The sequence below is a fragment of the Vibrio sp. genome, assembly GCF_047973365.1.
Classification (GTDB): Bacteria; Pseudomonadota; Gammaproteobacteria; order Enterobacterales; family Vibrionaceae; genus Vibrio.
On record NZ_JBKEBW010000025.1, the window covers coordinates 1 to 50,963 of the forward strand.

The window sequence follows — 50,963 nt, forward strand, 5'->3', positions numbered from 1 at the left end:
GATTGAAGGCTCATAACCACCTAGTTCCAATCAGGTTATACCAAGGGCTCATTGAAGCCGCGACGAATGATATGAAAGCTAGGTTCGGATATCCATCAAGGCGGGTAATCTGATACCCAAAGCCGAATATATGGGAGCAATTGAGTATCAGAAATTATCATGATTGTCTCTTGCAATAAGAGAGGGTCCATATATGGTATTATTTAAAGTTCAGGCAAAAAAACCACCTACGAATCAGTGGCTTTTAACTGTTTGATGCATATGCCGGTTATGGCATATCGTCAAATTCAGCACCTTCTTTCTCCACTTGAGGAGTCAGTAAGTGCTCACGAGTAATACCTAATTTCAATGCTAGAGCTGAAGCCACATAGATTGAAGAGTAAGTACCCACAGTGATACCCAATAACAGCGCCATTGCGAAACCGTGAATCATAGGTCCGCCTTGAACAAACAGAGCGATAACTACAAACAATGTGGTACCTGAAGTAATCAAGGTACGACTTAATGTTTGAGTGATCGAGTCATTCATGATTTCAGTAGGTTCGCCTTTACGCATCTTGCGGAAGTTCTCACGGATACGGTCGAATACCACTATGGTATCGTTGAGTGAATAACCAACAACCGTGAGCAATGCCGCAACGATGGTTAAGTCCACTTCTACTTGCACTAGCGAGAAAATACCAAGTGTAATGATCACGTCGTGCGCCAGTGCTAATACCGCACCTGCCGCTAAACGCCACTCGAATCGCATAGAGACGTATAGAAGAATACACAGTAGCGATACTAAAATCGCTAAACCGCCCGCTTCTGTTAGTTCGTCACCTACGTTAGGACCAACGAACTCGATACGACGCATTTCAACCGATTCACCAGTACCGTCTTTAATTGCGCTTAAGATTTGATTGCCTAAAGCTTCACTTGCCACATTTTCACGTGGACGAAGACGAACCATCACATCTCTCGCAGAACCAAAGTTCTGTACCGTTGCATCACCAAAGCCTTTCGCTTCTAGCGCAACACGGATTTCTTCAAGGTTGACGGGTTGTTCAAAACCAACCTCAATCAATGTACCGCCAGTGAAATCTAAGCCCCAGTTCAGCCATTTTGTCGATAGTGTGAAAATCGAAGCTCCGATCATGAGTATCGAGAAAATGAACGCAAACTTCGACCAACGCATAAAGTCGATCGATTTATCTGTTTTCAGAATTTGAAACATACCAATTCCTACCCTTAGATCGACAATTTGTTGATGCGTTTACCACCGTACAGCAAGTTGACGATACAACGAGTGCCGATAATTGCAGTAAACATTGAAGTGAGAATACCGATAGACAGAGTCACCGCGAAACCTTTGATCGCCCCCGTACCTACAGCAAACAGAATGATTGCCGTAATTAAGGTTGTGATGTTCGCATCGGCGATAGTACTGAATGCATTTGCATAGCCTTGGTGAATCGCTTGCTGCGGGTTACGCCCGTCACGCAGTTCTTCACGAATACGCTCAAAGATCAGAACGTTGGCATCCACCGCCATACCGACGGTTAATACGATACCCGCGATTCCAGGCAGAGTCATTGTTGCACCCGGGATCATCGACATCACGCCGATGATCAACACAAGGTTTGCACACAGTGCCACATTGGCAATCAAACCAAACTTGCGGTAGTAAAGCAGCGTGAATAGCATTACGGCAACCATACCCCATACACACGCTTGAATACCCATATCGATATTCTGTTGACCCATTGATGGACCAATGGTGCGTTCTTCTACAATCGAAATCGGCGCAATCAGAGCACCTGCACGCAGTAGAAGTGCAAGGTTATGAGCTTCAGTCACTGAATCGATACCGGTAATACGGAAACTACGGCCTAGAGCAGATTGGATCGTTGCTTGGTTAACCACTTCTTCGTGCTTAGCTAAGATAACTTTACCTTCTGGTGTCTTACGACCGCTGTCTTTGTACTCAGCAAATACCGTCGCCATCAGCTTGCCAATGTTCTTTTTAGAGAACGCTGACATTTTCGCGCCACCTTCACTATCCAGTGAGATGTTTACCTGCGGACGACCATACTCGTCAGTACTTGAGCTTGCATCAGTAATGCTTGAACCACCAAGAATCACACGCTTCTTAAGTACTGCCGGACGACCATCACGGTCAAACTTAACTTCACTACCCGCAGGTACACGACCCGCAGCGGCAGCGGCTAAATCAGCCTTGTCATCCACTTCGCGAAATTCAAGCGTCGCCGTTGCACCAAGGATCTCTTTCGCACGAGCCGTGTCCTGAACACCTGGCAGTTCAACAACGATACGAGTCGCGCCCTGACGTTGTACCAGCGGCTCAGCAACACCCAGTTCGTTTACACGGTTACGTAAGATACTGATGTTTTGCTCAACAGCATAGTTACGGATTTCTTGTAGACGAGCTTCAGAGAATTGCGCTTTCAGCACGAATTGATTGCTTTCATCATCAGCAATAAACATCATATCGCGGTGTTTTTCTTCTAAAGAGGTTTTTGCTTGAGCAAGTTGCTCTGCATCACGTAACACCACTTCTACTGAATCTTTAAGAGGACGAATTGCACGGTAGCGAATTTTGTCTTCTCGCAGTTCACTGCGGAATGCTTCTTCTTGTTGACTGACCAATTTTTCCATCGCTGCGTCCATATCCACTTCCATCAAGAAGTGAACACCACCACGAAGGTCAAGACCAAGCTTCATTGGCGCTGCGCCAATGGCTTCAAGCCAATCAGGAGTTGATGCTGCTAAGTTCAATGCCACGATAGTGTCTTTACCCAGAGCTTCACTCACGACATCGCGAGCACTGATTTGGGTGTCAGTGTCATTGAATCGAACCAGAATAGATCCATTTTCGAGACCAATGGATTTATGAGAAAGTTGCGCTTTATCCAGCGCTTTAGTGACAGAATCCAGCGTTGACAGATCTACAGAGGCGCCACGCGCCCCTGTAATTTGAATAGCTGGATCTTCACCGTAAAGATTTGGAAGTGCATACAAAGCAGAGACGGCAATAACAAATACCACCATCAAGTACTTCCATAACGGATAACGGTTTAGCACAGAGAAGATCCTCTAGCTGTTTATAGAGATTTCAGCGTACCTTTTGGTAATACTGCTGTAATAAAGTCTTTTTTAAGAACGATTTCGTTGTTCTCATTAAGAGCAATAGACACATAATCGTTGTCTTCTGCAATTTTAGTGATGCGACCAACTAGTCCACCACTGGTAAGCACTTCATCACCTTTAGTCATAGAAGCCATTAGGTTTTTGTGCTCTTTTACGCGCTTAGATTGTGGGCGGTAAATCATGAAGTAGAAGATGACTGCAAACATGCCAAGCATGATTAGCATTTCAAAACCACCACCAGCTGGAGTACCAGCAGGCGCCGCGTGTGCTACAGAAATTAGACTCATTGAGAAATGTCCTCTAAGTTATTTTGTCTAGTGTGAAATCTATTGGGTTGCGCAACGCTAAATTCAAGTCAGGAAAGAGATAAATCCAACTTAGCGCACGAAATTACATTGATGCCAGCACACATGCTGGCATCAACATTACGCTTTCTCTTTTTGTAGAGGTGGCACTTCACGATTACGTCGTGCGTAGAACTCTTCTACAAATTGCTCGAAACGGTCTTCATCAATCGCAGTACGGATACTTTCCATCAAACGTTGGTAGTAGCGTAAGTTATGAATAGTATTTAGGCGAGCACCTAAAATTTCATTACAACGATCTAAGTGGTGAAGATACGATTTCGAGTAATTTTTGCAAGTATAACAATCACAATGCGGATCCAATGGTGAAGTATCCGTTTTATGGGCCGAGTTACGAATCTTAATCACGCCACCAGTCACGAATAAATGACCGTTACGTGCATTACGTGTTGGCATTACACAGTCGAACATATCGATACCACGACGGACACCTTCCACTAAATCTTCTGGTTTACCAACACCCATTAAGTAACGTGGTTTGTCTTCCGGCAATTGAGGACAAGTGTGCTCAAGCATACGATGCATGTCTTCTTTAGGTTCGCCCACAGCCAGACCACCGACAGCGTAGCCATCAAAACCAATTTCCGTCAGACCTTTTACAGAAACATCGCGCAGGTCTTCGTATACGCTACCTTGAACGATACCGAATAAAGAGTTCGGGTTTTCAAGCTTGTCAAAATGATCGCGAGAACGTTGTGCCCAACGAAGTGACATCTCCATTGATTTCTTCGCTTCATCATGTGTTGCCGGGTATGGCGTACATTCATCGAAAATCATCACAATGTCTGAACCGAGATCTTTTTGGATCTCCATCGACTTTTCAGCGTCCATGAAAATCTTGTCACCGTTTACTGGGTTACGGAAATGCACACCTTCCTCAGTGATTTTACGAATATCACCAAGGCTGAACACTTGGAAACCGCCTGAATCGGTCAAAATTGGACCTTGCCAGTTCATGAAATCATGCAGGTCACCGTGCATTTTCATCACTTCTTGGCCTGGACGTAACCAAAGGTGGAAAGTGTTACCCAGTAGAATTTGTGCGCCAGTATCAGCCACTTCTTCCGGTGTCATACCTTTTACCGTACCGTAAGTACCAACAGGCATAAACGCAGGCGTTTGCACTGTGCCACGTTCAAAAGTCAGTTGACCGCGACGCGCATTGCCATTTTTCTTTTTTAGATTGAATTGTAGTTTCACAAAGCCTCCAAATGTCAGAGAAACAGTCTGACGGATTGATACCTACGCAAGTTTTACATAACGAATAGGCATTAAATTAACACTAACCTAGGTACAAACAGCTACCCGGAAAAGTGTCCAGATAGCTTCAAATATAAATTAAGAGTATGACGCTTTTCGCTTCAAATAGTTCTCTTGGTTATGAACATTGCATCACCGTAACTAAAGAAACGGTATTGTTCTTTCACTGCATGCTCATAGGCCGCCATAGTATGTTCGTAACCCGCGAATGCACTTACTAACATAATTAGCGTTGATTCAGGTAGATGGAAATTGGTAATCAAACCATCCACTAACTGGTATTGATAACCCGGAAAAATAAAGATCTCGGTGTCACCAAAGAAAGGAACCAACTCTGTACCTTTGCTTAATGCGTCTTGCGCAGCACTCTCTAAAGAACGCACAGAGGTTGTACCCACAGCGATAATACGACCGCCACGAGCTTTGGTTGCAGCAATCGCATCCACCACTTCTTGAGGTACTTCTACGTATTCTGCGTGCATGTGGTGATCGTTGATATTGTCTACACGAACAGGTTGGAATGTCCCAGCCCCTACATGCAAAGTGACATAAGCAAACTCAACACCTTTCGCTTTGATTTGCTCAAGCAAGGTTTCATCGAAGTGCAAGCCAGCAGTCGGTGCAGCTACCGCACCCGGTTTTTGGTTATAAACCGTTTGGTAACGTTCTTTATCTGCATCTTCATCTGGGCGATCGATGTAAGGCGGCAATGGCATATGACCGATGTCATTTAAAATTTCTAATACGGCTTTTTCGTCCGTAAAGCGAATTTCAAACAGCGCATCATGACGCGCAACCATCACTGCATGGTATTCATCATTTTCACCCAGATACAATTCTGTATTCGGTTTTGGCGGCTTAGAAGATCGAACGTGAGCAAGAATCGTGTGCTCATCAAGCATACGCTCAACCAATACTTCGAGTTTGCCCCCTGAAGCTTTACGGCCAAACATACGAGCAGGAATAACACGGGTATTGTTAAACACTAAAAGATCACCCGCTGCAACCAGATCGAGGACATTTTTAAAGGTGCTATCGGTTATTGCACCGGTATTACCGTCCAACTGCAGCAAACGGCTGGCGGTACGGTCTGCTTTTGGGTAACGAGCAATAAGCTCGTCTGGAAGTTCAAAATGGAAATCTGAAACTTGCATGACTGTCTATTCGTTCTCTATATGGGTTTAGCGATCAATCTTTTCGCGGCGCGGTAGTATATACCTAAGCAACCGCAAGATACAGGATTGTGCCCCCCGAAGCGTCAATGGAAAGACAATAGTTTGTAATCAACGATCAATTACGCCAATTCGAGATAAAAGTTGGGCAAGCTCTCAGTTATTTATCCTTAGAGAAACTATGCTTTAGGCAAGAACCAAAGAGTTATGATAAGCCGGATGTGACAGGAGTTAGATATGATTAAAGTCGAAGACATGATGACTCGTAACCCTCATACTTTGCTGCGTTCAAACACACTCTCTGATGCTAAGCACATGATGGAAGCGTTAGATATTCGCCATATTCCTATTGTTGATGCAGACAAGAAACTACTGGGAGTAGTCACTCAAAGAGATATACTGGCCGCACAAGAATCGAGTCTACAAAAAGCCTCTAGTACCACTTCGTATACGGACGACTCTCCGCTTTATGAAATTATGCATACGCAAGTGATGTCCGTTTCCCCGCGAGCAGGGTTAAAAGAGAGCGCCATGTATATGCAAAAACACAAAGTCGGTTGCTTACCCGTAATAGCTAAAGGTGAATTAGTTGGCATCATTACGGATAGCGACTTCGTCTCGATTGCTATCAGCTTGTTAGAGTTGCAGGAAGAAATAGAACCCGAAGAAGTCGACGATGATCTTTAACGATTTTATAGTTTAATCAGGCTCTCTCTCATCATGTCTAAAAGGTAAACAAAAAAGAAGAGCGACCAAAGCCGCTCAAATATTCATAACCTAATTATAGTGTTAAAACTGGTCTTCTTCCGTAGAACCATTCAAGGCAGTAACTGATGAATTTCCGCCTTGAATGGTATTGGTCATCTTATCGAAATAACCAGTACCCACTTCTTGTTGGTGAGCGACAAAGGTATAACCTTTTTCAGCCGCAGCAAATTCAGGGCGTTGAACCATTTCAACATAGTGACGCATACCTTCACCTTGAGCATAAGCGTGTGCCAACTCAAACATGTTGAACCACATGTTATGGATGCCAGCTAATGTAATGAACTGATACTTGTAGCCCATGTCTGAAAGTTCTTGTTGGAACTGCGCAATGGTTTCTGGATCCAGGTTCTTTTCCCAGTTAAACGATGGAGAACAGTTATAAGCCAGCAGTTGGTCAGGGTACTGTTCTAAAATCGCTTGTGCGAATTTACGTGCTTCATCCAAATCTGGTTTTGCCGTTTCACACCACACAAGGTCAGCGTAGGGTGCGTAAGCAAGTCCGCGCGCTATCGCTTGATCAATACCTGCACGTACACGGTAGAAACCTTCGCTGGTTCTTTCGCCTACGATAAAGTCTGCGTCGTATGGATCACAGTCGGATGTCAGCAAATCTGCCGCGTTGGCATCAGTACGAGCAATCACCAGAGTTGTCGTGCCTGCTACGTCTGCTGCCAATCGAGCTGCAATCAATTTTTGTATCGCTTCCTGAGTCGGCACTAATACTTTACCGCCCATGTGACCACATTTCTTCACGGATGCTAATTGGTCTTCAAAGTGAACACCCGCCGCACCCGCTTCAATCATGGATTTCATCAGCTCATAAGCATTCAGAACACCACCGAAACCCGCTTCTGCGTCGGCAACGATCGGTAGAAAGTAATCAATACCTTCTTCTGGTGTTACACCGTTTGACCACTGGATTTGATCAGCGCGACGGAACGAGTTGTTGATACGCTTAACCACGCTCGGTACAGAATCGACTGGGTACAGTGACTGATCCGGATACATGGTCGAGGCACTATTGTTATCCGCAGCAACCTGCCAGCCTGAAAGATAAATCGCTTCAATACCAGCTTTTGCTTGCTGAACTGCCTGACCACCAGTCAATGCGCCTAGACAGTTCACATAGCCCTTTTTAGCACTGCCATTCACCAGTGACCAAAGTTTGTCTGCACCACGTTGTGCAATTGTGTTTGCTGGAATCATAGAACCACGTAGGTTCACCACTTCTTCAGCGGTGTAAGTGCGTTTTACGTTGTTCCAACGAGGATTCGTTGCCCAATCTTTTTCTAACGCTTCAATTTGTTGGCGGCGAGTCAGTGTCATAATCTATCCCTCTTGGTATGAGCGTCCTTTCGCTATCAGTACTGCACTCGCTGATATTGAGCTGACTATTTGGTTGTTTCAGTTAAGTTTCGTTTCACGTTGTTGTTATTTTTTAAAAAAAAGGTTTTTATTGATTTAAAAATCGGATCAAGCTAAATATTCATAACCGGGCACGGTTAAGAAATTGGTCAGTTCATCACTGGTGGTCAGTTTTTCCATCAGCTCAGCAGCTTCGCTAAATCGACCTGAGTTAAAACGTTCTTCACCCAGTTCAGATTTCACAACTTCTATCTCTTCAGCTAGATATTGACGGAACAGATCTTTGGTCACGATCTGACCGTTATCCAGCGACTTATCATGTTGAATCCATTGCCAAATCGAAGTACGGGATATTTCCGCTGTCGCCGCATCTTCCATCAGTCCATAGATAGGCACACAACCGTTACCTGAGATCCAAGCTTCGATGTATTGCAGCGCAACGCGAATATTGTGTCTCATCCCCTCTTCGCTTCTTACACCGTCACATGGCGCCAATAAGTCTTCTGCGGTGATAGGCGCATCGGACAAGCGGCTCACATCCAACTGATTGCTGCGTTCACCAAGCACTTGGTTAAACACATCCATAGCGGTATCAGCAAGCCCCGGATGGGCAACCCAGGTACCGTCATGGCCATTGGTCGCTTCCAACAGTTTGTCATTGCGGATTTTGTCCTGAACCTGAGAGTTCACTTGCGGATCTTTTGCTGGAATGAATGCCGCCATACCGCCCATGGCAAATGCGCCACGCTTATGACAGGTATAAATCAGCAAGCGCGAATAAGCGTTGAGAAACGGCTTATCCATCGTTACAACTTGACGATCAGGCAGTACACGGTCTGCGTGTTTTTTCAGAGTTTTGATATAGCTGAAGATATAATCCCAACGTCCACAGTTAAGACCAACAATGTGTTCTTTCAGTGCAAACAGAATTTCATCCATCTGAAAAACAGCAGGCAGTGTTTCAATCAATACTGTGGCTTTGATGGTGCCGGTTTCTAACCCAAAGTAGTCTTCCGTGAAATGAAAAACATCACTCCACCATTTTGCTTCTTGATAGGCTTGCAGTTTTGGCAGGTAAAAATATGGACCGCTGCCTTTTTTCAATAACGCTTTGTAGTTGTTAAAGAAATACAAAGCGAAATCAAACAGAGCGCCCGGAATAATTTGTCCGTCAAAGGTGACATGTTTCTCACGCAGATGCAGACCACGTACGCGACAAATCAGTACCGCTGGATCTTCTTTGAGTTGGTAGTTTTTACCGTTATCCGGGTTGGTATAGCTAATGGTGCCATTGACGGCATCGCGAAGGTTGATTTGACCGTCTAATACTTTATCCCAAGCCGGTGACATCGAGTCTTCAAAATCCGCCATAAACACTTTTACATTGGCGTTCAATGCGTTAATGACCATCTTACGATCCGTGGGACCGGTGATTTCTACACGGCGATCTTGCAAATCACTTGGGATACCGAGAATTTTCCAGCTTCCTTCGCGAATGTCCTGCGTTTCGCTGAGGAAGTCAGGCAACTGACCGTTGTCGATTATTTGTTGTTTGCGTTCACGTTCAGCGAGTAATTCGTCCACTCTTGCTGCATAGCGAACACACAATTCGGATAGGAAAGCCTGAGCTTCACTTGGAAAAATAACTTGATGTTGTGGAGCAAGCTCTCCAGTGATTGTTAATCGAGAGTGGCAACCTGACTCTCTCTCTAATGCGATGTTCGAATCTGACGTTTGAGCAAACATATCTTCTTCCTTTTTACTTAAAATTTCATTTGTAAATTTAAAACCACAAATTACATTTTAATTTATTAAACCTTCCATGCTTTCCATGTCGATACAATCACTCAAAGCACACTTAATTTCAACGTTTATCTGACTAGACATAAGTCTATAAAAGTTAAATAAACACTAACTTGAAAAAGCTATTAGTAAAAGACTAAAAATTCATTTGTGCAAAATTCAAAGTTTTCTTCGGTTCAGTAATTAGCCATTTTAAAAATGCAGATCATGTAATTTATTACGTAATATAATTACATACTTTCTTATGTCGAAGATACGATTTAAACGAAGCGAAATAGAAGGTAAAAATTAGAAAGTACTGAAATACTGGCGACTTGGATAACAACCTGATGATTTATTTAAACACTAACGAGGGGCAAAATTGTAAAATTAACTTTGTGAATTTTTACAATTTTATGAAAGCTTCATAAGCTTTGGTCTTGTGAAATTTCACAGAAAAAGCGATCTAAAAAGTATAAAAAACTAAAAAACGCACCAGTAACAGTGCATTTCTACTATAGATAAACGTCTAAAGCATCTCCGACACCAGATCGGCAAGAAGATTAAAAGTGTGACTTCGAGAAGAACTCGGGCGCCAAATTAAGCCAATTTCTCGGTAAGCTTGCTGGCCTGGAGGATCAATCACCACGAGGTTTTGGTTCTCTAATAATCCGTGCTCAATCGCCATTTGTGGAATAAAGGTCGTTCCCAGACCATTGGCAACCATTTGTACCAGAGTATGTAAACTGGTTGCCGTGAATGGATTGATCTTCTCTTTATCGGTCAGCTTGCAGGCAGAAACGGCGTGCTCAGTTAAACAATGTTCGTTTTCCAACAGGAACACGGATTCATCCGGTAAATCAGCGTACTTAATTGGTACACGAATACCCTCAGCTTGATTACGGCTGATCACCATACGAAAGGCATCACGCCCAACGATACGGCTTGCCATATTGCCAATCTCCATTGGCAGAGCAAGGATCAGTACATCCAACTCCCCATTGCGCAAACTCTGCAACAGGTTCGCCGTCGTATCTTCTCTTAACAGCAAATGCAGTTTCGGATAGCGAATATTAACCTCTTGCACCAGATCCACCAGCAAGAACGGAGCAATCGTGGGAATGCAGCCCAATCTTAATTGCCCTTCCATCGCATCTGTTTGACACAACTTGCCAACTTCGACTAAATCCTGTCCTTTGGCGAGCAGTTCCCTTGCTCTTTTGACAACTTGTTCGCCAGCAAGGGTAAAAACTAATGGGCTTTTCTTATCTTTCTTTTCATACAGAGGGCAACCAATCAATTCTTCCAAGTTTTGAATACCTTTACTCAAGGTTGACTGACTAACGAAGCAACGCAATGCCGCTTCACTAAAATGACGGGTTTCGTGTAGCGTTACTAAGTAATGCAGTTGTTTTAAACTTGGCCATTTATTCATATTAGCTATTAATCTGTTACGTGATTCAGTTAATTAAATTGGGATTGAATTTATTATCGCTTTTTTCGATTAAGTTAATCTATTTATTTCGCTTTTTTCTATTTAACAAAATGTACTATAGTTTGTCTTGTACATAGATGGACTGAGCTGACAACAATGAGAGTCGGCTTATCATAATTTAATGCTTAGGAGCAAAAAAATGGTACTAGTAGGTCGTCAAGCCCCTGATTTTACTGCTGCTGCAGTACTTGGTAACGGTGAAATCGTTGATGCATTCAACTTTAAAGAGTTCACTAAAGGTAAGAAAGCAGTTGTATTCTTCTACCCTCTAGATTTCACTTTCGTTTGCCCATCAGAATTGATTGCATTCGACAAGCGTTTCGAAGACTTCCAAGCGAAAGGCGTTGAAGTTATCGGTGTTTCTATCGATTCACAATTCTCTCATAACGCATGGCGTAACACTGCTATCTCTGATGGCGGTATCGGTCAAGTTAAATACCCTCTAGTTGCTGACGTTAAGCACGAAATTGTTAAAGCCTACGACGTTGAGCACCCAGAAGCAGGCGTTGCTTTCCGTGGTTCTTTCCTAATCGACGAAGACGGTCTGGTTCGTCACCAAGTCGTTAACGATCTACCACTAGGTCGTAACATCGACGAAATGCTACGTATGGTTGACGCGCTAAACTTCCACCAAAAACACGGTGAAGTATGTCCAGCACAGTGGGAAGAAGGTAAAGCAGGTATGGATGCATCGCCAAAAGGTGTTGCTGCATTCCTATCTGAACACTCAGACGACCTAGGTAAAAAGTAATCACTTCTTAGCTCGAGCGCTCAACTCGGGTTAATGGTTGGACAATATATAAAGCGATAACGCACCGCCAATCAGTTAAGAAGTAAAGTCGTAAAAAAGCCAACCGTATCAAGGTTGGCTTTTGTTTTTTTATAATCAATCAGAACATAGATATGTTTATATTAATCATATAATTGGCTCTACTCTACTAATGATGTAGTCACACTTTCGATTTGCTGGTTAAACTCGAATGGAGCGTGATAGTTGCGACTTACTGCACCGCCTTCATCTTCACCAACACCGACACCATCATCGAGAGAGTACATCCGGCTATTGGTATTAGGAATGACTTTCTTCATGATGAGCTGTCCATTCAGGTATAGGTAACAGTTGCCGCCTTTACCAGCACCAGCTTTATTGCCTTTACCACCAACACCATCTTCGTCATAACGGAATTTCACCGTAATGTCGTTATCACCTGATTTTAGTTTCGAACCACTTAACTTGGTATACTCATAATTCAACCAGTTATATTCGAATGTTGGCACGCCATCTTTGACATACAGTGTCCAACCACCAAAATTCCCTCCTTGAGCAATAATGACCCCTTGAGTGTCTGATGCATTATCAGTCGACACTTTGGCCACAATATCAAACGATTTATTTTTGATATTAAGGAACGAGTTTTCAGGAATACCTTTGGCACCGGCGTATTAAGGTTAAGCTTTTCTTGCCAAATAATGCGTCCGGACGGCCGGCAATCTCAGCGTTCATACGTTCGAGAATTCTATCGTCGATAGGGTAGACGTGATTTTTCTCAGCTTCTTTATCGAATAGCTTCTTCATCTCCTCAAGTTTTTCAGGATTTGATTTCGCTAAGTTCGTTGATAAAGACCAGTCTTTACGTGTATCAAATAGTTCCCATTGATCGTCTTGTAAAGTCGAAAATTTCTGTGACGTTTCCCAAAGCGGCACATGGATAACACGAGCTAACCAACCATCTTTATACATAGCCCGGTTACCACCGATTTCAAAATATTGACTATGATGATCGCTTTTTGCATTAGGATCGGTGAAAGTTTTAGTGAAGCTTACACCAGCAATTGGCACTTGTTTAACACCATCAACCTCTTCCGGCTGTGGAAGTTTCGCTGCATCAAGAATCGTTGGGGCAATATCAATAACGTGAGACCATTGTTCTCGCATATTGTTGTTGCCTTGTTTGATACCATCCGGCCAGCTAACCACCATACCGTTTCTCGTACCACCGAAATCGGAAGCCATACCTTTCATCCATACGAATGGCGTATCACCGGCAATCGACCAACCCGCCGCATAGTGTCCGAAACTTTCCGGCCCACCTAGTTTATCTATATTATCCAATACATATTTAGGATCTTCTTCTACCCCATTGTAGAACGCCAGTGAATTAAAGCTACCGTTGCGGTTGCCTTCACCACTCGCACCGTTATCGCCGACAATGTAAAAAATCAAGGTGTTATCAAACTCCCCATTTTTCTTCAGTGTATCAACGATACGACCGATTTCATGATCGGTATGAGCGAGGTAACCGGCATAAACTTCCATTTGACGTTCAAAGACGCGTTTTTCATCTTTGGTTAATGAGTCCCAGCGCGGTATATTCTCTGGCATTGGTGGCAAGATAGTATCTTTCGGTATGATTCCAGCCGCTTTTTGACGTTCAAAGGTTTCCTGACGAAGTTTATCCCACCCCATCGAAAACTTGCCTTTAAACTTATCTATCCACTCTCTGGGCGCTTGGTGCGGAGCGTGAACCGCCCCTGGCGCGTAATAAGTAAAGAATGGTTTGTCGGTATTATAACTGTGTTGCAGATTTAACCACTGGATAGTTTGATCTGTCATATCCGCAGTAAAATGGTAATTCTTCTTACGCGGTGTTTTGATTCGGGTATTGCCGTCAACTAAGACCGGTTGAAATTGATCAGTCTCGCCACCGAAGAAGCCATAAAACCGATCAAAACCGATCTGTGTTGGCCACAGGCTTTGGTTAGCAGCAGGGCCCGTTTCCCACGGTGGAATTTCATGGTTTTTACCAAACATCGCGGTGCTATAACCATTATATTTTAATACCTTAGGAAGTGCTGCTATGTTGTTTGGTCTTGCACCCGTGTTACCCGGGAAGGCTGTCGATGTTTCAGCAATTGACCCCATATTATTCTGATGATGATTCCGCCCTGTCAACAATGCGGTTCGGGTTGCAGAGCTCACCCCCGTGGTATGGAATTGATTATAAACCAACCCCTGCTTTGCCAATGCATCTAACGTCGGCATATCGACCGCACCTCCAAAAAGCGAAGACTGACTAAAACCGACGTCATCCAACAAAATCACCAATACGTTTGGAGCACCATCCGGTGCTTTGACCCGTTGAGTAATTGCTGGTCGTTCTACATTACGAACATCGAGTTGATCATAGGTTTGAGGTTCGGTGTCTGCGACAGGAAGCTGCGTTCTATCAACGGCTTGTGCTGATGCCAGACAAGGCGCGAGCAAGCTACTGATAGCGAACGTCTTTTTTAAAACATCCATATATACATTACCTTTTGTTTGAGGGGGTGAGGATTAAAGGACCATCCAGAGCTTGCATCACATAGCTCGCAGGATAGCCGTGGGTCATTAATGTGGTCATCGCTTGTAGATACTTCTCTATGTGTTGGAAGAAATAGAAATATCCATCACATAGCGTATTTTCATATTCTCCGGAAGAAGAAAAGAAACGATGTTTCGGGCAGCCGCCATTACATAATTTGAGAAAGCGACACTGCTTACAGCGCTTAGAAAGCCGGGAGTGTTTATTAAAATCAAACTGAGATGTAGTTTGACTGATTTCCTGCAGTGACTGAGTCATCACATTGCCAAGATTGGATTCGGGATAAGCCACATGGTCACAAAAGTAAACATCACCGTTAGATTCAACCGCATAAGATGAACCGCACTCTTTGGCATGAATGCAATTCGGTGACTCATTACCAATATATTGTGTTAAGGCTTGTTCAAAGTTAGAGATAAAGACTTTGCCAACATCTTGTTTTATCCACAGTTGAAAAATATCGACGAGAAAATGACCATAATCAGCCCCTTTCACTGACCATGCTGTGGGTTGATATTCCTCATCTGTCTGAGACGTTGAAAAAATAATATTGCCCGCAAAATGTTGTCCCCGGGCACGTTCTCGCTTCGATGGTAAAGACTCTACAACAGGAGAAAACTGAAGGTATTTAACTTTATGTTTTCTAAAAAAAGAATAAATGTTTTCTGCATGCTGGCAATACTCTTGAGTCACGCAAGCCAATACGTTGTATTCAACATTCATTTTTTGCAGAAGCTTGAGGGCTTGCAGGTTCTCGCTAAAAACACTTGCACCATGTTTGGTTCGATAAGTCGCCTGCAACCATTCGGGACCATCTAAGCTCAAACCGACCAGAAAATTGTTCTCCTTAAAAAACTGGCACCACTGTTTATCTATCTTAGAGCCATTGGTTTGCAGAGTATTCTTAATGATTTTGCCTTGAGCATATCGCTTTTGTAACGCAACGGCCTGCTTAAAAAAGTCAAGCCCTGCGAGGGTAGGCTCGCCACCATGCCAAGCAAATTCCACTATGGGTGATGGTTGATTTGAAATATAGTTTTTAATATAGCTTTCAAGCACTTCCAGACTCATTACTTTTCTTGAATTAAGAACTCGGTCTTTTTCAAGATAAAAGCAGTACTTACAATCATAATTACATTTTGAGCCAACCACTTTTACGGTTGTATGTATACCCATCATGAACCCACCTACTTATCTCTTTATCACCAGCAAATATCAGAGAAATATATCGTCTCAAGGTTATGTTATAGATGATTTTATCACCTCACCTCTGTATTAAAATTGATAATTGTGTTAGATAACACTTATCAACTTTGTTAACTCAAACCCGTACAGACTAGTGGTATAAAAAAGAGATGAGCTTTAATTACAATTTACTAAAACCATTGCGTTGTTTGTTAGATACTCGTAGTGTCAATGATGCCGCCGCTCAGCTAAATACCACACCTTCAGCGGTAAGTCGGACATTACGGACATTAAGAGAAGTTTTTCAGGATGAACTGTTAACCCGAAAAAATGGTAAGATGGAACTCACGGCAAAGGCCATCGAATTGCAGTTGACGGTAAGTCAAGTCGTGCGGGATATTGAGAGCCTGAATAACAAGCAAGTGTTTATTCCGGCGCTCGAAGAACGTAATGTTACCATTGCTCTGAATGCGTCAATTGCTCAATGGTTTGCACCATTGATTGTGGAACATTTGAAAACACAGGCACCCAATCTCAAACTGATCATCGATGATTGGAGTGACTCAACACCACAGAAAATCAACGCTCACCTCGTGGATTACGCCATACATTATTTTCCTCTTGAACTCTCAAAAAGTGTGGTGCAAAAACGCGGGTTAAGTGATTATTTTGTACTGGCTTGTCGTAAGCAGCACCCTATGGTAGGAAAAGACTTCCAGATGGATCATTTCAATCATTATCCTATGGCAGTTCATATCATGAAACATTGGAACGAAGGAGCGATACCAGTATGTGAGCATATCAAAAAATTTGGTATCCAACCTAATGTCGCACTGCGAACGACACATCTTGCTGTGTTACTCAAAGCGCTACAAAATAATGATCTGCTATTTCCTTGTTCGATTCATTTAGCCCAATCATTAGCGCCTCAGTTAACCTATTTAACCTCTTCAGATCCGGACTTCCAGACATTACGCCAACGTGAGTTTGGTTTTTTATATGACAAAACAAAGAGTAATGATCCCTTTATTCATTGGTTACACAATGAAATTTTTCAATTGATGAACAATGCCATTCGGCAACATGCAACACCAGAGCTTTGAGCTTTTTTATTGAGTAATAGGTCGCACCAGTCATTAGATAAAATCCGCGCTAATTGGTATACACTTACCCCACATTAAATAGCTGTGAGCTCATCATGAATTACAACATTGAAGTTTGTATCGACAACTTAGAATCCCTGCATTTAGCGATTGAAGGCGGAGCGAAGCGTATCGAATTGTGCTCTTCTTTGGCGCTCGGTGGGCTCACGCCAAGTTTTGGCATGATGAAGCAAGCGGCAAAATTATCGACGATCCCTGTCTACGCCATGATTCGTCCTCGCCAAGGCGATTTTCTTTATGATCAAGATGATGTCGAATCTATGCTTTATGATATTGATGCCGCTGCTGAAGCGGGTTTGCAAGGTATTGTGTTTGGCATTCTGACAGCTGAAGGCAGTGTCGATATAAATAAATGCGCCCGCATTGTTAACCATGCCAAACTCAACGGTTTAGGTGTCACGTTTCATCGCGCCATTGACCAATGCCACGACTATCGCCAAGCATTAGAAGACATCATCAAACTCGGCTGTGAGCGAGTACTAACTTCAGGGCTAGCGAGCAACGCATTAGCGGGAACAGATGTCATCGCAGACATGGTACAACTTGCAGATGGACGCTTATCCATTATGGCGGGAGCAGGTGTATCAAGTGACAACGTGGAAGCCATTGTCACTCAAACCTTGGTTAAAGAAGTGCACTTATCAGGAAAATCAACGCGAGCAAGCCACATGACGTTGGTGGCAAACAGCGCCAAAATGGGCAATCAAAACCTTGATGACTTCATCGTCCCTGTGACGAATCCAGAAGCCATTCGCAACGTCGCGGAAATTGTAAAATCGCTTATGTAATGATTATTCGCGTTGGGTTTTAACGTAAAGCATCGTCGATAGATTGTTCGCCCAAGTGGCGAACGTCTTTGCCTTTAACAAAGTAAATGATGTATTCGCAGATGTTTTGGCAACGGTCGCCCACACGCTCAATTGCACGGGCAGACCACATGACTTGCAGAATATGCGGAATGTTTTTCGGGTCTTCCATCATATAAGTCATCAACTGACGGATCACCGCTTCGTACTCTTTGTCTAATTTATCATCCAATTTATACACTTCGGCTGCTGCTCCTACATCCATACGGGCAAAAGCGTCCAGAACTTTGTGCAACATAGCCACAGCACTACGGCATAGCGGTTCTAAAGAAACCTGGAAATGGCTCTCTTTGGCTGAAGGACTTTCAATTGCTACGTACGCCATTTTAGTTGCCACGTCACCTATGCGTTCAAGATCGGTAATGGTTTTGATGATAGCCATGATCAGACGTAAGTCTTTTGCCGCTGGCTGACGTTTGGCAATGATACGAGTACAAGCCTCATCGATAGAGACTTCCATCGAATTCACTTTATGATCATCACGCACGACTTTTCTTGCCAGATCAATATCCTGCTTATTCACCGCTTGCATCGCAAATGAAAGTTGCTGCTCAACCAACCCACCCATGGTTAATACCTGAGTACGAATAGATTCAAGCTCAACGTTAAATTGACCAGAAATGTGGCGACCTAGCTGCATGATAATTCCTTAACTCGCAAAGTTCTGCTGTAAAAAGTGCTGATGTTCACTTAACCGTATCGACCAGTAATGTAATCTTCGGTTTTCTTTTGCAATGGCGAAGTAAAAATAGAGTCCGTATCTGCGTACTCGATCAATTTTCCCATATGAATAAAAGCAGTATGGTCACTTACTCGCGCCGCTTGTTGCATATTATGGGTAACAATCACAACCGTATATTTGGTTTTCAGCTCGTGAATCAATTCTTCAATCGTCAGTGTGGAAATGGGATCAAGCGCCGAGGTTGGTTCATCGAGCAACAACACTTCCGGTTCAATCGCAATCGCACGTGCAATGACCAAACGTTGCTGCTGACCACCAGACAAACCAAAAGCATTTTCATGCAGACGATGCTTAACTTCGTCCCACAGCGCCGCAGCGCGCAGCGCGCGCTCAACCGCATCATCTAAAGTGCGGCTGTTTTTTATTCCTTGCAAACGTAGACCGTAAACCACATTTTCGTAAATAGATTTCGGAAATGGATTCGGTCGCTGAAACACCATTCCTACACGGCGTCTTAGTGTTGCAACATCCACATCAGGATGATAAACGTTTTTGCCATGCAGCTTAATCTCACCTTCAACACGACACGCTTCGACTAGGTCGTTCATACGATTGATACAACGAAGTAACGTCGATTTACCACAGCCCGAAGGCCCGATAAATGCTGTCACTTGTCCTTTAGGAATACGCATAGAGATATCGCTCAACGCTTTTGCCTGACCATAAAACAAGCTCAAGCCTTCAATAGAAATGGAGGTTTGTTGATCAGTTAAATTGTTGACGTTCAACGGAGCCTGATAGCCCAAAGTTTGATTAACAGAAAACATGCTTAATCTTGTCCTAAAGTACGATATTTCTCGCGCAAATTATTGCGAATGCTAATGGCAGTTAAGTTCAAAGCCACGATCACCGTTACCAGTAAAAATGAGGTTGCGTACACTAATGGTCGTGCGGCTTCGATATTGGTGGTTTGGAAACCCACATCGTAAATATGAAAACCTAAATGCATAAACTTACGTTCCAGATGAACATAAGGGAACTCGGCATCCACTGGCAAGCTTGAGGCAATTTTCACTACCCCTACCAACATCAACGGCGCAACCTCTCCCGCAGCACGAGCTATTGCTAATATCAGCCCTGTAATCATAGCAGGGCTAGCCATAGGCAAGACAATTCGCCAAATCGTTTCGAACTGAGTCGCCCCTAGCGCTAAAGAGCCATGACGAACTGAGTTAGGAATACGAGTTAACCCCTCTTCAGTGGTCACAATCACCACGGGCAAAGTCAGCACAGCCAATGTGAGAGCCGACCATAGCAAACCGGGGGTGCCAAATGTGGGAGCAGGAAGTCGCTCTGCATAAAACAAGCTATCGATCGATGAACCTATGGTGTAAACAAAGAAACCCAAACCAAATACGCCATACACAATCGACGGTACACCGGCCAAATTGATAACCGCAACGCGAATAATACGGGTAAAGGTATTATCTTTCGCATATTCATGAAGATATATCGCGGCTACCACGCCCAAAGGCATCACGATAACCGACATCAGCAACACCAGAAATACCGTGCCAAAAATGGCAGGAAACACACCACCTTCAGAATTAGATTCACGAGGGTTCTCTGACAGAAATGCCCAGACCTGCTTTGACCATTGAGTCAGTTTTTCCAACGTATTCATATCGTTAGGATACCAAATATGCAAAATATGGCTAACCGGAATGCGTACTTTGTTTCCTGTCATATCTTCAACAATCAGCGTTTGCAGGCCTAATTGCGTTCTCAGCAAATCAAGATGTTGTTCCGCTTGTTTTCGCTTACCATCCAGCACTTGTTTTTGTTGCTGGTAATTGGCTTGATAGTCTTCGGTTAACTTGCCATTTAGCTCAAGACGTCGTCTCTCCAACCGCAATTTTTCAGATGCGATACTGACGATACGAATCTCTTGCTCGATCACTGTATCGATCTGCTCACGCAAAGTGGTGACTTCTTGTAGACCACGCTCAAGAAGCGTTGAAATATATGAGCTGACTTGACCATCGGCTTTTTCGAAGCCAACAGGTTTACCAAAAAACTGCCCGTCACGAGTACGTTCGATTACCGCCCAACCCGTTGGTTTTTCTGGCTGGGAAACATGGTCAGCTAATAGTGAGATGAAATCCGCCTTATACAGCTCTCGGTTGGCGACCTTAATACTTAAACGCTCGGTGCTCCCCTCTTCTAATGCTTCAGGAGAAAGCACCACCTTCATCTCTTTCAGATGACTGACAGGCACACTTTCAGAGGCATACAACTGTCCGACGATCACTTTACCTGGTTCGGTTAGGCTATGCCATTGATACAATGGCGCTGGCCAGAAGTAGGTTAACCCTTTCCAACCAATCAACAGCAATAGACCCAGTACCGAGATCAAACTTAGGCTCACCGCACCACTGGTCAGCCATATCCAAGGAGAGCCTGATTTAAACCACTTCAATAACGACATTTAGCTATCCAACCCATTACAGTGAACGATAACGCGCGCGAAGGCGCTGACGAACCCACTCAGCAATCGAGTTCACTGCAAATGTAAACACAAATAAAAGTAATGCAGCCAAGAACAGAATTCTAAAATGCGAGCTGCCCACCTCTGATTCTGGAAGTTCTACCGCTATCGTCGCCGATAAGGTACGCATGCCTTCCAGAATATTCCAATCCATAATTGGTGTGTTACCTGTTGCCATCAAGACGATCATCGTTTCACCCACTGCGCGACCTAACCCCATCATAACGGCTGAAAAGATACCTGGGCTTGCGGTTAACAACACAACATTTACTAACGTCTGCCACGCTGTTGCACCTAAAGCTAACGAACCATCAGACAAATGTTTGGGTACAGAGAAGATCGCATCTTCTGCAATGGTAAATATGGTCGGGATCACCGCAAAGCCCATAGCAAAACCAACCACCAGCGCATTTCGTTGATCGAAGTCGATACCATATGATGCAAGCAGCAACCTGACATCGCCATCAAATAACCACATCTCAATTTCGTTGCTCATTGACAAAATCAACGCGACAAAAACAATCAACAAAGGAATGAGAATCAACGAATGCCAACCATTGGCTTTGCGAACCATTGAGCGAGGCAAGCAAGCCCAAGCCAAACCAATCAACAAAATTGCGATAGGGAGAAGAATAAACAGAGCCGTTATCGATGCTAAGTTCGTCTCAGCAATCGGCGCAAACCATAAAGCTGCCAGAAAGCCAATAATAACCGTGGGCAGCGCTTCCATCAGCTCAACCGTTGGTTTCACTATTCGGCGCATTTTCGGTGCCATAAAATACGCAGTATAAATCGCACCTAATACAGCAATAGGCACCGCAAACAACATCGCATAAAACGCCGCTTTCAGGGTACCAAATGCGATAGGCACCAAACTAAATTTAGCTTCAAAATCATCACCACCGGATGTCGACTGCCATACGTACTGAGGCTCTGGGTAGCTCTCGTACCACACTTTCTGCCACAACGATGAAAATGATACTTCCGGATAGCCGTTATCCACCTCTGCGACACTAATAATGCCATCAGAATAAGTCGCCAAATAACGCTCGTTATCTGACATCGCAGCCAATGTCGGTGCTTTGGAATAAGCACGTTCAAAGATGACTAGTTTTTCACTGGTGGTGTAGTGGTTTTGAACCGAACCATTTTTATAAAAACTGTAGAAACCTTTGCGATAGGTATCAGGCAGCAACATGGTCATTTCTGATGCCAGTTTAAACTCGCGAATATGCGTAAGCTTACGCTCGCCCTCTTGTGATTCTGTTGAATGCAAAACATCAAACCACTGCGAGACCAAACCATCGCTGTGAGAAACCAATAGAGAATGAGCACCGGACAGAAGCGTAATGGCCGTTACTTGGTGTTTACTATCACCAAGGCTCAAATCAACAACTTCACGAATGTGAAAACGTACCCCATCACGAAGCGCCACCACAAGGTCTGTACCTGAACGAATGTACAAGGTCTTCGCATCCGGCGTCAGAACCAATTGGTCGACTTTGCCAAACTCGGTCGGGAAGCGAAATTCTCCTTGCTGATTTTGCGCAGAAGTATCCACCCAACGAACCAACACAGAGCTGTCATCAAGATAGCTGGCAAACACGGTTTCCTCATCAGTGACCGCAAAGCTGAATTGCTTAACCGTTGCCCCTTGAGGAGAAAGCTTAAAATTTTTAGGCAAGGACAGATGTTCAAGTTCCGGCGTAAAACCTCGCCCTTGTTTGCTCATTGAATAAAGAAATTGGGGACGAACCACAACCACATTCCGCTCGCTATCCGCCATTGCAAACCAGCCAGAATCTCGTGTCGCGGTGGAATACACAGTGGGCTTAATTTTCAAATGGTCAATCCAGATGGGAGCGCTTTTCTCGTGATTGAGTAGCCAAAATTCGGCCCTCGCATCTTTGTCACTTTCGTTTGAACGAACAATAAAGGCGCGTTCACCATATTCATCGACAGCAAGATATTGAGGTACAGAGGCAGAAATAGGCTGGCTGGCAAAATTAGGCTTCAACTTGGCATCAGAAAACAGAGGAAGAACAACCATACCAAGGTAGATAAAGATCAGAATCAAAGCCCCCAGCACACTCACACCACCGCATGTCACTGCAAGACGAACCAAACGATCTTTGATTAATCGTTTCTGATCTCGTTCTTTCAATGAAAATGTGCTTTGAACCATTTAAAAATCTACCTATTTAACCAAACTGTCATATTATTTTCGTTAGGTGACAATTATATTACAAAGAGCATTAAACAACTGAAAATAAAACAACTCTGAGAATAAAAACACTCACTGCAATAAAAACGTCATATTTGAGCAATATTTTGCATGAGTTGGCTACCATAGTTAACGACCTCAGTTTTCAACGTCAAAGAACTAGTCAGTAGGTGTATCATGAGTACGGATAAGCTGTATATCGACAAGGAATTAAGTTGGCTTTCATTCAACGAACGCGTATTGCAGGAAGCCGCAGATAAAACCGTCCCCCTTATCGAACGAATTCGATTTTTAGGCATTTTTTCCAACAACTTAGATGAATTTTACAAGGTACGATTTGCCGATGTAAAACGCATGATCCTCATCAATCGTGAACGGGGTGGTAGCGATGAATCGAAACATCTGCTGTCGCAAATGCAAACCAAAGCCTACAAGCTCAATCAGAATTTTGATCAGCTTTACAGTGAGTTGATCCTAGAGATGGCAAGAAGGCGGATTTTTTTGGTTAATGAAAACCAACTTGATGAAACTCAGCAACGCTGGATAACCAAATATTTCCAAAAAGAAGTGCTTCCCCACATCACTCCGCTGCTCATGCGTGACGACATCGATGTTCTGCAATTCCTTAAAGACGAATACGCATACATCACCGTTGAGCTAAAAAAAGGCGAAAGCAGCCAGTATGCATTGATAGAAATCCCAACCGATCATCTGCCGCGCTTTGTTATGGTGCCGGAACAAAAAGGCAAGCGTCGCAAAACCATTATTTTGCTCGATAACATTATTCGCTACTGCCTGGAGAGCATTTTTCAGGGCTTTTTCGAATATGACAGCATTGCTGGTTACTCAATGAAAATGACCCGCGATGCAGAATACGACTTACGCCACGAAGTAGAATATAGCTTACTGGAACAGATGTCTGAAGGCTTGAGCCAACGGTTAACAGCAATGCCTGTACGCTTTGTTTATGAACGAGAAATGCCGGAAGCGATGCTGCGTTTCTTATGTGAAAAATTAAAAATTTCCCATTACGACAGCCTGCTTCCAGGTAGCCGCTACCACAACTTTAAAGATTTTATCAGCTTCCCTAACGTTGGTCGTGACTACCTGGAAAACAAACCGTTACCACCCATGCGATGTGCTGATTTCGAAGGTTATCCCAACTCATTCGAGGCGATCAAAGCCAAAGATATTCTGCTTCACTACCCATATCACACCTTCGATCACATCACGGAGTTGGTGAGACAAGCGTCTTTCGATCCAAAAGTCGTCAGTATTAAGATCAACGTTTATCGTGTAGCAAAAGATTCACGTTTAATGAATTCATTGATCGACGCGGTACACAATGGCAAACGCGTAGTCGTAGTGGTAGAGCTACAAGCTCGCTTTGATGAAGAAGCCAATATCGAATGGTCACGTATTCTAACTGAAGCCGGAGTACACGTTATCTTTGGTGCTCCGGGTATGAAGATCCATGCCAAACTCTTGCTTATCACCCGCAAAGAAAACGATGCTTTTGTGCGTTACGCGCATATCGGAACAGGTAATTTCCACGAGAGAACTGCGCGTATCTACACCGATTTTTCATTGCTAACCGCCAATGAAGAGCTGACAACGGAAGTACGAAGTGTGTTCAGCTATATCGAAAGCCCATTCCGCCCAGTGAAATTCAATCATCTGATTGTTTCACCACGTAACTCACGTACTCAGCTATATCGTTTAATTGACAGCGAAATTGCTAATGCGAAAGCAGGGAAAAAAGCAGCAATCACTCTTAAAGTCAATAATCTGGTCGACAACGGTCTGATTAATAAGCTTTATGGTGCAAGTGCTGCAGGGGTTAAAATCAAAATGATCATCCGCGGTATGTGCTCTTTAGTTCCGGGGGTCGAAGGCATCAGCGCCAACATAGAAATAATCAGTATTATTGACCGATTCTTGGAACATCCTCGTGTCATCATGACCCATAACGATGGTAACCCATTAATCTATATTTCATCGGCGGACTGGATGACTCGCAATATTGATAACCGCATTGAGGTAACAGCGCCAATTCGTGATGAAAGATTAAAGCAAAAAATCATCGATATTTTGAATATTCAGTTTACAGATACGGTAAAAGCGCGTGTTATAGACAAAGAGATGAGCAACAGCTACGTCAAACGAGGCAATCGCAAAAAAATTCGCTCTCAGATGGCCATTTATGACTACATTAAAAATGTAGAAAAACAAACACGTAAGAATATTGCTGCAAATGAATCACCCCAACCAAACTCGTGAAATCGCAGCTATCGATCTCGGATCGAATAGCTTTCATATGGTAGTCGCTAAAGTCGTCGATCAAGATCTACAACTGATCAGCCGCCATAAACAACGTGTGCGTCTAGCTTCTGGATTAGATGAACAAGATAATCTCGATCACGCGTCAATGGAACGTGGCTTGGAATGTCTGGCAATGTTTGCAGAAAGACTACAGGGCTTCGAGCCGGAAAATGTTCGCATTGCCGCCACACACACGTTGCGTCGCGCCCGCAATGCTCATATTTTCATCCAAAGAGCACGCGAAGTATTACCGTTTCCCATTGAGATCATTCCCGGTACTGAAGAAGCACGTTTGATCTATTTAGGCGTCGCGCATACTCAGCCACAATCTGATTCTATGCTGGTCGTGGATATCGGCGGCGGCAGTACAGAAATCATTATCGGCAAAGGTTTTGAAGCTGAGCTCGTTAATAGCAAACAAATGGGTTGTGTCAGTTATACCCATCAGTATTTTGCCAATGGCAAATTGTCAAAGAAAAACTTTGCCCAAGCTATCTTAGCGGCAGAGCAGAGGCTCGAATCGATTGCTGCGAAATACCGTAAAATGGGTTGGCAAAGTACCTTCGGCTCTTCAGGTACCATCAAAGCTATTCGCGAAGTATTGATCGGTTTAGGGGATGAAGACGGCATTATCACCGCTGAGCGCTTGGACAAAATTATCGATAAACTCTGCCAATGGGACACCATCGAAGATATCGATTTGCCATCTCTGACCGAAGACCGCCAACCCGTTTTTGCGGCAGGCGTAGCCATTTTGGCGGCTATTTTCAAAGCGCTACACATTAAAGAAATGTTTTTTTCAGATGGTGCGTTACGTGAAGGCTTGCTGTATGAGATGGAAGATCGCTTCAAATATTCCGATATACGTTTGCGTACAACCGAAAATTTGACCGCAAAACACCTGGTTGACCTGGAGTACGCAGCACAAGTCAAGGGATACGCGCGCGATTTTCTTAACAATGTCTCCTCTGAGCTTGGCTTAAAAGCCGGTAGTGAATTATTTGAGCTACTGGAATGGAGCGCACTACTTCACGAAGTAGGATTAAGCATTAGCTTACAAGCGTTCCATCGTCACTCAGCTTACATTCTGCGTCATACCAACATGGCTGGTTTTAACAGCGAGCAACAACTGGTGTTATCCACCTTAGCTCGCTTCCAGCGTAAGGCCTTAAAACTTAACGAAATGGAAGACTTTTCTCTGTTTAAGAAAAAACACATTACCGGTCTGATTCGAGTGCTACGCTTAGCTATCGTGGTCAATGGACAACGTAATGATGACCCACTTCCAGAACTTTCTTTGAGCGCTCAAGATGATGAGTGGACACTGAATTGCGTTGATAAAGATTGGCTGGAAAACAACAAGCTACTGCATGCGGATTTGCTGACAGAGAAAGAGTACTGGAACTCTGTCGGTTGGACTTTAAATTTCTAATACCTTCTTTTGTCGGTAGAAAAATAGCCTCAATTTCATGAGGCTATTTTTATTATTCAATTCCTACTTTTTTCAGCTCTTGGCTGGCAATTTCAGCTGAAATCGGTACATAGCCATCTTTTGCTACTAGGCTTTGACCTTGCTTGGAGAAGATAAAGCGAATGAACTCTCGTTGAATCGGCGTTAACTCACGTAGCGGATTTTTGTTCACATAAACAAACAGATAACGGGAAAGTGGATACTGACCAGAAAGAATATTTTCGTGGGTCGGTATCACATAATCCGTACCAGATTTGGCAATCGGCAATAGCTTCACACCAGACACCTGATAGCCAACGCCCGAATAACCGATGGTATTGATTGACGATGCGACAGACTGAACCACCGCAGCCGATCCCGGTTGTTCGTTGACATTACGTTTAAAGTCACCACCGCAAAGCGCGTTCTGTTTAAAGTAGCCATAGGTACCAGATACTGAATTTCGGCCAAACATCTGAATACCACGTTTTGCCCAGTCGTAACTTAGCCCTAAATCCTGCCAAGTTTTCGCCGACTTCGTTGCTCCGCAGCGCAGTGTTTCTGAGAAAATACTGTCTAACTGACTGAAGTTGAGCCCTTTAATGGGGTTGTCACGATGAACAAACACACCAATTGCATCGATAGCGACGCGTAATTCCGTCGGTTTATAACCAAATGTACGCTCAAACGCTTCAACTTCACGCATGCGCATTGCTCTGCTCATTGGTCCAAACTGCGCAGTTCCTTCTGTTAGCGCCGGAGGAGCAGTTGCAGAACCTGAAGCCTGCACCTGAGAGTCAACATTCGGGTAAAGCGTTTGAAATTCTTCAACCCACAGAGTTGTCATGCCTGCAAGCGTGTCTGAGCCTACCGACAGCAAACTGCCAGCAACGCCTGATGTTTTCGTATAGTCCTGTAACTCATCAATCGCATAAGCCATCTGACAGAGCAACAAGGACGCAGCAATACCACACTGACTCAGCTTATTCATCGCACAACCAAACGTTTTGGTAACACAAAGGAAAACTTACTACCTTTGCCAACTTCACTTTCAATATCAAGGTGCGAATCATGATGCGACAGAGCATGTTTTACAATAGCCAAGCCCAGACCACTGCCACCGGTATCGCGGGAACGTGCTTTATCGACTCGGTAAAAACGTTCCGTTAAACGGTGCAAGTGTTGTGGTTCAATACCGTCGCCCTTGTCTTCAACTTCTAAACAAGCACCTTGAGGGGTTTGATACCAGCGTACATAGACCTCTGCTCCCGGAGGGGTGTATTTCACCGCATTGTAGACCAGATTAGATATCGCGCTGCGTAACTGATCTTCGTCCGCCAACACTTTTAGATTGTTATCAATTTCAAACGAAAGCTTATGTTCGTCACTGCCGCTGAGGCTGATCGCTTCTTTTTCCAGTATTTCCAGCATCTCAGGAACGTTCACCACCTCTTCAAGCTCATGCATCGGTGCCGCTTCGATTTTCGACAGAGTTAGAAGCTGATTGACCAAACTGTTCATGCGGTTTAGCTGCTCTGTCATGACACCGTGTGCTTTAGCCCACATAGGACCTGACAATATTTCGGGGTCTTCTGTCATTTCTAAATAGCCTTGCAACACCGTCATCGGAGTGCGCAGCTCATGAGAAACGTTAGCGAAGAAGTTGCGACGCATGCCTTCAAGCTGTTTAATCTGAGTGACGTCACGCACCACCATCAAATGCTCACCTTCGGTGTAAGGCACGATACGCAGTTCCAGCATACGTTCTACGTTAAGTGGCGAGCGCATTTCCAAGGGCTCGGAAAAATCGTCTTTTTGCAGATACTTGATAAAATCTGGCGTGCGGATCAAATTGGAAATCGGTTGACCAGAATCATCAGGCCAACGAAAGCCAAGTAGATGCTGGGCTAAACGGTTACACCATACGATGTTGCCTTCACTGCGAAAAACCACCACCGCATCCGGTAATGATTCCGCACCGTTACGGAAACGGCGGATGAGATTGGTCAGCTCTTTACGTTTTTTACGTTGCCGTTGCTGAAGCCGGTATATACCGTTAAACAGGGATTCCCAGTTGCCAGAACCAGAAGGTGGCGTCAGGCGTTTTTCATCCCATAACCATGCCGATAAACGCAACTGGTTATGTAAATGCCAGACAAGCTGAATCACCGTCGCTGCTAACAGCAGCCACGGCATATATCCAAATATCCAACCAATAACTACCCATGGAAGGTAAAAAAAAGCCAGCTCCCAGGCCAGCTTTTTCCAAGTCAATCGTTCAACCATAATCTCTCTAACTTGATCCTTTAAAGCACTTTATTTTTAAAGACTTTTAATTTTTAAAGACTTTTGGTTTTTAAAGGCTAACGCCATTTAGCCTTATCAGATTTTTCGTTAAGCCTTAACTGAAAAGCGATAACCTGCACCACGAACCGTTTGAATCAGCTTGTCGTGTCCAGCATCTTCAAGGGCTTTACGCAGGCGACGAATATGCACATCAACGGTACGATCTTCCACATACACGTTAGTACCCCAGACGTTATTCAATAGTTGCTCTCGACTGTACACTCGCTCTTGGTGCGTCATAAAGAAATGCAGCATTTTAAATTCAGTTGGCCCCATATCGAGCGGCACATCGTTGGCTGTCACTCGATGAGAAACCGGGTCCAGCTTCAAACCTTGCACATCAATCAACTCTTCTAATGCTGTTGGGGTTACCCGGCGGATCACCGCCTTCAAGCGAGCAACAAGTTCTTTAGGCGAGAAAGGTTTAGTGATGTAGTCATCAGCCCCCACTTCTAAGCCACGAACTTTATCTTCTTCTTCACCACGAGCCGTCAGCATAACAACCGGAATGTTACGAGTCAGTTCTTCACGCTTCATGTGTTTGATAAAGTTAATGCCACTACCGCCAGGTAGCATCCAATCGAGTAGTACAAGATCAGGGAAGGGTTCAGCTAATTTCTCTACCGCAGTGTCGTAATCTTCAGCTTCCACTGCTTGGTAGCCTTTTTGTTCAAGAACAAAGCAAAGCATCTCTCGAATTGGCGCTTCGTCTTCAACCACTAGAATCCTTCTAGACATATTTGAATAACCTTTATTTTTAATTAACAGTATAACCAAACGTCATGTGGTCATTTGAGCATATGCATTATGAAAAATGAATATGACACTTTTGTGACTATTGCAAACAATTTTTAATATAAGTTTCTTACCATATTCATAGTTTTATATTAGTTAGCCATTTTTACGTTTCTGATAAGACATTGAGGGTGAAATCCCCTATCATGTTGGCCTTTCGAACAAGGAAAAGAAAAGATATGTGGTTTAAAAACTGTATGGCTTATCGTGTTAATCGCGAAGTCAATTTCAACGCCGATCAGCTAGAGAAACAACTGGCAGAGTTCCGTTTCACGCCATGTGGTAGCCAAGACAAGCAGAAGTTTGGTTGGGTTCACGCACTGGGCAAACATGGCGATATGATGACCCACGTGAGCGACGACCGCATTCTCATCTGCGCCAAGAAAGAAGAAAAAATGCTACCCGCTTCAGTGATTAAAGACTCTCTAAACGAGAAAGTCGCATTGATGGAAGCGGAAGAAGGTCGCCCTCTGAAGAAAACAGAAAAAGACAACATCAAAGATGACATCATTGTGGATCTTCTTCCTCGCGCTTTTAGCCGTAGCCAACTCACTTATGTTCTGATCATGCCAAAAGAAGGTCTGATTCTGGTTGATGCAGGCAGCTATAAAAAAGCGGAAGATGTGCTTGCTCTGCTACGTAAGAGTATGGGTAGCCTACCAGTAGTACCTGCGATTCCTGAAGTGGCAGTAGAAACGACACTGACGGAGTGGGTCAAAGACGGTAACTTGCCACAAGGTTTCCAATTGCTTGATGAAGCGGAACTGAAATCTTTCTTAGATGATGGCGCTGTGATTCGTTGTAAGAAACAAGAGCTGACCAGCGATGAAATCCTTAGCCATATTCAAGCCAACAAAGTCGTCACTAAACTCGCCCTAAGCTGGCAAGAGCGATTGAGCTTTGTATTGGCGGAAGATTGCAGCATTAAACGCATTCAGTACAGCGATGATCTTAAAGATCAAAACGAAGACATTCCTCGTGAAGATCAAGCAGCACGCCTAGATGCTGACTTCTCTCTGTTATGTGGTGAATTCTCAGCATTCTTACCAAACCTATTTGAAGTGCTTGGCGGTCTTCCTAAAGCTGACGCTTAACCTTTCTCTGACTCCGTCTTGGCGGAGTCAGTTTTTCGCTACTTTTCTTCCCCTTCTATGTTTAATCTTTACTAGGCACAGCTCACGTTTTGACGTAAAATTTGCGCCCCTTCCAATACCATCAGGTGGTATTGGCCTGACTTGTGATCAGATTGAGAAACAAACAATGACTACTGAAAACACTTTTGTACCAGAGCTATTGTCTCCAGCGGGTAGCCTAAAGAACATGCGTTACGCATTCGCATACGGTGCTGATGCTGTTTATGCTGGCCAACCTCGTTATAGCCTGCGCGTACGTAACAATGAGTTCAACCACGAAAACCTGCAGATCGGTATTAACGAAGCTCATACTCTAGGTAAAAAATTCTACGTGGTATGCAACATTCAACCGCATAACTCTAAGCTAAAAACCTTTATCCGTGACCTTAAACCTGTAATCGATATGGGCCCTGATGCGCTAATCATGTCTGACCCAGGTCTAATCATGATGGTGCGTGAAGCTTTCCCAGAAATGACGATTCACCTTTCTGTTCAAGCAAACGCGGTTAACTGGGCAACAGTTAAATTCTGGTCAACGCAAGGCGTTGAGCGTGTCATTCTTTCTCGTGAACTGTCTCTAGAAGAAATTGAAGAAATTCGTCAGCAGTGCCCTGAAATGGAAATTGAGATTTTCGTCCACGGCGCGCTTTGCATGGCTTATTCTGGCCGCTGCCTACTTTCAGGTTACATTAACAAACGTGACCCGAACCAAGGTACTTGTACTAACGCTTGTCGTTGGGAATACAAAGTAGAAAAAGGCAAAGAAGACGAAGCCGGTCAAATCGTAGCAGAGTTTGATCCAAATGCTGCACAAGCAATCGAAGTTCAGGAAGAGCGTCCAGAAAACACGATTGGTCTAGGTAAACCTTCTGATGAAGTTGTACTGCTTTCTGAAAGTCACCGTCCTGAAGAAAAAATGGCGGCATTCGAAGACGAGCACGGCACTTACATCATGAACTCAAAAGACCTACGTGCGGTTCAACACGTAGAGCGTTTGACTAAGATGGGGGTTCATTCACTGAAAATCGAAGGTCGTACTAAGTCTTTCTACTACTGTGCTCGTACAGCTCAGGTATACCGTAAAGCGATCGATGACGCTGTGGCAGGTAAACCATTTGATGAGAGCTTGATGAATACTCTCGAAAGCCTGGCTCACCGTGGCTACACCGAAGGCTTCCTACGTCGTCACACTCACGATGCATACCAAAACTACGACTACGGCTACTCAGTGTCTGATGCGCAACAGTTTGTTGGTGAGTTTACCGGTAAGCGCCGTGGCGATATGGCCGAAGTAGAAGTGAAAAACAAATTCATGCTTGGTGACAGCCTAGAACTGATGACGCCAAAAGGAAACGTTGTATTCACTCTTGAAGCAATGGAAAACCGTAAAGCTGAAGCGGTTGATGACGCAAAAGGCAATGGTCACTTTGTTTATATCCCAGTGCCTCAAGACATGGATCTTAACTACGCGCTACTGATGCGTAACCTGAATGCTGGACAAGATACTCGTAACCCAGTAGGCAAGTAACCATGGCGTTATTGATCACAAAGAAATGCACTAACTGTGACATGTGTGAGCCTGAGTGTCCTAACGGAGCCATCTCTATGGGTGACAACATCTATGAGATTAATCCGAACCTCTGCACAGAGTGTAAAGGACACTACGAGAATCCGACATGTCAGTCTGTATGCCCGATCACCAACTGTATTGTGACGGATCCGGAGCATGTAGAAACGGAAGAAGAGTTGCTTGAGAAGTTTGTGATTATTCAGGGATTAGCGTAATCGCTCTCTAATATAAAAATCGAAGCCCAGTCAGTGACTGGGCTTTTTGTTGCGTTCTAATCTCGATTATACCAATTTCACTATTAATCTGATCAGTATTAGACAATGAGCACCGAACGCAAACACGCCCTTATTTTTATAAGAGCGTCCTTCCATGGGGCTCCGCCGAGCCATCCATGGCTCGGAGGGTTTGCTTATCGGTACTCAATGTCTAGTTGATTAGGAAATTAATGTGTTTGGTATTATTTCTGAGCCAGACCTTTGTCATTCAGATAACCAAGCATATACGGTCTCGATTCCTGACTCAGCTTAGCGGTGATTTGCTCTGACCAACCTTGCTGTTTCACATTGCTCGATCGACTTTGATAGTACTCCATCATCGTCTGATCGTATTCAGCAACTGCCTCTTTATTCAAAGGCTGATAACTGTTTTCGTGAACAATCACATTCGCCCCTAAGCGTGGCTTCAACTGAGGATCTTGGTCTGGATGACCCAGACACATGCCAAACAGCACTGCGCTGTATTTCGGCAAGCCTAACAGCTCATCCACTTGTTGTGCTGAATTACGCAGACCACCGATGTAAACACCACCCAGCCCCATTGATTCAGCAGCTAACAAGCAGTTCTGCGCCATGATGCCTGAATCAACTGCACCAATCAGTGTCAGTTCCATAAACTCAGGCTTCACATTTGGGTTCATCTCATAGTGACGTTGATAGTCGATACAGAACACCAGAAATTCAGCTGCCTGAGCAACGTAATGTTGGTTGCCAGATAGCTCTGCCAGCTTCTGGCGCTTCTCTTTATCCGTCACTCGAATAATCGAAACCACTTGCAGCAAGCTTGAGCTGGAAGCCGCAATACCAGACTTAATGATGCTGTCTAACTGTTGCTGAGTAATCGGAGTATCTTTAAAAGCGCGTATCGAGCGATGATTTAAAATGGTATCAATAACGGAATTCATCAACTTCCCCCTTAATAATGCTGAGCATTATCGTAGTAACCAGCAGGACTTAGAGCAGTGAAGATGACTGCAACATTTGAATCCTGACCAACAATGCCTTTCACTTGTTCGGTGACAATCGCTGCCACCTTATCTTGCACTTCCTGCCCACGATCAAACCACAATACTTCCACGAATGGGTATGCAGCAGCGACCTCACCTTCTGCATAGAAAGTGGTGTAGATATATTCGAAAGTGAAATCTTCACGAGGAGAATTCATCAAAGACTGCAGTGAATCCGTGAGAGGTTTTGACAAGTTTTGCACTGTTTGAGGTTCTACCGCGCGGAAACGAAAATGTGGCATAGCTAACTCCTTCTTTTTGAACATCATAACAGCTTCAAAAATAGGGAGCGACAACAAGTAATGGCTCTTGCATCAAAGTTCAGGTCTTAACATTCAATACAAGAGCCACTTGGTTTCATTTACTATGCGTTTAAATGTTCATCGAAAAAGGTCAAAGTGCGTTCCCAAGCCAACTCCGCTGCTTCTTCGTTATAACGGCCCGTAGAGTCGTTATGGAAGCCGTGATTAACGCCTTTATATACGTGCGCAATATATGGAACTTTGTTTGCCATCAGCACTTTTTCATAATCAGGCCATGTAGCATTCACTCGCTGGTCAAGTTCTGCAAACTGCAATAACAACGGACCTTTGACATTGGAACGAATGCTTTCAGCTGCAGGCGTCCCGTAAAAAGGCACTCCGGCATCCAGAGCATCTGGCATCGTGGCAGCAAGCATATTCACCACATAGCCACCAAAACAGAATCCGACAGCACCCAATTTGCCAGAGCTATTGGCATGGGATTTAATAAACATTGCGGCAGCAATAAAGTCTTCTTCAATCTTGGCTTTATCCATACTGCTTTGCATCTCTCGACCATCATCGTCGTTGCCCGGATAACCACCGAGAGGGAATAACGCGTCAGGCGCAAAAGCGATATAACCATTCATCGCCAGACGTCTTGCCACATCTTCAATGTAAGGGTTCAAACCTCGGTTCTCGTGTACGACAAGCACAACTGGCGCTTTACCAATCAGCTCACGAGGCATAACAAGGTATCCTCGTCCTTTACCGTGTCCTTTAGGCGAATCAAACTCAACATAAGTCGCTTTGATTTTTTCATCATTGAAAGATACCTGTTCTGCCAAAGCGTAATTAGGTAGTAAAGCAGAAGTGAGAACTGCCATGCTAAAGCCTAATACTGCAAGACCAGATAGGCGACGCATAAATTCTCGACGGTCAATCAAACCGTGAGCGTATTCGTCGTACCAGTCAAATGCTTCTTGCGGTATTTCCCTTGTTTGTTGGTTTTGGCTTGCTAGGGTATCAATACGTTCTGTCATGAAATGTCCTTAGTTCATTACGAATCATTCGTCTTTACTTAACAAATCTTAGACCATGCTCTGCGACTTAAGAGAACAATATTTATCAAATTTGTAACAGTTAAATTACCTCCGGCTTAGCCGGAGGCTTATTGGGTTACGCCCTCAAAGGGCTTAAGTAAGCGCCCAAGGCGCTAGATACCGAACTCTAATTGATCTCGGTGAGCATCCGCTTTTTCTTGGTTTCTTATATATTCGAGAACTACCTGTTCATCTAAACCCACTGTTGATACGAAATAGCCCCTAGCCCAGAAATGTTCACCGCTAAAATTTCTCTGCTTACCTTTAAAGTGCCTCGCTATTGATATCGCACTTTTTCCTTTCAAGTAACCAACTACATTAGATACTGAATACTTCGGTGGTATGCTGATACACATCTGAACATGATCTTTCATTAAGTGCCCTTCCTCAATAGTCGCGCCTTTCCGTTTAGCTAACTCATGGAACGTTGAGCCTAGGTGTTTTCGCAGTGCTCCATATATCAATTTCTGTCTCTTTTTCGGTATAAAAACCACATGGTATTTACAATCCCAACGGGTATGAGACAGACTCTTATAGTCTCGCATAGGTTGTTTCCTCTTTACTTTTGGTCGAGCAAAGAAGTTACACCGTTGTCACGGTCAAACCTATGCGAGTCACCCCAGCTTAGCTGGGGGTTTACCAATATTTAATTATCCAAGCCCTGCACTATGCTCTCGGTTCTGGAGATGGTAGTCATCAATATGCGACCAGCATTAACACTCTTTATCAAACACCAAGACAGCATGTAGGCGGCACGCTATGGCATGGCTTTGAGACCATCAACGAGGTTATCATCCGGAACAGTTCTGGGGCGGTGTCATGGATGCATTCCGTCAACCTAAATATGCTTATGAGCTGTTCAGCAGCCAACGTAATCCTCTTGTGGAACATCCTATTGCTGAAAGCGGCTATCACATTGCGATTCTGCATGAAATGACGCCTATTTCTCCTTCAGACGTCATCGTGTGCAGTAATGCAGACCAAGTGAAATTAACTTTCTGCGGTGTTGAGGTGGGAACCGTTTCAGTCAAAAACACCACCATAGGCATTCCATTTAAACCCGCCGTATTTAAAAACGCTTATGACTTTATGACGGTAAAAGATAAACACCGATCAGACTTGTTTGAGGAGGCTTGCCTTGTTGCTGAAGGATTGGTTGATGGCGAAGTGGTTTGTCTTGAAGTTAAGTATCCGGCAAGGCGCCCTACGCGTATTCGCCTACGTTTATTGGATGAAAGCACACCTATCGTCGCAGATGGTTCCCAGTTGGTTACTATAGTCGCTGAAGTGACAGATGAAAGCGGCAACATCAAACGCTTAGCAAGAAACAGTATTACGTTTACGGTACTGGGTGAAGCGGAATTGATTTCGACAGAGCGCATGAGTTCGAATCCAAGATTAGTCGAATGGGGAACAGCGCCTGCAATGATCCGCACTTCGTTACAAGCAGGAGAAATACGTATACAAGCCAAACCTAGTATAGAAGGCGTACATTCGTTGATTCCTGATGAACTGGTCCTGCATTCAAAACCAAGCACTTATCAACTACTGGCAAAAGAGCAGCGAGAATGGCTAGTTGACGAAAAAGAACTGCGTGAAAAAGCTTCTCAATTTGCTCTGGCTAAGCAGAAAAAAATAACAGCATTGGAGGACATGACTTTTCGTCTAAAAGGCGTCGAAGCTCAGCAAACAGAGTGCGGAGAAACCACTGAATAAGTGTTAGTTGATTAGCGCTGATAAAATATCAAGGCCACACAGCAATAAGCGATGTGGCCTTTGTTTTTGGTATTGGCGGAATCCGTTACTCTATCAATTGAGCATTGCAGCAACCAGCCAGACGACAGATGTGAAAAAGCCCCAGTCTTTCGACTGAGGCTTCTAATAATGGCAGGGGTGGAGAGATTCGAACTCCCAACACGCGGATTTGGAATTCCACTCAACCACGTAGAAAAACAACCAGTTATAAATCTAAAAAATCTGACTTCGGTTTATATGTTCTTGCATGTGGTTCATATGAACCTAAATTACACGCAAAAAAATGACCTAGACAAAATCTAGGTCTTTTTTATTATTGAATATTTATTGAATTATTCGGTTTTTAAAAGCTTCGGAATGCTTGCCCCACCCATAACAAGCGCTACCGCAGACAAAATATCCTTAATATACTCAGCATTACCAGTAATAAAAGCGATAACACACAAAGCAACCATCAAAGACACTGCGTAAACAATTAGCCCTATAACTCGCTTATGTTTACTCGTTGATGCTTCAATTTCTTTGGTTTGAATTTCAAGATTCATAGCGTTAGACTCCTTATCCTTCCTTTCTAGGTATTCTAACGCCTGCCCGCCAAGTTCTAAAGCCGCTTTAAAGTTTTCGTTAATATGGTTAATTTCTTCAACCATATTAGCCTTTTTCACTTCCGTAAGTTTGCTATTTTCAATCATTATTTAAATTCTATTTATTGGTGCTCATTTAATGGGTTTAATTTTAGAGTGTCTTCCAAATGGTCAGGAGCTAAATGCGCGTAACGCATTGTTGTAGTGATTTCACTATGCCCTAACACATCCTTTAACTTTACGATATTGCCGCCATTTATGACGTAATGGCTCGCGAACGTATGCCGCAGAACGTGCGTCATCTGCCCCCTTGGTAAATCAATATTTGCCCTGTCAACTGCCTTTCTGAATGTGGAAAGGCTACTTAAAAACATTTTGTTATCGCTCACTGGCTTAATTGTTTTTAGTTCTTCGTAGAGCTTTTGATTTACTGGTACAGTTCGGTTGCGGCTAGATTTGGTATTTAAAAACGTGATTTGATTATTCTTGATTTGTGATGGTTTGAGTTCTTCCGCTTCACCCCATCTTGCGCCCGTAGCTAGGCACACTTTGACGATGTGAATTAGTGATTTATTGGTGAACGTCCGGCACGACTCCAACAGCCGCCCTATCTCGTCGTGATCTAGGTAACGAAGTTCTTTTTCACGCTCTTTAAACTGGCGAATCTTATCTAGTGGGTTAGGGAAATTAATCACCCCTAGCCTGTCCAGTTCGTTGAACATCGCCCTTAAATAAGCGTGCTCACGGTTAATCGTTGTGGTCGTCACTTCAATAGTGCGATCTTCGCGGTACTTGGCAAAGTCAGCACTGGTGAAGTCACTAGCAATCGGATTGCCGAAACGTTCAGACATCCGATAGAGAATTTTTCTCAGGCGGATGTGGTCACGCAACGTCTTGCCGTGCATTCGATACCAGAGGGTAATTAGTTCGTCCAACGTCCTAAAATCTTTCCCTGCATTCTCACGCTCAAACCTTAACGCTAAACGCTTATCAAGCTGCAAAGCATCACGCTCACGCGAGAAAAACTGATTCGGGGAATACGTGGAATAATAGCCCGACTCGCACAGTAAAATCATACACCCCCCAAAAATAAAACCTTTTAGCGCAAATAGTTAGGCGCGTTTCGCTGCATTCTCTTCGGCAGCGATAACACCGCAATCTAATAGGATAGAAAAATCCGGTGCAATTTGACCAGATTCTGGAAGTGTTTCGTCAGTCATAAGCCAGAAGGCGTACTTTTTAAATCGCTCGTGTTTTGTGATCTTCTTCAAAGTTTCAGCACTTGGCTTGCTAACGCATTGTTCGCAATCTCTCAAAGTACCCCTAGAAATATCAACAAGTTGTGCCATTTCTTGACGCTCTAACTTTTCAGCTATTCGTATTGCTTTGATTTTTTTTCCAAATTCCACTCTTGACCACCCTACAGGATAACCTGTAACCTTAGCCTAATTACAGGAACCCCTGTAACCCAATACAACCCAATACAACCACATATTGGAAACCAATAAGGAGTGTATCACATGCTGAGTATTCCCTTTATGTCCGTAACGCATTTCTCACGCCTAACCAATATGGGCGTGAAACAAATCAAAGCGCGTATGGATATTGGCGAAATTCCAGAGGTGTTGCAGCGCAAAGAAAACGCCACGCGTTACGTTGATTTGGTGGAGTTAGTCCACCGTATGGAGGCAGGTCAATTTGAGTTTTCAGACTTGACCGCTAAGGAGAAGGTAGCATGACGCACGCAGATTCCATCAAAACCATCTACAACGGACTGGTGAACAAGTACCAGTTTGACCAGTTCGCCATGCAGGAAAACCAAACGCCTATCAATACCCGTTATTTCCTGAGCGAAAAATCACGCGAGCACATGACCCAGTCACTAGACATGCTATCGCGCTTCGCTCACGACTTAGGCGAGCCAGAGCTAGCCGGAAAAATTCTTAGCACTGCTGCCAATCTTGGCGCGGATGCTGTCCCGCCTATGCCAATGTGAGGTTTAAAGATGAAAGCCATCTATAAAAAATTAAGGTCAGCAGTGCGCGAGGGGGGAGCCTGTGGCTATTGGGCTGCGTACGAAACACTAAAGGGCTTTGATGGTTCGGAGTATAGAAAACTTGCCCTTCTCACAAGAGTTGCAGCCTCACTTAGAAAACCCATGATTCATTATGTTGATGTAAATCGACGCTTGGAACATCTAAAGCGCATGGGATTTCGTGAAGCGGCAAGCTTACACCCTGTTAAGCTTGGTAGTCACAAACGCCGCCCGTTACCGCGTTAATGCTTATGGACGTGATTTTTAAGGAGGGTAAATCCATCACTGATTTACCCATCACTGACCCAATCCACAAACCTTGTTTAACAATGGCAGGGCTTGAGGATTTCGACCCTAAAAAAACCGAGCGAGCGCATTTTTTAATATCAAAACTTAGAGAGAAACACGGTATTAAAAAGCGCGTTAAGCGTGAACCTAAACCCATGAATTACACCTGTACGGCTAGCGGCTGCATTGAGCCTTGGGGTGATACGAGTAATGAAGGTGATGTATGAAATTTAAACCCAACCGTGAACGCTTTAATGTTCTGTCGTCCGGTGGCGGCACTCAATCAAATGCAATCATCTGCTTAATTCATGCGGGGATTTTGCCTAAGCCTGATTTAATCATTATGGCAGACACTGAACGCGAAATGCCAAACGTGTTTGAGTACCAGAAAAAGCACATTCAACCCCTTTGTGATGACATGGGGGTTAAATACCACATTGCTAAGAAATCTGACTGGACTCATTGGGATTTATACGACAAGAAAGGCATAACCTTTCCGGGTTTTTTCACTGAGTGGAACGGGCGCAAGGACAACGGGGACTGCAACAAACAGCCGGGTTTTTGTTCGGGTAAGTGGAAAACCGAAGTCACCCGCAAATTCTTAAATAACCATTACCCAGAGCAAGTCAAAAACGGGGTAGATTCATGGATTGGGTTTACCGTCGACGAATTACGTCGAGTTCGTACACCTATCGGCAAGTGGCAAAACCGCTACCCTTTGATTGATTTGCGCATGACGCGCCATGATTGCATTCGCTATGTTGAAAAATACGGTTTACCTACCCCGCCCCGCTCGTCGTGTTGGATGTGCCCTAACCGCAAAAATCACGAATGGTTAGATATGAAAATCAACCAACCAGAAACCTTTCAGACCGCTTGTGCTTTTGAACGTGAAATACAAAGAGAAAATCCCCACTTGTGGCTTCATCAAAAAGGCATACCTCTTTCTGAGGTGGACTTTACAGGGCACGACCAACAACAGGATTTGTTTTGCAGCAATGGGGCGTGCTTTACGTGAATAACGCATCCGTCATTAGCGCACGTATTAAGCGCAAAGTCCGTCAAAAAGACCTAATATCCGTTAGGTCTGTTTTTGATGCGCGCCCTATTTTGGTTGCTGCGATGGAGCAAGCGGATTCTCAAGGCGCACTCTTCACTCAGAATCTAAAAGATACCGCCAAACAATACGTGTTTGACAATGGCACAAGCTTTTCACGCCATTTTATCCGACGTTTGCCCTTTATCGTTCGTGAGGACGTAGAATACCAAATAGCCAAACGCCTAAAGCGCAAGAACGCCACCAAACCCAACATGGAGCGGTTCATCAATTCAACGGTGAGCCACGCCCTGAAATTTGCACCGGTGATTGAAAACAAGTTTCCTTTTGTGGATGAACGACACGTAGCGAATTACAGACAGCCGCTTGAACGCTCAAACCCGCACTTAAAACCGCATCTCACTCATGAAGTGTTAGAGCCTGTTTCGTTTGATCATCACGCTCTAATGAGTGATGAACAAATAGAACTCATAGCCCGACATTTAGTAATGGGCTTTACCACACTGATTCAAGATACACAGATTGTTGATACTGAGCGCGGTTACTTAAACGCGTTGCATTCGGTATTTCTTATGATTGGTGATTTAATGAAGCCCTATTTCATTAAGCCGCCAAGCATTAAGAAAAAACACAAATATGTAGCTGACGCTGAGCGAGAGTTAGAAATCGCTATTCGTCGCTGTCTGGATGCTGCGTATTTGGTGCGCAAGTTTAAATACCTGCGCACCCAGTACATTGAATATTCACAAATCGCCCTTGGTCGAGTGGGCAAGAAAAAAGGGCAAATGAAATACATTTCTACCCGTTCGTTTACTCGTTGGAGGCGTAAGCAAGCCGAGGCGAAAGAATGGCTAGATACTATGGCAGCGTTTGACCCTGAAACAGGCACCGCCTTTGATTTGTCCGACATCGTTAAGCGCACCACCTCAAACCAAGAAAACCGACGCGTTGAGTTAGTGGTGCGTAGTCGTGGGGATGAAGGAAGGGCGATTGATTTGGGCTTTGTAGGCGTATTTCTTAACTGGACGCTTCCGTCAAAGTATCACCGCAACTCGCACAAGTGGAACGGCTGCACCGTCAAGGAGGCGCATCAAAACCTCATGGAGCAATGGAAATTAGCCCGTGCATGGTTCAAGAAATTAGATATTGAATGGTTTGGGTTACGGGTAGCCGAGCCGCACAAAGACGGCACGCCCCATGCGCACATGTTTCTGTATGTTGACCCAAGCCAAAAAGCGCAACTGGTTGAGATTTGTCGCTCTATTGCCTGTAATGAAGACCGCGACGAACTGAATACGCCAGACGCACGACAAGCCCGTTTTCTAGCAAAAGATTGCGATCCATCCCAAGGTACAGCAACGGGTTACATCGTCAAATACATTTCCAAAAACATCAACGGGGCGCACATGCCCGAAACCGAAGCCGAGCGCAATGCCGAGCGTGTCCGCGCTTGGGCTTCCACGCACAGAATTAAGCAGTTTTCCCAGTCCGGCTCTAAAAGCGTTGGGCTGTGGCGACAACTAAGACGCGCCAGTAAAAAAGACACTGCCTTTGATAGTGAGCTTGAAGCCTTGCGTCATGCTGCGGATAAATCCCGCTGGAATGCGTTTTGTACCTTGGCAGGGCATGAAAGCTTAGCCTATGAAGAAAAACTCAATAAATACGGTGAAACCACGAAAAAAGTTATTGGTATCCAATGGCTCGATAAAATCATCGAGACGGCAGCAACCAACTACAGCTTAGTGCGTAAAAAAGACGTGAAGCGTTTGCAAGAGGCGCGGAGCGTCTCTCCTTGGAGCACTGAAAATAAGTGTAACCACCCCGAAGAAAAGCCCATCTCTGTGCTCGAAAAGGCATTGATGGACGCGACCGGATGGAGCGTTAAAGGGGTTCAATGTCTTATCAAGCCACTTTTGCAGGGGGCAAAAATCCCAATAGATAAATTTACGACGTTAAGTCTGAGAAATGGACAACTTAACGCCACCTAAAACACGCCAACGATGTGAATCAGGGGCACCCTATTAACCAACGTCGTGAGACAGGAGTAAACCATTGTGACCAAGTACGAGTTACTGGAAAAAGTAAAACGAGCCGAAGAAATAGAAATCGAGATTCGGCAGCTTGCATCGAGCGCAGCGGCAATGCTGCATGTGAACAAGATTCAGGCTTTGGGTATTGAATATCAGGAGGTGAGTGCGGTCATCCGTGAAGCAGTAAAAATCACGTTACTGGCGGGGTTATGCCATGAGTAAAAACCCAAAACACGGTTATATCCGCTGCTTTTCCTGTAGTGAACCCTCAACGGTTCACATCGTGGGGGAAGCGAAGCTACTAGAGCAAGGCGAACCACCCAAAAACAAGCGCAATACGGGGCGATATTACTATGTCTGCCCGAGTTGCGGTACGTGTCAGCCAAAAAACGCACAGGAGCGCATTAGCGCGGCACTGGTTGACGACGCAAGTCAACTACCACCGCTTGAAGCGAGTAACACTATGGTTTCAGAAGTGGAAGAGGTGAAGCCCTTAACCGTTTCGAAACCAGAAGAAATCACGCCTCAAGTGGAGCGCATCCCCACAAGCAACACTGACAAGCCCAAAGTGACGTTAAGCAAGACGCGGCTTTATTTGGGCGGTGCGGCTGCCCTTGTTTTGATATTCACCTTAATTAACTTTTTCCCTCGGAGTAACCCAAATGCAAACTAAACCAGAAATGAACGAGCTTGAGAGCCAGAGTGCGCCAGAAGAATTGACCGTTGACAGCCTATTGGCTGATTTTGACAGCGCGTCGTTTGATTCAGCGCTGGCGCAACTTGACGCAACCGACAAAGCCGCACAGGAAGCACAGGAAGCCACAAAGCAACCAGAGGAAGACAAAACCTCCAAACAGGACGCGAAAGCCGCGGTGGGCATGGCTCAAACTGCCTTTATTGTCTCTGAAAACCTGATTAGCGGTTTAACGGGTATTGAGTTCAAATACGATGAAGCCAGTAAAAATGGGGTTTTAGAGGCGTTAGAGCCGCTCATTGAAAAACATGGGTTAACGTGGCTAGGTTGGTTTGATAAGTACCGCGAAGAGATTGTTTTTGCTATTGCGTTCGGTGGTCTGGCGTTCACCAGTTGGATGCAACTCAAAAAGGCCACCGCACAAAAAGCGATACAAGCACAACACGAAAAGCAACGCGCCCAATTTGAGCGCATTAAACAAAAGGAGGCGGAACTTGAAAAAGCCAAGCAAGCCATTGCTCAATCTGCCTAACCCGATTAACTCCAATCCGGCACTGGATGCGGAGCACACAACCTATATAGGCACGACAGGCAGTGGGAAAACCACCGCAGTTAAGCTTATGGACACGATACCCAAAAAAGGGGCGCAAGTGGCGTTTTTTGACCCGTACCGCAACTATGCGGACGGGAAATTCAAAGGACAAAAGGTGCTGAGCTTTACCAGTAGCCAAAAGCAAGTCTTTATCCGCGCTTTGTTTGCGGCTCGCAAGAAAGGCGCACCATTTAAAATTGCCTACGTGCCGTCGTCAGCGTGCGAAGATGAACTGGAGTTTTTCTGCTCCGTGGTTTGGGCGTTGGGTGATGGTCGTCGCCCTGCTTTTCATATCGTGATTGAAGAATTAGCGTCTTGCGTGGAAACAGCGGGCAAGCTTAAAGGCAAGGCGGGCGAGCTTTTACGCGGTGGTCGCCAGTTCGGTATCGTGGTACATACCGTTTTCCAACGCACCCAAGAGGTACCCAAAACCGTCGTGAGTCAGTCCGATACTTGGTGGGTTGGGGCTTTAGCCAGTTCAAAGGATGCGGAATATATCGCCAACGCGAAAGGGGTTGATCTTAACGTTTTGCTTAACCTTAAATCTGCTAAAGCCAATAAAGACGCGGTTGGAAAACCCATTGCTGAATATGTGTTAATTAAAAACGGCATTGGCAATGTGAAAAAAGCCTCGTTTGATTGCTCCAAGGCGTAATAAACCCGCCTTTTAAACCTATAGGTTAGAGCCTTAACCTATAGGTTTTACTCTATTTCCCTTCCCCGCTTTTCAAAGCACTGTAAACACTCTTTCAACAACGTGGAGCGTTAACTCGTGAAATTCAACAAAGCCACTATGGTTCCCATGGCTGTTACAGCATTATTTACCATTGTAATTATTGCCATCATCAACAACACAAAAGCACTGGAAAAAGTATCTGATACTGTTAACGGCGATTCGGGGTGGTTCTAATGTCATATAAATACCGTGGTATTCGCCCTGTAGAGGTCACCAGTTTTGATGGTGTTCGTTATCAGGGTAAAGCGTCGCTGTCCCTGCCTTGCGGTGACACGTACGACTATATTTTTCTTCGCTCAAACCTTCCGGCGGAGCGTTTAACGTTCAAAGCACGTCTAAACGGTAAGGTGTTCTATGAAGCGCCACTTCGCATCTTTGAAATGCTAGACGCATACAAAGGGCTAGATCAAACGCAAAACATTGAGGTAAACGGTTACGTGTATGTCATTCCGTTTGCGGATTTATCTATGCGCCTGAAAGACGGGCAAAACCTGACAGGTTTGGTGACCCAAATCGGCGAAAGCTTCGACATTGAAGTATCTATTGCAGCAAAAGAGGCGGGCGACCCTGACAATATCTACCTGTCAGCGCATCCGCTGCTGGGTTTGCCGCAAGCACAGCGCGTATTTTTACCGCGTTTGGAAGTGGCGAACATCCCAACACCCGCCATTGGTACAAACCAATTTTCAAGTTTGCCGAATGTGCCTAACCGCACAGTTCGTCGTATGCATTTCGACACGCCACACATTGAGCGCATCGACATAAAACGCGATGACGATGAAGCCTACGCAACGGACTGTTTCCTCGAAGCCTTCCGCGCCAAGCGCAACAAGCGCACATGGCAAGACGGATGGACGCATCTCGATTTTGTGATGCGTGGTTACATTCAAAACGAAATGTTCCCAACGGTGCGCGATAAGCAGCTTATCTTCACACTGGAAACCACAGCCGCGACAGGCTCGATTGATGTCTATATCGAGTACCTAGACTGCGAAAAACCAGAGCTATTAGCGACAGGTAGTTAATTATGAGTTGGTGGGATTCTTTAATTGATGCCGCGTCCGATTTGAGCGATACGGCAGTGGGAATTTATAACGACTGGACATCCGTAGATTCTAGTACCGCCAACAACACCCAGACCCCCGCTGCGAATGACACGGGTAACACGTATCCGCAAACCACCACAGGGGGCGCAACAAGCGTCCCAGTGTGGGTGTGGGCGGGTGGCGGTACGCTACTGGTCATCATCCTAATCCTGTTACTAAGAGGGGGTAAATAATGCCTTTTGCAATTCCTTTCTTAATCGGTGCGGGTGGTATCGGCTTGGGTTACGGAGCGTACACCGCCACACAAAAAGCGGTGTCATGGGTGGTTGCTGCGGTCTGTCTGTTCTTAGCGTTCAAGTTTTTATTTTAAGGGGGCTTAAATGCTGAGTTCTTTAGCCAGTATGGGCGGTGGCGTGAGTGCGGGCGGTGGAATGACGGGCGGCTCGTCCGGTGACATTTACACCACCAACACCAGTGAGACCCATAATAACAGCGGCTTTACTAGCGGTACGTACAATTTCGGCAGCAATAACGGTGTCCCGTCGTGGGCAATTCTGGCGGCTGCGTTGGTTGGGTTATGGCTGTTCTTGAAAAAGTAACCTTTTTGGAGGCGTTCCCGCACATAGAAACGGCTTTGAATGGTTACGTATGGGGAGCGTGTCAGGAATGTTGGCTTAATCAAGCGCAGTGCTACCGTGCGGGTGACACTTATATGATGTTGCGCGTTGAATCAGACACGCAGGAATTAGTGGTTGTAGCTCTTCAGGGGGAAATGAAAAGCGGCACGCGAGCCGCCATTGCCCACGCAAAGCAGCTCAATCTAACGTCGATTCGGGCGCACTTTTTCAGACGTGGCGCAGAGCGCTTCATCCGTCATCAACTGGGTGAAAACGCTCGCACGGTAGCGGTTATCCAAGATAACGAGCACATCGTTAGAATTATTTTTTAAAAGGTGAAATATGGGCGGTAAATCACAGTCCAGTAGTTCAAACACCACCACAACCAACACCACCAATAAAAGTAATTCGGTGGGCGTGGGTGGTGATAACAGCGGGATTATCCTTTCAGGCAATGAAGGGGATATCAATTTAACACAAACTGACCACGGGGCGATTGATAGCGCGTTTGAGTTTGGGGAATCGGCATTAGATGAAGCGTTCGGCTTTGGTGAAAATGTCTTTAGCGACGCTATTAACTTCGGCAATAACGCACTAGCAGCGGTCGATAACTCCAACCAAGCGGCTTTGTCCTTTGCTAACTCAGTGAACGCAAGTAACGCAACTAGTGGAGCCAGTGACATGCTCGACAGTAAATTTATGATTTACATGGGCGCGGGTGTGGGCGTTGTGATGTTATTGGTCATCGTTATGGCGGTACGTAAATAATGCAAAATATTATCAAAGTCACTCTACAGTCCGGTGAATCCCTGCGGGCGGCTGCGGCTCGATATTTGTTAATGCGAGATGCGACCAATTCGGTCACGCTTCGCGCAGATACTTACGAGCCTGTAGAAATCCGCAAAAATGATGTTATTCCAACGCAGGGCTTTACCATGTTGGAATTAAGCAACCATCACGGGGGCGCGGTGACGGTGGAATATCAAATTACTGACCTTGCGATTAATGCTCAATCGGATGCGGTGTCCGTGTCGGGCGCGGTGACAGTGGATGAAATCAAAAAGCCCGTGGTGGTTTCGGGTGTTCAGGATGTCGTAGCCGCGCGGGTGGTGAATGATATTTCTGTAGCTAATTTCCCAGACGTGCAGAAAGTTGAGGTTCTCAATCAGCCTGATTTTGCGCTTGAAATGCCAGAGCAGATCAACGTGAGAGAAGAACGCTCAACGCTCAATAATCTGGGTCATTTCTTTTCAAATGGACAAATGAACATCCCAGAAAACCCAAACCGTAAGGCGGTTATTGTCTTCGCCCCTGCTAGTAACCCGATAGATATCACCGTGGGCGAGCTAATCCCCATTTCACCAGGTGGGCACGCGGTCATTCCTGTAACAAATGAGTTACGACTTGACGGTGGCGACACATGCACCGCGTACGTAGGGGAGTTCGTTTGATGCAATTTTCACTCTACACACCGAAAAACCAAGCGTCTGGCGGGTCACTGAAAATAGTGGACATCTATCAACGTATCGGCACGGTTTCAAAGGGCGTTAAAACCACGCTATCGCTACCAGAGAAAGGCATTAAATTTATCACGGTAGCAAAAGCGACAAGCTATAGCCCGAGCATCCCAATCGGTATTTTAGATGTGATAAAAGTTAGCTTTTATCAGGATAGCTACACCAACGGCAGATCTCTAGATATTGAGTCTAATTATGAGTCATCACTAATCATGATTCCCGAAGGGGCAAACCAAGTGACATTTGAGCTAGGCTCAAACAGCACTGTAGCAAGTACAACTCTTAATTTAATAGCGTACGGGGTTTAATCATGTATCACGTTTTTAAAAATAGCGCGGGGCAAATAGCCATCATTTCGAGTACGTCAGAACGCCATAGCGTCCTATTAGCGTTTTACCGCGCAAATTTCGAAGAAGAGGTGAAAGCCGATATTTTAAACCCTAACCGTTTTCATGAAATTGATATTGTTAACGGTGAAATTGTCTATATTTCGCAGGAGCTAAGCGAGCATGAACAAACCATTAATGCTAGCAATAGCACTGATAGCGGGGCTGTATCTGATGTTTAAAAAACAAGTGGACACAACCGTTAGCGGGTGGGTGTTATCGGCTCGAAGTGAAGCGCGAATGCTTGGGGTTCATAGCGACCTAAAAGCTGTAGTTCGTCGAGCCTTGGAGTTATCCCCGTTTGACTTTGGCATTACAGCGGGAAACCGCACAGCCGAAGAGCAAAACGCGCTTTATCATCAAGGCGCATCTACGCTAGACGGCTACACAAAGCTAAGCCGACATCAAACGGGACACGCCATTGATTTTGTGGCATACGATGAAAACGGCAGTGTTACGTGGACAATGGATTACTACACAGCCATTAGCCAAGCCTTTAAGCAAGCCGCCAGTGAGCTAGGTTATCCCATTATCTGGGGTGGTGACTGGTCAAGCTTTGTAGATGGTCCTCACATTGAACTAGACCGCGCTTACTACGCATAACCAAATAACCAACGTCGTGAGACAGGGGGAACAATGAACAAGGTATTTAACTACTTAAAACAAGCGTCAACATGGGAAGGCGTGACAACCGCCTTATTAACCGTGGCGTTAGCGTCTGGTGACATTGCGACAGGTGGCGCGGTCACAACCATTCTAACGGTTGTGGGCGGCATTGCTGCGGCTACGTCAATTAGTCGTGACGATAGCAAGAAAGGTGAGTAATGGAGTTCGTAGAGCTACTACAGAGCTTAACAAGTATGGGGTTTCCACCGCTAACCGTTGCCGTGTTGCTTCTACTGCACAAACAAGATAAGCGTTTATCCATTCTTGAAGCCTTAGCCAGTAAAAAATAAACCATCCAGAAAAGACAAAAGCCGCTATTTCTAGCGGCTTTCTTGCTCAAGTAATTCAGAATTATTACCAAGCACCTTGGCGGGTAATAATGGCTCTAACGTTACCCATGATATATATAGCAGAGCAAGGCTACATACAATCATTGTTTCTTCTGGCAAAAACTCAATTAACTGCTGTTTGTAGAATACGCAATTATAGACAAACGAGAAAAGCGCTTTTAAAGAGAACAAAAAAGACATCAAATACACGCATCTTTTTTTTGTTAAGTTTTGCACCTTCAAGTGATAGATGGTGCTAGCGGCTACAACAATCAATAAATATAGAAGAATAAGTAAATCCATTAATCTTCCTTTTGCTCGTCATCGTCGTTGAGTAGCTTCCATCCGGCAACACCTCCCGCTATAGAGGCGAGAATAATGCCCACAGGACCTAAAGCAAAAGCGCCCGCAATACCCGCACCAACAATTGAGCCACCAACCGTATTTAAGCTTCTATCTTTGTAGTGTTTTTCGCAAAGTTCATCTTTGTGAACAGGCTGATTACAACGTTTCCCGTTAACCATTTTTTGGCATCTCTTACTAGGTAATGACATCTACACTCCCATTGTAATCAGTTTTTGAACGCAACAAAACCCGCCCATTTCTGGGCGGGTTTCTTTTTGCATAACTATGCAAATGAATATGGCAGGGGTGGAGAGATTCGAACTCCCAACACGCGGATTTGGAATCCGCTGCTCTGCCAATTGGAGCTACACCCCTGCAGTTCGTTTTTAGTGAGACGACTCTCAGAATAAGTGGCGGAGCGGACGGGACTCGAACCCGCGACCCCCGGCGTGACAGGCCGGTATTCTAACCAACTGAACTACCGCTCCGCATTGGTTAGCGCTTGGTGCTAAATATGAGCCTGGCGATGTCCTACTCTCACATGGGGAAACCCCACACTACCATCGGCGCTAATTCGTTTCACTTCTGAGTTCGGCATGGAATCAGGTGGGTCCAAATCGCTATGGTCGCCAAGCAAAATTCTTGGACTAATGACA

At 44.7% G+C, this 50,963-nt stretch carries 60 protein-coding genes, 2 tRNA genes and 1 rRNA gene; 33 read left to right on the plus strand and 30 right to left on the minus strand.

All coding sequences use genetic code 11. The features are described 5' to 3' along the window. Positions 1–268: 268 nt before the first annotated feature. From secF to queA, 5 genes are all read right to left on the minus strand, one after another. A complete protein-coding gene (gene secF, locus ACK5MF_RS03890) occupies positions 269–1,216 on the minus strand; it encodes a protein translocase subunit SecF (RefSeq protein ID WP_416919555.1) in 948 nt (315 codons plus the stop codon). A gap of 14 nt (positions 1,217–1,230) precedes the next feature. Further along, on the minus strand, positions 1,231–3,084 hold the full coding sequence (secD, locus tag ACK5MF_RS03895) for a protein translocase subunit SecD (RefSeq protein ID WP_416919557.1): 1,854 nt from the start codon (positions 3,082–3,084) through the stop codon (positions 1,231–1,233). A 20-nt stretch (positions 3,085–3,104) separates the two neighbouring features. Then, complete coding sequence (gene yajC / locus ACK5MF_RS03900) at positions 3,105–3,437, minus strand: preprotein translocase subunit YajC (protein WP_165310466.1); 333 nt, start codon at positions 3,435–3,437, stop codon at positions 3,105–3,107. A gap of 138 nt (positions 3,438–3,575) precedes the next feature. Then, complete coding sequence (gene tgt / locus ACK5MF_RS03905; protein ID WP_416919559.1) at positions 3,576–4,715, minus strand: tRNA guanosine(34) transglycosylase Tgt; 1,140 nt, start codon at positions 4,713–4,715, stop codon at positions 3,576–3,578. 161 nt (positions 4,716–4,876) lie between these two features. Beyond that, complete coding sequence (queA, locus tag ACK5MF_RS03910) at positions 4,877–5,929, minus strand: tRNA preQ1(34) S-adenosylmethionine ribosyltransferase-isomerase QueA (protein WP_416919561.1); 1,053 nt, start codon at positions 5,927–5,929, stop codon at positions 4,877–4,879. 255 nt (positions 5,930–6,184) lie between these two features. Here queA and ACK5MF_RS03915 point away from each other — a divergent pair, with 255 nt between their 5' ends. Next, positions 6,185–6,634, plus strand: coding sequence for a CBS domain-containing protein (locus tag ACK5MF_RS03915; RefSeq protein WP_416919563.1), 450 nt, complete (start codon positions 6,185–6,187; stop codon positions 6,632–6,634). Positions 6,635–6,736: 102 nt separating this feature from the next. Here ACK5MF_RS03915 and aceA read toward each other — a convergent pair whose 3' ends face one another. The 3 genes from aceA to ACK5MF_RS03930 all read right to left on the minus strand — a co-directional run bounded on the left by aceA (position 6,737) and on the right by ACK5MF_RS03930 (position 11,297). Beyond that, positions 6,737–8,041: an isocitrate lyase gene (gene aceA, locus ACK5MF_RS03920; protein ID WP_416919565.1), complete on the minus strand. Its 1,305-nt coding sequence runs from the start codon at positions 8,039–8,041 to the stop codon at positions 6,737–6,739. A gap of 147 nt (positions 8,042–8,188) precedes the next feature. After that, entirely contained in the window at positions 8,189–9,826 is a 1,638-nt protein-coding gene (aceB, locus tag ACK5MF_RS03925; RefSeq protein WP_416919567.1) for a malate synthase A, read from the minus strand. A gap of 565 nt (positions 9,827–10,391) precedes the next feature. Then, positions 10,392–11,297, minus strand: a complete 906-nt coding sequence (locus ACK5MF_RS03930; RefSeq protein WP_416919569.1) for a hydrogen peroxide-inducible genes activator — start codon at positions 11,295–11,297, stop codon at positions 10,392–10,394. A gap of 199 nt (positions 11,298–11,496) precedes the next feature. Here ACK5MF_RS03930 and ACK5MF_RS03935 point away from each other — a divergent pair, with 199 nt between their 5' ends. Next, positions 11,497–12,108 (plus strand): peroxiredoxin C, encoded by a 612-nt coding sequence (locus tag ACK5MF_RS03935; protein WP_416919571.1) that lies wholly within the window; start codon positions 11,497–11,499, stop codon positions 12,106–12,108. 179 nt (positions 12,109–12,287) lie between these two features. Here ACK5MF_RS03935 and ACK5MF_RS03940 read toward each other — a convergent pair whose 3' ends face one another. Genes ACK5MF_RS03940 through ACK5MF_RS03950 form a run of 3 tightly spaced genes read right to left on the minus strand, consistent with a single transcriptional unit; the run spans position 12,288 to position 15,898 of the window. Beyond that, positions 12,288–12,725, minus strand: a complete 438-nt coding sequence (locus ACK5MF_RS03940) for a hypothetical protein (RefSeq protein ID WP_416919573.1) — start codon at positions 12,723–12,725, stop codon at positions 12,288–12,290. Positions 12,726–12,774: 49 nt separating this feature from the next. Beyond that, positions 12,775–14,658 carry a sulfatase-like hydrolase/transferase gene (locus ACK5MF_RS03945; RefSeq protein ID WP_416919575.1) on the minus strand — a complete coding sequence of 628 codons (1,884 nt, stop codon included), beginning with the start codon at positions 14,656–14,658 and terminating at the stop codon, positions 12,775–12,777. A 7-nt stretch (positions 14,659–14,665) separates the two neighbouring features. After that, positions 14,666–15,898 carry an anaerobic sulfatase maturase gene (locus tag ACK5MF_RS03950; protein WP_416919577.1) on the minus strand — a complete coding sequence of 411 codons (1,233 nt, stop codon included), beginning with the start codon at positions 15,896–15,898 and terminating at the stop codon, positions 14,666–14,668. Positions 15,899–16,074: 176 nt separating this feature from the next. Between ACK5MF_RS03950 and ACK5MF_RS03955 the strand changes: the two genes are divergently transcribed. Beyond that, complete coding sequence (locus ACK5MF_RS03955) at positions 16,075–17,007, plus strand: LysR family transcriptional regulator (protein ID WP_416919579.1); 933 nt, start codon at positions 16,075–16,077, stop codon at positions 17,005–17,007. A gap of 95 nt (positions 17,008–17,102) precedes the next feature. Continuing rightward, a complete protein-coding gene (locus tag ACK5MF_RS03960) occupies positions 17,103–17,855 on the plus strand; it encodes a copper homeostasis protein CutC (protein WP_416919581.1) in 753 nt (250 codons plus the stop codon). A 19-nt stretch (positions 17,856–17,874) separates the two neighbouring features. Here ACK5MF_RS03960 and phoU read toward each other — a convergent pair whose 3' ends face one another. The 4 genes from phoU to ACK5MF_RS03980 are packed head-to-tail and all read right to left on the minus strand — an operon-like array spanning position 17,875 to position 23,348. After that, the gene (phoU, locus tag ACK5MF_RS03965; protein WP_416919583.1) at positions 17,875–18,573 is read right to left on the minus strand and encodes a phosphate signaling complex protein PhoU; all 699 of its coding nucleotides are present in this window, start codon (positions 18,571–18,573) and stop codon (positions 17,875–17,877) included. A gap of 50 nt (positions 18,574–18,623) precedes the next feature. Beyond that, a complete protein-coding gene (gene pstB / locus ACK5MF_RS03970) occupies positions 18,624–19,442 on the minus strand; it encodes a phosphate ABC transporter ATP-binding protein PstB (protein ID WP_416919585.1) in 819 nt (272 codons plus the stop codon). Between the two features lie 2 nt (positions 19,443–19,444). Continuing rightward, positions 19,445–21,103: a phosphate ABC transporter permease PstA gene (pstA, locus tag ACK5MF_RS03975; protein WP_416919587.1), complete on the minus strand. Its 1,659-nt coding sequence runs from the start codon at positions 21,101–21,103 to the stop codon at positions 19,445–19,447. Positions 21,104–21,119: 16 nt separating this feature from the next. After that, positions 21,120–23,348, minus strand: coding sequence for an ABC transporter permease subunit (locus ACK5MF_RS03980; protein ID WP_416919589.1), 2,229 nt, complete (start codon positions 23,346–23,348; stop codon positions 21,120–21,122). A 216-nt stretch (positions 23,349–23,564) separates the two neighbouring features. Here ACK5MF_RS03980 and ppk1 point away from each other — a divergent pair, with 216 nt between their 5' ends. Both ppk1 and ppx read left to right on the plus strand, forming a co-directional pair. Beyond that, on the plus strand, positions 23,565–25,667 hold the full coding sequence (ppk1, locus tag ACK5MF_RS03985) for a polyphosphate kinase 1 (protein ID WP_416919591.1): 2,103 nt from the start codon (positions 23,565–23,567) through the stop codon (positions 25,665–25,667). Then, on the plus strand, positions 25,642–27,141 hold the full coding sequence (ppx, locus tag ACK5MF_RS03990; protein WP_416919594.1) for an exopolyphosphatase: 1,500 nt from the start codon (positions 25,642–25,644) through the stop codon (positions 27,139–27,141). Before ppk1 ends, ppx begins: the two co-directional genes overlap by 26 nt. Positions 27,142–27,193: 52 nt before the next feature. On the opposite strand, the gene ACK5MF_RS03995 is transcribed toward ppx, so the two are convergent. From ACK5MF_RS03995 to phoB, 3 genes are all read right to left on the minus strand, one after another. Continuing rightward, positions 27,194–28,150, minus strand: coding sequence for a PstS family phosphate ABC transporter substrate-binding protein (locus tag ACK5MF_RS03995; protein ID WP_416919596.1), 957 nt, complete (start codon positions 28,148–28,150; stop codon positions 27,194–27,196). Then, on the minus strand, positions 28,147–29,445 hold the full coding sequence (gene phoR, locus ACK5MF_RS04000; RefSeq protein WP_416919598.1) for a phosphate regulon sensor histidine kinase PhoR: 1,299 nt from the start codon (positions 29,443–29,445) through the stop codon (positions 28,147–28,149). Before phoR ends, ACK5MF_RS03995 begins: the two co-directional genes overlap by 4 nt. A 108-nt stretch (positions 29,446–29,553) precedes the next feature. Then, positions 29,554–30,243, minus strand: a complete 690-nt coding sequence (gene phoB, locus ACK5MF_RS04005; RefSeq protein WP_165310447.1) for a phosphate regulon transcriptional regulator PhoB — start codon at positions 30,241–30,243, stop codon at positions 29,554–29,556. Positions 30,244–30,479: 236 nt separating this feature from the next. Here phoB and rdgC point away from each other — a divergent pair, with 236 nt between their 5' ends. The 3 genes from rdgC to ACK5MF_RS04020 all read left to right on the plus strand — a co-directional run bounded on the left by rdgC (position 30,480) and on the right by ACK5MF_RS04020 (position 33,218). Then, positions 30,480–31,394: a recombination-associated protein RdgC gene (gene rdgC, locus ACK5MF_RS04010; RefSeq protein ID WP_416919600.1), complete on the plus strand. Its 915-nt coding sequence runs from the start codon at positions 30,480–30,482 to the stop codon at positions 31,392–31,394. A 166-nt stretch (positions 31,395–31,560) separates the two neighbouring features. Continuing rightward, positions 31,561–32,961 (plus strand): tRNA 5-hydroxyuridine modification protein YegQ, encoded by a 1,401-nt coding sequence (yegQ, locus tag ACK5MF_RS04015; protein ID WP_416919602.1) that lies wholly within the window; start codon positions 31,561–31,563, stop codon positions 32,959–32,961. A 2-nt stretch (positions 32,962–32,963) separates the two neighbouring features. Beyond that, on the plus strand, positions 32,964–33,218 hold the full coding sequence (locus ACK5MF_RS04020; protein WP_102942934.1) for a YfhL family 4Fe-4S dicluster ferredoxin: 255 nt from the start codon (positions 32,964–32,966) through the stop codon (positions 33,216–33,218). Positions 33,219–33,460: 242 nt separating this feature from the next. Here the strand turns inward: ACK5MF_RS04020 and nfsA are convergent, their stop codons facing one another. The 4 genes from nfsA to tnpA form a co-directional block, all read right to left on the minus strand. Further along, positions 33,461–34,183 (minus strand): oxygen-insensitive NADPH nitroreductase, encoded by a 723-nt coding sequence (gene nfsA, locus ACK5MF_RS04025; RefSeq protein ID WP_416919604.1) that lies wholly within the window; start codon positions 34,181–34,183, stop codon positions 33,461–33,463. A gap of 11 nt (positions 34,184–34,194) precedes the next feature. Then, a complete protein-coding gene (locus tag ACK5MF_RS04030) occupies positions 34,195–34,527 on the minus strand; it encodes a DUF1904 domain-containing protein (protein WP_171138854.1) in 333 nt (110 codons plus the stop codon). A 122-nt stretch (positions 34,528–34,649) separates the two neighbouring features. Next, positions 34,650–35,570 (minus strand): dienelactone hydrolase family protein, encoded by a 921-nt coding sequence (locus tag ACK5MF_RS04035; protein ID WP_416919606.1) that lies wholly within the window; start codon positions 35,568–35,570, stop codon positions 34,650–34,652. A 173-nt stretch (positions 35,571–35,743) separates the two neighbouring features. Continuing rightward, positions 35,744–36,175, minus strand: coding sequence for an IS200/IS605 family transposase (gene tnpA, locus ACK5MF_RS04040; protein ID WP_416919608.1), 432 nt, complete (start codon positions 36,173–36,175; stop codon positions 35,744–35,746). Positions 36,176–36,449: 274 nt separating this feature from the next. On the opposite strand from tnpA, the gene ACK5MF_RS04045 reads away from it, so the two are divergent. Beyond that, positions 36,450–37,346 carry a hypothetical protein gene (locus ACK5MF_RS04045; RefSeq protein ID WP_416919610.1) on the plus strand — a complete coding sequence of 299 codons (897 nt, stop codon included), beginning with the start codon at positions 36,450–36,452 and terminating at the stop codon, positions 37,344–37,346. 371 nt (positions 37,347–37,717) lie between these two features. On the opposite strand, the gene ACK5MF_RS04050 is transcribed toward ACK5MF_RS04045, so the two are convergent. From ACK5MF_RS04050 to ACK5MF_RS04060, 3 genes are read right to left on the minus strand one after another with little or no spacing between them, the layout of a single operon-like run. Then, on the minus strand, positions 37,718–38,077 hold the full coding sequence (locus ACK5MF_RS04050) for a hypothetical protein (protein WP_416919612.1): 360 nt from the start codon (positions 38,075–38,077) through the stop codon (positions 37,718–37,720). Between the two features lie 14 nt (positions 38,078–38,091). Then, entirely contained in the window at positions 38,092–39,045 is a 954-nt protein-coding gene (locus tag ACK5MF_RS04055; RefSeq protein ID WP_416919614.1) for a tyrosine-type recombinase/integrase, read from the minus strand. Positions 39,046–39,081: 36 nt separating this feature from the next. Further along, on the minus strand, positions 39,082–39,378 hold the full coding sequence (locus ACK5MF_RS04060) for a helix-turn-helix domain-containing protein (protein ID WP_416919616.1): 297 nt from the start codon (positions 39,376–39,378) through the stop codon (positions 39,082–39,084). A gap of 111 nt (positions 39,379–39,489) precedes the next feature. Here ACK5MF_RS04060 and ACK5MF_RS04065 point away from each other — a divergent pair, with 111 nt between their 5' ends. From ACK5MF_RS04065 to ACK5MF_RS04175, 23 genes are all read left to right on the plus strand, one after another. Beyond that, entirely contained in the window at positions 39,490–39,708 is a 219-nt protein-coding gene (locus ACK5MF_RS04065; protein ID WP_416919617.1) for a hypothetical protein, read from the plus strand. Then, the gene (locus tag ACK5MF_RS04070; protein WP_416919619.1) at positions 39,705–39,965 is read left to right on the plus strand and encodes a hypothetical protein; all 261 of its coding nucleotides are present in this window, start codon (positions 39,705–39,707) and stop codon (positions 39,963–39,965) included. The genes ACK5MF_RS04065 and ACK5MF_RS04070 overlap by 4 nt, the downstream gene beginning before the upstream one ends. Positions 39,966–39,974: 9 nt before the next feature. Next, a complete protein-coding gene (locus tag ACK5MF_RS04075; RefSeq protein ID WP_416919621.1) occupies positions 39,975–40,250 on the plus strand; it encodes a hypothetical protein in 276 nt (91 codons plus the stop codon). A gap of 5 nt (positions 40,251–40,255) precedes the next feature. Continuing rightward, positions 40,256–40,519: a hypothetical protein gene (locus ACK5MF_RS04080; RefSeq protein ID WP_416919623.1), complete on the plus strand. Its 264-nt coding sequence runs from the start codon at positions 40,256–40,258 to the stop codon at positions 40,517–40,519. Further along, a complete protein-coding gene (locus ACK5MF_RS04085) occupies positions 40,516–41,310 on the plus strand; it encodes a hypothetical protein (protein WP_416919625.1) in 795 nt (264 codons plus the stop codon). Before ACK5MF_RS04080 ends, ACK5MF_RS04085 begins: the two co-directional genes overlap by 4 nt. Next, positions 41,307–43,337, plus strand: a complete 2,031-nt coding sequence (locus ACK5MF_RS04090) for a replication endonuclease (RefSeq protein WP_416919627.1) — start codon at positions 41,307–41,309, stop codon at positions 43,335–43,337. The genes ACK5MF_RS04085 and ACK5MF_RS04090 overlap by 4 nt, the downstream gene beginning before the upstream one ends. A 66-nt stretch (positions 43,338–43,403) precedes the next feature. Next, positions 43,404–43,601, plus strand: coding sequence for a hypothetical protein (locus ACK5MF_RS04095; RefSeq protein WP_416919628.1), 198 nt, complete (start codon positions 43,404–43,406; stop codon positions 43,599–43,601). Continuing rightward, the gene (locus ACK5MF_RS04100) at positions 43,594–44,052 is read left to right on the plus strand and encodes a hypothetical protein (RefSeq protein WP_416919630.1); all 459 of its coding nucleotides are present in this window, start codon (positions 43,594–43,596) and stop codon (positions 44,050–44,052) included. The genes ACK5MF_RS04095 and ACK5MF_RS04100 overlap by 8 nt, the downstream gene beginning before the upstream one ends. After that, entirely contained in the window at positions 44,042–44,605 is a 564-nt protein-coding gene (locus tag ACK5MF_RS04105; protein ID WP_416919632.1) for a hypothetical protein, read from the plus strand. The genes ACK5MF_RS04100 and ACK5MF_RS04105 overlap by 11 nt, the downstream gene beginning before the upstream one ends. After that, positions 44,568–45,320 carry a hypothetical protein gene (locus ACK5MF_RS04110; protein ID WP_416919634.1) on the plus strand — a complete coding sequence of 251 codons (753 nt, stop codon included), beginning with the start codon at positions 44,568–44,570 and terminating at the stop codon, positions 45,318–45,320. Before ACK5MF_RS04105 ends, ACK5MF_RS04110 begins: the two co-directional genes overlap by 38 nt. A 117-nt stretch (positions 45,321–45,437) precedes the next feature. Continuing rightward, the gene (locus tag ACK5MF_RS04115) at positions 45,438–45,575 is read left to right on the plus strand and encodes a hypothetical protein (RefSeq protein ID WP_416919636.1); all 138 of its coding nucleotides are present in this window, start codon (positions 45,438–45,440) and stop codon (positions 45,573–45,575) included. Beyond that, positions 45,575–46,426 carry a major capsid protein P2 gene (locus ACK5MF_RS04120; RefSeq protein WP_416919638.1) on the plus strand — a complete coding sequence of 284 codons (852 nt, stop codon included), beginning with the start codon at positions 45,575–45,577 and terminating at the stop codon, positions 46,424–46,426. The genes ACK5MF_RS04115 and ACK5MF_RS04120 overlap by 1 nt, the downstream gene beginning before the upstream one ends. A gap of 2 nt (positions 46,427–46,428) precedes the next feature. Continuing rightward, entirely contained in the window at positions 46,429–46,680 is a 252-nt protein-coding gene (locus ACK5MF_RS04125) for a hypothetical protein (RefSeq protein WP_416919640.1), read from the plus strand. Next, positions 46,680–46,817 (plus strand): hypothetical protein, encoded by a 138-nt coding sequence (locus ACK5MF_RS04130; protein ID WP_416919642.1) that lies wholly within the window; start codon positions 46,680–46,682, stop codon positions 46,815–46,817. Before ACK5MF_RS04125 ends, ACK5MF_RS04130 begins: the two co-directional genes overlap by 1 nt. Positions 46,818–46,827: 10 nt before the next feature. Next, positions 46,828–47,046, plus strand: a complete 219-nt coding sequence (locus tag ACK5MF_RS04135) for a hypothetical protein (RefSeq protein ID WP_416919644.1) — start codon at positions 46,828–46,830, stop codon at positions 47,044–47,046. After that, the gene (locus ACK5MF_RS04140) at positions 47,025–47,396 is read left to right on the plus strand and encodes a hypothetical protein (RefSeq protein ID WP_416919646.1); all 372 of its coding nucleotides are present in this window, start codon (positions 47,025–47,027) and stop codon (positions 47,394–47,396) included. Before ACK5MF_RS04135 ends, ACK5MF_RS04140 begins: the two co-directional genes overlap by 22 nt. 10 nt (positions 47,397–47,406) lie before the next feature. Further along, entirely contained in the window at positions 47,407–47,832 is a 426-nt protein-coding gene (locus tag ACK5MF_RS04145) for a hypothetical protein (RefSeq protein WP_416919648.1), read from the plus strand. Positions 47,833–47,897: 65 nt separating this feature from the next. Next, a complete protein-coding gene (locus ACK5MF_RS04150; RefSeq protein ID WP_416919650.1) occupies positions 47,898–48,515 on the plus strand; it encodes a hypothetical protein in 618 nt (205 codons plus the stop codon). Beyond that, complete coding sequence (locus ACK5MF_RS04155) at positions 48,515–48,889, plus strand: hypothetical protein (protein WP_416919651.1); 375 nt, start codon at positions 48,515–48,517, stop codon at positions 48,887–48,889. The genes ACK5MF_RS04150 and ACK5MF_RS04155 overlap by 1 nt, the downstream gene beginning before the upstream one ends. A gap of 2 nt (positions 48,890–48,891) precedes the next feature. Beyond that, positions 48,892–49,149: a hypothetical protein gene (locus ACK5MF_RS04160; RefSeq protein WP_416919653.1), complete on the plus strand. Its 258-nt coding sequence runs from the start codon at positions 48,892–48,894 to the stop codon at positions 49,147–49,149. Then, positions 49,142–49,570, plus strand: coding sequence for a M15 family metallopeptidase (locus tag ACK5MF_RS04165; RefSeq protein WP_416919662.1), 429 nt, complete (start codon positions 49,142–49,144; stop codon positions 49,568–49,570). Before ACK5MF_RS04160 ends, ACK5MF_RS04165 begins: the two co-directional genes overlap by 8 nt. Positions 49,571–49,603: 33 nt before the next feature. Further along, entirely contained in the window at positions 49,604–49,792 is a 189-nt protein-coding gene (locus ACK5MF_RS04170) for a hypothetical protein (protein WP_416919655.1), read from the plus strand. Beyond that, positions 49,792–49,923 carry a hypothetical protein gene (locus tag ACK5MF_RS04175; RefSeq protein WP_416919657.1) on the plus strand — a complete coding sequence of 44 codons (132 nt, stop codon included), beginning with the start codon at positions 49,792–49,794 and terminating at the stop codon, positions 49,921–49,923. The genes ACK5MF_RS04170 and ACK5MF_RS04175 overlap by 1 nt, the downstream gene beginning before the upstream one ends. A gap of 30 nt (positions 49,924–49,953) precedes the next feature. Here ACK5MF_RS04175 and ACK5MF_RS04180 read toward each other — a convergent pair whose 3' ends face one another. The 5 genes from ACK5MF_RS04180 to rrf form a co-directional block, all read right to left on the minus strand. Beyond that, the gene (locus ACK5MF_RS04180) at positions 49,954–50,265 is read right to left on the minus strand and encodes a hypothetical protein (RefSeq protein ID WP_416919658.1); all 312 of its coding nucleotides are present in this window, start codon (positions 50,263–50,265) and stop codon (positions 49,954–49,956) included. Then, a complete protein-coding gene (locus ACK5MF_RS04185) occupies positions 50,265–50,516 on the minus strand; it encodes a hypothetical protein (protein WP_416919660.1) in 252 nt (83 codons plus the stop codon). The genes ACK5MF_RS04180 and ACK5MF_RS04185 overlap by 1 nt, the downstream gene beginning before the upstream one ends. Before the next feature lie 89 nt (positions 50,517–50,605). Next, a tRNA-Trp gene (locus ACK5MF_RS04190) sits at positions 50,606–50,682 on the minus strand. A 36-nt stretch (positions 50,683–50,718) separates the two neighbouring features. Further along, positions 50,719–50,795, minus strand: a tRNA-Asp gene (locus ACK5MF_RS04195). Positions 50,796–50,825: 30 nt separating this feature from the next. Next, positions 50,826–50,941 (minus strand): 5S ribosomal RNA (gene rrf / locus ACK5MF_RS04200). Between the last annotated feature and the right edge of the window lie 22 nt (positions 50,942–50,963).

Coding starts and splice junctions, on each gene's coding strand:
- aceA (WP_416919565.1), bottom strand. CDS start 8,041: ATGACACTGACTCGCCGCCAACAAATTGAAGCGTTAGAAAAAGATTGG.
- ACK5MF_RS04140 (WP_416919646.1), top strand. CDS start 47,025: ATGGCTGTTCTTGAAAAAGTAACCTTTTTGGAGGCGTTCCCGCACATA.
- ACK5MF_RS03915 (WP_416919563.1), top strand. CDS start 6,185: ATGATTAAAGTCGAAGACATGATGACTCGTAACCCTCATACTTTGCTG.
- pstB (WP_416919585.1), bottom strand. CDS start 19,442: ATGTTTTCTGTTAATCAAACTTTGGGCTATCAGGCTCCGTTGAACGTC.
- ACK5MF_RS04085 (WP_416919625.1), top strand. CDS start 40,516: ATGAAATTTAAACCCAACCGTGAACGCTTTAATGTTCTGTCGTCCGGT.
- ACK5MF_RS04055 (WP_416919614.1), bottom strand. CDS start 39,045: ATGATTTTACTGTGCGAGTCGGGCTATTATTCCACGTATTCCCCGAAT.
- ACK5MF_RS04175 (WP_416919657.1), top strand. CDS start 49,792: ATGGAGTTCGTAGAGCTACTACAGAGCTTAACAAGTATGGGGTTTCCA.
- phoU (WP_416919583.1), bottom strand. CDS start 18,573: ATGCAGCTAGGTCGCCACATTTCTGGTCAATTTAACGTTGAGCTTGAA.
- ACK5MF_RS04170 (WP_416919655.1), top strand. CDS start 49,604: ATGAACAAGGTATTTAACTACTTAAAACAAGCGTCAACATGGGAAGGC.
- ACK5MF_RS04120 (WP_416919638.1), top strand. CDS start 45,575: ATGTCATATAAATACCGTGGTATTCGCCCTGTAGAGGTCACCAGTTTT.
- rdgC (WP_416919600.1), top strand. CDS start 30,480: ATGTGGTTTAAAAACTGTATGGCTTATCGTGTTAATCGCGAAGTCAAT.
- phoR (WP_416919598.1), bottom strand. CDS start 29,445: ATGGTTGAACGATTGACTTGGAAAAAGCTGGCCTGGGAGCTGGCTTTT.
- ACK5MF_RS04100 (WP_416919630.1), top strand. CDS start 43,594: ATGAGTAAAAACCCAAAACACGGTTATATCCGCTGCTTTTCCTGTAGT.
- tnpA (WP_416919608.1), bottom strand. CDS start 36,175: ATGCGAGACTATAAGAGTCTGTCTCATACCCGTTGGGATTGTAAATAC.
- ACK5MF_RS03950 (WP_416919577.1), bottom strand. CDS start 15,898: ATGATGGGTATACATACAACCGTAAAAGTGGTTGGCTCAAAATGTAAT.
- secF (WP_416919555.1), bottom strand. CDS start 1,216: ATGTTTCAAATTCTGAAAACAGATAAATCGATCGACTTTATGCGTTGG.
- ACK5MF_RS04145 (WP_416919648.1), top strand. CDS start 47,407: ATGGGCGGTAAATCACAGTCCAGTAGTTCAAACACCACCACAACCAAC.
- ACK5MF_RS04130 (WP_416919642.1), top strand. CDS start 46,680: ATGCCTTTTGCAATTCCTTTCTTAATCGGTGCGGGTGGTATCGGCTTG.
- ACK5MF_RS04180 (WP_416919658.1), bottom strand. CDS start 50,265: ATGGATTTACTTATTCTTCTATATTTATTGATTGTTGTAGCCGCTAGC.
- ACK5MF_RS03995 (WP_416919596.1), bottom strand. CDS start 28,150: ATGAATAAGCTGAGTCAGTGTGGTATTGCTGCGTCCTTGTTGCTCTGT.
- ACK5MF_RS03955 (WP_416919579.1), top strand. CDS start 16,075: ATGAGCTTTAATTACAATTTACTAAAACCATTGCGTTGTTTGTTAGAT.
- ppk1 (WP_416919591.1), top strand. CDS start 23,565: ATGAGTACGGATAAGCTGTATATCGACAAGGAATTAAGTTGGCTTTCA.
- queA (WP_416919561.1), bottom strand. CDS start 5,929: ATGCAAGTTTCAGATTTCCATTTTGAACTTCCAGACGAGCTTATTGCT.
- ACK5MF_RS04050 (WP_416919612.1), bottom strand. CDS start 38,077: ATGATTGAAAATAGCAAACTTACGGAAGTGAAAAAGGCTAATATGGTT.
- ACK5MF_RS04030 (WP_171138854.1), bottom strand. CDS start 34,527: ATGCCACATTTTCGTTTCCGCGCGGTAGAACCTCAAACAGTGCAAAAC.
- ACK5MF_RS04105 (WP_416919632.1), top strand. CDS start 44,042: ATGCAAACTAAACCAGAAATGAACGAGCTTGAGAGCCAGAGTGCGCCA.
- ACK5MF_RS04020 (WP_102942934.1), top strand. CDS start 32,964: ATGGCGTTATTGATCACAAAGAAATGCACTAACTGTGACATGTGTGAG.
- aceB (WP_416919567.1), bottom strand. CDS start 9,826: ATGTTTGCTCAAACGTCAGATTCGAACATCGCATTAGAGAGAGAGTCA.
- ACK5MF_RS03945 (WP_416919575.1), bottom strand. CDS start 14,658: ATGGATGTTTTAAAAAAGACGTTCGCTATCAGTAGCTTGCTCGCGCCT.
- phoB (WP_165310447.1), bottom strand. CDS start 30,243: ATGTCTAGAAGGATTCTAGTGGTTGAAGACGAAGCGCCAATTCGAGAG.
- ACK5MF_RS04135 (WP_416919644.1), top strand. CDS start 46,828: ATGCTGAGTTCTTTAGCCAGTATGGGCGGTGGCGTGAGTGCGGGCGGT.
- ACK5MF_RS04185 (WP_416919660.1), bottom strand. CDS start 50,516: ATGTCATTACCTAGTAAGAGATGCCAAAAAATGGTTAACGGGAAACGT.
- ACK5MF_RS04165 (WP_416919662.1), top strand. CDS start 49,142: ATGTTTAAAAAACAAGTGGACACAACCGTTAGCGGGTGGGTGTTATCG.
- ACK5MF_RS04075 (WP_416919621.1), top strand. CDS start 39,975: ATGAAAGCCATCTATAAAAAATTAAGGTCAGCAGTGCGCGAGGGGGGA.
- ACK5MF_RS04045 (WP_416919610.1), top strand. CDS start 36,450: ATGGATGCATTCCGTCAACCTAAATATGCTTATGAGCTGTTCAGCAGC.
- ACK5MF_RS03960 (WP_416919581.1), top strand. CDS start 17,103: ATGAATTACAACATTGAAGTTTGTATCGACAACTTAGAATCCCTGCAT.
- ACK5MF_RS04070 (WP_416919619.1), top strand. CDS start 39,705: ATGACGCACGCAGATTCCATCAAAACCATCTACAACGGACTGGTGAAC.
- pstA (WP_416919587.1), bottom strand. CDS start 21,103: ATGTCGTTATTGAAGTGGTTTAAATCAGGCTCTCCTTGGATATGGCTG.
- yajC (WP_165310466.1), bottom strand. CDS start 3,437: ATGAGTCTAATTTCTGTAGCACACGCGGCGCCTGCTGGTACTCCAGCT.
- ACK5MF_RS04035 (WP_416919606.1), bottom strand. CDS start 35,570: ATGACAGAACGTATTGATACCCTAGCAAGCCAAAACCAACAAACAAGG.
- nfsA (WP_416919604.1), bottom strand. CDS start 34,183: ATGAATTCCGTTATTGATACCATTTTAAATCATCGCTCGATACGCGCT.
- yegQ (WP_416919602.1), top strand. CDS start 31,561: ATGACTACTGAAAACACTTTTGTACCAGAGCTATTGTCTCCAGCGGGT.
- ACK5MF_RS03935 (WP_416919571.1), top strand. CDS start 11,497: ATGGTACTAGTAGGTCGTCAAGCCCCTGATTTTACTGCTGCTGCAGTA.
- ACK5MF_RS03930 (WP_416919569.1), bottom strand. CDS start 11,297: ATGAATAAATGGCCAAGTTTAAAACAACTGCATTACTTAGTAACGCTA.
- ACK5MF_RS04080 (WP_416919623.1), top strand. CDS start 40,256: ATGGACGTGATTTTTAAGGAGGGTAAATCCATCACTGATTTACCCATC.
- ppx (WP_416919594.1), top strand. CDS start 25,642: ATGAATCACCCCAACCAAACTCGTGAAATCGCAGCTATCGATCTCGGA.
- ACK5MF_RS03980 (WP_416919589.1), bottom strand. CDS start 23,348: ATGGTTCAAAGCACATTTTCATTGAAAGAACGAGATCAGAAACGATTA.
- ACK5MF_RS04160 (WP_416919653.1), top strand. CDS start 48,892: ATGTATCACGTTTTTAAAAATAGCGCGGGGCAAATAGCCATCATTTCG.
- ACK5MF_RS04125 (WP_416919640.1), top strand. CDS start 46,429: ATGAGTTGGTGGGATTCTTTAATTGATGCCGCGTCCGATTTGAGCGAT.
- ACK5MF_RS04065 (WP_416919617.1), top strand. CDS start 39,490: ATGCTGAGTATTCCCTTTATGTCCGTAACGCATTTCTCACGCCTAACC.
- ACK5MF_RS04155 (WP_416919651.1), top strand. CDS start 48,515: ATGCAATTTTCACTCTACACACCGAAAAACCAAGCGTCTGGCGGGTCA.